General features: G+C 72.2%; 49 protein-coding genes and 1 pseudogene (1 of these 50 running past the window's edge). 26 read left to right on the top strand and 24 right to left on the bottom strand.

Features of this window, described 5'->3' with window-relative positions; translation table 11 throughout:
* Window positions 1-638, bottom strand: the 5' portion of a protein-coding gene (locus ACGFIO_RS21790; RefSeq protein ID WP_392828108.1) for an FAD-dependent oxidoreductase. It extends 259 nt beyond the left edge of the window; 638 of the gene's 897 nt are visible here — the first part of the coding sequence; its start codon is at window positions 636-638; its stop codon lies off the left edge, out of view.
* 77 nt (window positions 639-715) lie between these two features.
* On the opposite strand from ACGFIO_RS21790, the gene ACGFIO_RS21785 reads away from it, so the two are divergent.
* On the top strand, window positions 716-1,006 hold the full coding sequence (locus tag ACGFIO_RS21785; RefSeq protein WP_392828107.1) for a YiaA/YiaB family inner membrane protein: 291 nt from the start codon (window positions 716-718) through the stop codon (window positions 1,004-1,006).
* Here the strand turns inward: ACGFIO_RS21785 and ACGFIO_RS21780 are convergent.
* Entirely contained in the window at window positions 984-1,409 is a 426-nt protein-coding gene (locus ACGFIO_RS21780) for a DUF1810 domain-containing protein (protein WP_392828106.1), read from the bottom strand. The genes ACGFIO_RS21785 and ACGFIO_RS21780 overlap by 23 nt on opposite strands.
* Before the next feature lie 53 nt (window positions 1,410-1,462).
* Window positions 1,463-3,574 (bottom strand): glycogen debranching protein GlgX, encoded by a 2,112-nt coding sequence (gene glgX, locus ACGFIO_RS21775; RefSeq protein ID WP_392828105.1) that lies wholly within the window; start codon window positions 3,572-3,574, stop codon window positions 1,463-1,465.
* Between the two features lie 111 nt (window positions 3,575-3,685).
* Here glgX and ACGFIO_RS21770 point away from each other — a divergent pair, with 111 nt between their 5' ends.
* The 3 genes from ACGFIO_RS21770 to ACGFIO_RS21760 are packed head-to-tail and all read left to right on the top strand — an operon-like array spanning window position 3,686 to window position 5,256.
* Window positions 3,686-4,198: an AAA family ATPase gene (locus tag ACGFIO_RS21770; protein WP_392828104.1), complete on the top strand. Its 513-nt coding sequence runs from the start codon at window positions 3,686-3,688 to the stop codon at window positions 4,196-4,198.
* A 12-nt stretch (window positions 4,199-4,210) separates the two neighbouring features.
* Entirely contained in the window at window positions 4,211-4,849 is a 639-nt protein-coding gene (locus ACGFIO_RS21765; protein ID WP_392828103.1) for a methyltransferase domain-containing protein, read from the top strand.
* A complete protein-coding gene (locus ACGFIO_RS21760) occupies window positions 4,846-5,256 on the top strand; it encodes an NUDIX domain-containing protein (protein WP_392828102.1) in 411 nt (136 codons plus the stop codon). The genes ACGFIO_RS21765 and ACGFIO_RS21760 overlap by 4 nt, the downstream gene beginning before the upstream one ends.
* A gap of 86 nt (window positions 5,257-5,342) precedes the next feature.
* Here the strand turns inward: ACGFIO_RS21760 and ACGFIO_RS21755 are convergent, their stop codons facing one another.
* Window positions 5,343-5,900 carry a TetR/AcrR family transcriptional regulator gene (locus ACGFIO_RS21755; protein WP_392828101.1) on the bottom strand — a complete coding sequence of 186 codons (558 nt, stop codon included), beginning with the start codon at window positions 5,898-5,900 and terminating at the stop codon, window positions 5,343-5,345.
* Window positions 5,901-5,997: 97 nt separating this feature from the next.
* Between ACGFIO_RS21755 and ACGFIO_RS21750 the strand changes: the two genes are divergently transcribed.
* Together ACGFIO_RS21750 and ACGFIO_RS21745 are read left to right on the top strand one after the other, a co-directional pair.
* Window positions 5,998-7,428 (top strand): MFS transporter, encoded by a 1,431-nt coding sequence (locus ACGFIO_RS21750; protein ID WP_392828100.1) that lies wholly within the window; start codon window positions 5,998-6,000, stop codon window positions 7,426-7,428.
* Window positions 7,425-8,615 (top strand): cytochrome P450, encoded by a 1,191-nt coding sequence (locus ACGFIO_RS21745; RefSeq protein WP_392828099.1) that lies wholly within the window; start codon window positions 7,425-7,427, stop codon window positions 8,613-8,615. The genes ACGFIO_RS21750 and ACGFIO_RS21745 overlap by 4 nt, the downstream gene beginning before the upstream one ends.
* An 11-nt stretch (window positions 8,616-8,626) precedes the next feature.
* On the opposite strand, the gene ACGFIO_RS21740 is transcribed toward ACGFIO_RS21745, so the two are convergent.
* Both ACGFIO_RS21740 and ACGFIO_RS21735 read right to left on the bottom strand, forming a co-directional pair.
* A complete protein-coding gene (locus ACGFIO_RS21740; protein ID WP_392828098.1) occupies window positions 8,627-9,931 on the bottom strand; it encodes an LD-carboxypeptidase in 1,305 nt (434 codons plus the stop codon).
* A 113-nt stretch (window positions 9,932-10,044) separates the two neighbouring features.
* Window positions 10,045-11,115, bottom strand: coding sequence for an MFS transporter (locus ACGFIO_RS21735; RefSeq protein WP_392828097.1), 1,071 nt, complete (start codon window positions 11,113-11,115; stop codon window positions 10,045-10,047).
* 120 nt (window positions 11,116-11,235) lie between these two features.
* On the opposite strand from ACGFIO_RS21735, the gene ACGFIO_RS21730 reads away from it, so the two are divergent.
* Entirely contained in the window at window positions 11,236-12,117 is an 882-nt protein-coding gene (locus tag ACGFIO_RS21730; protein WP_392828096.1) for an MEDS domain-containing protein, read from the top strand.
* A gap of 5 nt (window positions 12,118-12,122) precedes the next feature.
* Window positions 12,123-12,575 carry a hypothetical protein gene (locus ACGFIO_RS21725; protein WP_392828095.1) on the top strand — a complete coding sequence of 151 codons (453 nt, stop codon included), beginning with the start codon at window positions 12,123-12,125 and terminating at the stop codon, window positions 12,573-12,575.
* A 4-nt stretch (window positions 12,576-12,579) separates the two neighbouring features.
* On the opposite strand, the gene ACGFIO_RS21720 is transcribed toward ACGFIO_RS21725, so the two are convergent.
* Window positions 12,580-14,376: a SpoIIE family protein phosphatase gene (locus ACGFIO_RS21720; RefSeq protein ID WP_392828094.1), complete on the bottom strand. Its 1,797-nt coding sequence runs from the start codon at window positions 14,374-14,376 to the stop codon at window positions 12,580-12,582.
* Window positions 14,377-14,509: 133 nt separating this feature from the next.
* Window positions 14,510-14,824, bottom strand: a complete 315-nt coding sequence (locus ACGFIO_RS21715; protein ID WP_392828093.1) for a type II toxin-antitoxin system PemK/MazF family toxin — start codon at window positions 14,822-14,824, stop codon at window positions 14,510-14,512.
* Window positions 14,825-15,018: 194 nt separating this feature from the next.
* On the opposite strand from ACGFIO_RS21715, the gene gndA reads away from it, so the two are divergent.
* Window positions 15,019-16,452 carry an NADP-dependent phosphogluconate dehydrogenase gene (gene gndA, locus ACGFIO_RS21710; RefSeq protein ID WP_392828092.1) on the top strand — a complete coding sequence of 478 codons (1,434 nt, stop codon included), beginning with the start codon at window positions 15,019-15,021 and terminating at the stop codon, window positions 16,450-16,452.
* Here gndA and ACGFIO_RS21705 read toward each other — a convergent pair.
* Both ACGFIO_RS21705 and ACGFIO_RS21700 read right to left on the bottom strand, forming a co-directional pair.
* A complete protein-coding gene (locus tag ACGFIO_RS21705; RefSeq protein ID WP_392828091.1) occupies window positions 16,449-18,758 on the bottom strand; it encodes a putative bifunctional diguanylate cyclase/phosphodiesterase in 2,310 nt (769 codons plus the stop codon). The two genes, gndA and ACGFIO_RS21705, sit on opposite strands and share 4 nt — an antisense overlap.
* 276 nt (window positions 18,759-19,034) lie before the next feature.
* Window positions 19,035-19,913 carry a CPBP family intramembrane glutamic endopeptidase gene (locus ACGFIO_RS21700; RefSeq protein ID WP_392828090.1) on the bottom strand — a complete coding sequence of 293 codons (879 nt, stop codon included), beginning with the start codon at window positions 19,911-19,913 and terminating at the stop codon, window positions 19,035-19,037.
* Window positions 19,914-20,065: 152 nt separating this feature from the next.
* Between ACGFIO_RS21700 and ACGFIO_RS21695 the strand changes: the two genes are divergently transcribed.
* Window positions 20,066-20,773: a response regulator gene (locus ACGFIO_RS21695; protein ID WP_392828125.1), complete on the top strand. Its 708-nt coding sequence runs from the start codon at window positions 20,066-20,068 to the stop codon at window positions 20,771-20,773.
* Window positions 20,766-22,973, top strand: coding sequence for a histidine kinase (locus tag ACGFIO_RS21690; protein WP_392828089.1), 2,208 nt, complete (start codon window positions 20,766-20,768; stop codon window positions 22,971-22,973). The genes ACGFIO_RS21695 and ACGFIO_RS21690 overlap by 8 nt, the downstream gene beginning before the upstream one ends.
* Here ACGFIO_RS21690 and pgm read toward each other — a convergent pair.
* Complete coding sequence (gene pgm / locus ACGFIO_RS21685; protein WP_392828088.1) at window positions 22,963-24,606, bottom strand: phosphoglucomutase (alpha-D-glucose-1,6-bisphosphate-dependent); 1,644 nt, start codon at window positions 24,604-24,606, stop codon at window positions 22,963-22,965. The genes ACGFIO_RS21690 and pgm overlap by 11 nt on opposite strands.
* Before the next feature lie 50 nt (window positions 24,607-24,656).
* On the opposite strand from pgm, the gene ACGFIO_RS21680 reads away from it, so the two are divergent.
* Genes ACGFIO_RS21680 through ACGFIO_RS21670 form a run of 3 tightly spaced genes read left to right on the top strand, consistent with a single transcriptional unit; the run spans window position 24,657 to window position 27,554 of the window.
* Window positions 24,657-26,390, top strand: a complete 1,734-nt coding sequence (locus ACGFIO_RS21680) for a copper resistance CopC/CopD family protein (RefSeq protein WP_392828087.1) — start codon at window positions 24,657-24,659, stop codon at window positions 26,388-26,390.
* Window positions 26,391-26,427: 37 nt separating this feature from the next.
* Entirely contained in the window at window positions 26,428-26,787 is a 360-nt protein-coding gene (locus tag ACGFIO_RS21675; protein ID WP_392828086.1) for an STAS domain-containing protein, read from the top strand.
* Window positions 26,781-27,554, top strand: coding sequence for a YaaA family protein (locus ACGFIO_RS21670; protein ID WP_392828085.1), 774 nt, complete (start codon window positions 26,781-26,783; stop codon window positions 27,552-27,554). Before ACGFIO_RS21675 ends, ACGFIO_RS21670 begins: the two co-directional genes overlap by 7 nt.
* 75 nt (window positions 27,555-27,629) lie before the next feature.
* Here the strand turns inward: ACGFIO_RS21670 and ACGFIO_RS21665 are convergent, their stop codons facing one another.
* The gene (locus tag ACGFIO_RS21665) at window positions 27,630-28,244 is read right to left on the bottom strand and encodes an FKBP-type peptidyl-prolyl cis-trans isomerase (protein ID WP_392828084.1); all 615 of its coding nucleotides are present in this window, start codon (window positions 28,242-28,244) and stop codon (window positions 27,630-27,632) included.
* 159 nt (window positions 28,245-28,403) lie between these two features.
* On the opposite strand from ACGFIO_RS21665, the gene ACGFIO_RS21660 reads away from it, so the two are divergent.
* From ACGFIO_RS21660 to ACGFIO_RS21645, 4 genes are all read left to right on the top strand, one after another.
* Window positions 28,404-29,345 (top strand): hypothetical protein, encoded by a 942-nt coding sequence (locus ACGFIO_RS21660; RefSeq protein WP_392828083.1) that lies wholly within the window; start codon window positions 28,404-28,406, stop codon window positions 29,343-29,345.
* Window positions 29,342-32,407, top strand: coding sequence for an MMPL family transporter (locus tag ACGFIO_RS21655; protein WP_392828082.1), 3,066 nt, complete (start codon window positions 29,342-29,344; stop codon window positions 32,405-32,407). Before ACGFIO_RS21660 ends, ACGFIO_RS21655 begins: the two co-directional genes overlap by 4 nt.
* Before the next feature lie 63 nt (window positions 32,408-32,470).
* A complete protein-coding gene (locus ACGFIO_RS21650; RefSeq protein ID WP_392828081.1) occupies window positions 32,471-33,571 on the top strand; it encodes an N-acetylmuramoyl-L-alanine amidase in 1,101 nt (366 codons plus the stop codon).
* Between the two features lie 175 nt (window positions 33,572-33,746).
* Window positions 33,747-34,199: a hemerythrin domain-containing protein gene (locus tag ACGFIO_RS21645; protein ID WP_392828080.1), complete on the top strand. Its 453-nt coding sequence runs from the start codon at window positions 33,747-33,749 to the stop codon at window positions 34,197-34,199.
* A gap of 91 nt (window positions 34,200-34,290) precedes the next feature.
* On the opposite strand, the gene ACGFIO_RS21640 is transcribed toward ACGFIO_RS21645, so the two are convergent.
* From ACGFIO_RS21640 to ACGFIO_RS21615, 6 genes are all read right to left on the bottom strand, one after another.
* Window positions 34,291-35,019, bottom strand: coding sequence for a hypothetical protein (locus ACGFIO_RS21640; RefSeq protein ID WP_392828079.1), 729 nt, complete (start codon window positions 35,017-35,019; stop codon window positions 34,291-34,293).
* Window positions 35,012-38,344 carry a DEAD/DEAH box helicase gene (locus ACGFIO_RS21635; RefSeq protein WP_392828078.1) on the bottom strand — a complete coding sequence of 1,111 codons (3,333 nt, stop codon included), beginning with the start codon at window positions 38,342-38,344 and terminating at the stop codon, window positions 35,012-35,014. Before ACGFIO_RS21635 ends, ACGFIO_RS21640 begins: the two co-directional genes overlap by 8 nt.
* Window positions 38,341-38,787 (bottom strand): DUF5990 family protein, encoded by a 447-nt coding sequence (locus ACGFIO_RS21630; RefSeq protein WP_392828077.1) that lies wholly within the window; start codon window positions 38,785-38,787, stop codon window positions 38,341-38,343. The genes ACGFIO_RS21635 and ACGFIO_RS21630 overlap by 4 nt, the downstream gene beginning before the upstream one ends.
* 327 nt (window positions 38,788-39,114) lie before the next feature.
* A complete protein-coding gene (locus ACGFIO_RS21625; protein ID WP_392828076.1) occupies window positions 39,115-40,350 on the bottom strand; it encodes a RimK family alpha-L-glutamate ligase in 1,236 nt (411 codons plus the stop codon).
* Between the two features lie 21 nt (window positions 40,351-40,371).
* Entirely contained in the window at window positions 40,372-41,415 is a 1,044-nt protein-coding gene (locus tag ACGFIO_RS21620; protein ID WP_392828075.1) for an alpha/beta hydrolase, read from the bottom strand.
* Between the two features lie 50 nt (window positions 41,416-41,465).
* Entirely contained in the window at window positions 41,466-41,816 is a 351-nt protein-coding gene (locus ACGFIO_RS21615) for an STAS domain-containing protein (RefSeq protein WP_392828074.1), read from the bottom strand.
* Between the two features lie 255 nt (window positions 41,817-42,071).
* Here ACGFIO_RS21615 and ACGFIO_RS21610 point away from each other — a divergent pair, with 255 nt between their 5' ends.
* Window positions 42,072-43,538: an amino acid permease gene (locus tag ACGFIO_RS21610; protein WP_392828073.1), complete on the top strand. Its 1,467-nt coding sequence runs from the start codon at window positions 42,072-42,074 to the stop codon at window positions 43,536-43,538.
* Window positions 43,535-44,404, top strand: coding sequence for a universal stress protein (locus ACGFIO_RS21605; RefSeq protein WP_392828072.1), 870 nt, complete (start codon window positions 43,535-43,537; stop codon window positions 44,402-44,404). The genes ACGFIO_RS21610 and ACGFIO_RS21605 overlap by 4 nt, the downstream gene beginning before the upstream one ends.
* Window positions 44,405-44,474: 70 nt before the next feature.
* On the opposite strand, the gene ACGFIO_RS21600 is transcribed toward ACGFIO_RS21605, so the two are convergent.
* From ACGFIO_RS21600 to ACGFIO_RS21590, 3 genes are read right to left on the bottom strand one after another with little or no spacing between them, the layout of a single operon-like run.
* Window positions 44,475-45,191 carry a TetR/AcrR family transcriptional regulator C-terminal domain-containing protein gene (locus ACGFIO_RS21600; protein ID WP_392828071.1) on the bottom strand — a complete coding sequence of 239 codons (717 nt, stop codon included), beginning with the start codon at window positions 45,189-45,191 and terminating at the stop codon, window positions 44,475-44,477.
* 7 nt (window positions 45,192-45,198) lie between these two features.
* On the bottom strand, window positions 45,199-46,659 hold the full coding sequence (locus ACGFIO_RS21595) for an FAD-dependent monooxygenase (protein WP_392828070.1): 1,461 nt from the start codon (window positions 46,657-46,659) through the stop codon (window positions 45,199-45,201).
* Window positions 46,660-46,663: 4 nt separating this feature from the next.
* Window positions 46,664-47,065: a RidA family protein gene (locus ACGFIO_RS21590; RefSeq protein WP_392828069.1), complete on the bottom strand. Its 402-nt coding sequence runs from the start codon at window positions 47,063-47,065 to the stop codon at window positions 46,664-46,666.
* A gap of 86 nt (window positions 47,066-47,151) precedes the next feature.
* Here ACGFIO_RS21590 and ACGFIO_RS21585 point away from each other — a divergent pair, with 86 nt between their 5' ends.
* Both ACGFIO_RS21585 and ACGFIO_RS21580 read left to right on the top strand, forming a co-directional pair.
* The gene (locus tag ACGFIO_RS21585) at window positions 47,152-48,402 is read left to right on the top strand and encodes an erythromycin esterase family protein (protein ID WP_392828068.1); all 1,251 of its coding nucleotides are present in this window, start codon (window positions 47,152-47,154) and stop codon (window positions 48,400-48,402) included.
* A 10-nt stretch (window positions 48,403-48,412) separates the two neighbouring features.
* The gene (locus ACGFIO_RS21580; protein ID WP_392828067.1) at window positions 48,413-48,874 is read left to right on the top strand and encodes a phage tail protein; all 462 of its coding nucleotides are present in this window, start codon (window positions 48,413-48,415) and stop codon (window positions 48,872-48,874) included.
* Here ACGFIO_RS21580 and ACGFIO_RS21575 read toward each other — a convergent pair whose 3' ends face one another.
* The 3 genes from ACGFIO_RS21575 to ACGFIO_RS21565 all read right to left on the bottom strand — a co-directional run bounded on the left by ACGFIO_RS21575 (window position 48,875) and on the right by ACGFIO_RS21565 (window position 51,973).
* Window positions 48,875-49,834: a serine/threonine-protein kinase gene (locus tag ACGFIO_RS21575; protein ID WP_392828066.1), complete on the bottom strand. Its 960-nt coding sequence runs from the start codon at window positions 49,832-49,834 to the stop codon at window positions 48,875-48,877.
* Window positions 49,835-50,053: 219 nt separating this feature from the next.
* The gene (locus ACGFIO_RS21570) at window positions 50,054-50,965 is read right to left on the bottom strand and encodes a hypothetical protein (RefSeq protein WP_392828065.1); all 912 of its coding nucleotides are present in this window, start codon (window positions 50,963-50,965) and stop codon (window positions 50,054-50,056) included.
* A 72-nt stretch (window positions 50,966-51,037) separates the two neighbouring features.
* Window positions 51,038-51,973: a sulfotransferase family protein gene (locus ACGFIO_RS21565; RefSeq protein WP_392828064.1), complete on the bottom strand. Its 936-nt coding sequence runs from the start codon at window positions 51,971-51,973 to the stop codon at window positions 51,038-51,040.
* A gap of 823 nt (window positions 51,974-52,796) precedes the next feature.
* Between ACGFIO_RS21565 and ACGFIO_RS21560 the strand changes: the two genes are divergently transcribed.
* From ACGFIO_RS21560 to ACGFIO_RS21545, 4 genes and pseudogenes are all read left to right on the top strand, one after another.
* Window positions 52,797-53,711, top strand: a complete 915-nt coding sequence (locus ACGFIO_RS21560; RefSeq protein ID WP_392828063.1) for a glycosyltransferase family 2 protein — start codon at window positions 52,797-52,799, stop codon at window positions 53,709-53,711.
* A 52-nt stretch (window positions 53,712-53,763) separates the two neighbouring features.
* Window positions 53,764-54,729, top strand: coding sequence for a glycosyltransferase family 2 protein (locus ACGFIO_RS21555; RefSeq protein ID WP_392828062.1), 966 nt, complete (start codon window positions 53,764-53,766; stop codon window positions 54,727-54,729).
* Entirely contained in the window at window positions 54,726-56,102 is a 1,377-nt protein-coding gene (locus tag ACGFIO_RS21550) for a glycosyltransferase (protein WP_392828061.1), read from the top strand. Before ACGFIO_RS21555 ends, ACGFIO_RS21550 begins: the two co-directional genes overlap by 4 nt.
* Before the next feature lie 216 nt (window positions 56,103-56,318).
* Window positions 56,319-56,805 (top strand): annotated as a pseudogene (locus tag ACGFIO_RS21545) (hypothetical protein); the annotation flags it as partial.

The raw sequence follows: 56,805 nt of genomic DNA, 5'->3' as shown, positions 1-56,805 counted from the left end.
AGATCCCAGCTGCCGGGCTCGAAGGTGCCGCCCAGGACCACGTCCGACGAGCGCGGGTGCACGTAGGCGCCGGGCGTACGCACCGATTCGGTCAGGCCCGGATTGCGTACCAGCACGATCTGACCCCGCGCCGGGAAGACCGCGTCGTCCGGCACGAGGGTGCGGGCGGCCAGGCCGGAGGCGTTCACCACCAGCGGAGCCGCCGCCAGGGCGTCATCCAGCGACGACACCGACCGCCGCACCACCCGCACCTGCTCTTCCAGCCAGGGCAGGTAGACGGCCATCTCGGCCAGCGGCGCGACGAACTCCGCCGACGAGGGCCCGGTGACCGACAGCCCGGGCGGCGCCCACCACAGATCGCCGGTGGGCATCGCCACGTTGCGGGTGGGCCGCAACGCCAGGCCGGGTACGCCCGCGGCCTGCTGGCGGGTGAATTCGTCGTACGCCGTCAGGGCCCACCGCTGGACCGACGGCGAGTAGTCGGTGTACGACGGATACCAGACGGCGGCCGAGACGACCGAGACCGTGCGGGCCGGGCCGCCGGGCGACCACACCTCGACGTCCAGGCCCGCCTCACGCAGCCGCACAGCCGCGGTGAGGCCGATGATGCCGCCGCCGACCACGATCGCGTCTGTCATTCCGTCATCGTGTCGCAACCCGGAGGTGAGTACGCAACCTCAGGTCACCTTCGTCACTCCCGGCCAGACTGACCGGCATGGAGAACAAGCCCGCCCGCCCGACCGCCGCCTTCACCGGCCAGGCCGTCGCGTCCTTCGGCATCGCGCTCACCGCCACCACCGTTGGCATCGTCTACCTGCCGGTCAACGGCTGGATCCGCGGCTTCCTGGCGATCGGCCTGCTCTATGTCGTCACCTCGGCGTTCACGCTGGCCAAGGTGATCCGCGACCAACAGGAGAGCACGTCGGTGGTCAGCCGGGTCGACCAGGCCCGGATCGACAAGCTGCTGACCGACCACGACCCGTTCAAGACGACTGTGCCGCGTTGAGCAACGTGCGGGTGCGCTCGTCGGGTCCGTCGTAGTAGCGGTCCAGCACCTGCTGGAACAACCCGGGTTCGGCGGCCGCCGCGGCGAAGAGGGTCATCGACGAGCGCAGCTTCAGGTCATCGGGATAGCCCATGATGTCGGAAATGTCGCCGGAGACGCTGAGCAGGGCGGAACAACATTCCGCAAGGCGCGGACCCAGCACCGGATGGGCGAGGTACGCGGCCGCTTCGGTGAGCCCCGAGATGGCGTAGGCGCGGGCGGTCGGACTGGAACCGAGCCCGTCCAGCTGCGGAAAGACGTACCACATCCAGTGGCTCCGCTTACGCCCCGCCCGCAACTCGGCCAGCGCCGTCTCGAAGACGCCGCCGGACTGCGCCCGTACAAATCGATCAAGAGATGCCATGTCTCACATTCGCCTCCCGTCCGGCGCCTCGCGTGTGAATTCGAAACACGGCACTAATATCGGCAGCGCAGCACCACCATCGTGTGTCCGCCGACGGGCAACCCGCCCCCGGCCTTGGTGACCCGCCGCCGGTTGGCCAGCATCGGGTCGGCCGTGTTCACCACGACCTCCCACGTCGCGCCGTACGCACGGGGCGGAAGCGTGAACGTCACCTCCTCGCCGAGCGGGTTGAACAGCAGCAGGAACGAGTCGTCGGTGATCGCCTCGCCCAGCGCGTCCGTCTCGGGAATGCCCTTGCCGTTGAGGAAGACCGTCATGGTCATGCCGCCGCGGGTGTTCCAGTCGGCCTCGGTCATCGGCTCGCCGTCGCGCCGCAGCCAGGCGATGTCGGGGACCTTCGTGCCGGGCACCGGCTCGCCCCGGAAGTACCGCCGGCGGCGGAACACCGGATGGTCGGCGCGCAGCTTCATCACGCTGGCCGTGAACCGGGTGAGCACGTCGTGGTGGCGGGCGTCGGCCCAGTCCATCCACGCGATCTCGTTGTCCTGGCAGTAGACGTTGTTGTTGCCGCCCTGCGTACGCCCCAGCTCGTCGCCGTGCGCGACCATCGGCACGCCCTGGCTGAGCAGCAGCGTGGTCAGGAAGTTGCGTTTCTGCCGCTCGCGCAGCTTGAGGATCTCGCCGTCGTCGGTCGGGCCCTCGGTGCCGCAGTTCCAGGACCGGTTGTGGCTCTCGCCGTCACGGTTGCTCTCGCCGTTGGCGTCGTTGCGCTTGTCGTTGTACGAGACCAGGTCGGTCAGCGTGAACCCGTCGTGGGCGGTGACGAAGTTGATCGACGCGATCGGGCGGCGGCCGTCGATCTCGTACAGGTCGGACGAGCCGGCGAACCGGGACGCGAACTCGCCCAGGCTGGACGGCTCGCCGCGCCAGAAGTCGCGGACCGAGTCGCGGTACTTGCCGTTCCACTCGGTCCACAGCGGCGGGAAGCCACCGACCTGGTAGCCGCCGTCGCCGACGTCCCACGGCTCGGCGATCAGCTTGACCTGCGACACCACCGGGTCTTGATTGACCAGGTCGAAGAACGCGGCCAGCCGGTTCACCTCGTGGAACTCGCGGGCCAGCGACGCGGCCAGGTCGAAGCGGAACCCGTCGACGTGCATCTCGGTCACCCAGTAGCGCAGCGAATCCATGATCAGCCGCAGCGACTCGTGGTGCCGCACGTTGAGGCTGTTCCCGGTGCCGGTGGTGTCGTAGTAGTACTCCTTGGCCTCGTCGACCAGCCGGTAGTAGGCCGGGTTGTCGACACCGCGGAAGGACAGCGTCGGGCCCAGGTGGTTGCCCTCGGCGGTGTGGTTGTAGACGACGTCCAGGATCACCTCGATGCCGGCCGCGTGCAGGGCCTTGACCATCGTCTTGAACTCCTGCACCTGCCCGCCGCGGCCGCCGAACGAGGCGTAGCCGTTGTGCGGGGCGAAGAAGCCGATGGTGTTGTAGCCCCAGTAGTTGGACAGGCCTTTCTCGATCAGGCCCGAGTCGTGCACGAACTGGTGCACCGGCATGAGCTCGACCGCGGTCACGCCGAGCTGTTTGAAGTGCTCGATCATCTTCGGGTGGGACAGGCCGGAATAGGTGCCGCGGACGTCCTCGGGGATGTCCGGGTGGTTGATCGTCATGCCCTTGACGTGCGCCTCGTAGATGACCGTCTGGTGCATGGGTATGCGCAGCGGCCGGTCGTTGGCCCAGTCGAAGAACGGGCTGATCACCACCGAACGCATCGCGTACGGTGCCGAGTCGCCCTCGTGGAAGGTTTCCGGTTCGCCGAACTTGTAGCTGAACAGGGCCTGGTTCCACTCGATGTGCCCGTCGATGGCCTTGGCGTACGGGTCGAGGAGCAGCTTGCCCGGGTCGCAGCGCAGGCCGGCGCCCGGGTTGTAGGGGCCGTGCACGCGGTAGCCGTAGCGCTGGCCCGGCTCGATCCGCGGCAGATAGCCGTGCCAGACCAGCGCCTCACGCTCGGGCAGGTCGACGCGGGTCTCTTTGCCGTCGTCGTCGAACAGGCACAGCTCGACCCGCTCGGCGACCTCGCTGAACAGGGCGAAGTTGGTGCCACCGCCGTCGTAGGTGGCCCCCAGCGGGTACGGGTTGCCGGGCCAGATCTTCGTCATCCCCATATTTTTGTCATCCCCGATCGGCCACACCATCGCCGGGCCGGTCGCTATGCGCATTGTCACGAACACGTTTAGAAGTGCTCAAGATCGCCCAGTATCCTCGACCGCATGAGCCCGCCTGCCCTGATCGTGGTGAGCGGGCCGCCCGGCACCGGCAAGACGACACTCGCCCACGAGATCGCGCGCTCGGTCGGCTGCCCGGCGATCTGCCGCGACGAGATCCGCGAGGGCATGACCCATGCGGGTACGCCCGACCGCACGATGCGCCGCACCTACGACGCGTTCTTCGACACCCTCGGCGTCCTGCTGCGGGCGGGCTGCACGGTCGTCGCCGAGGCCGCCTTCCAGGACCGCCTGTGGCGTCCCATCCTGTCCCCGCTGGCCGGCCTGGCCGCGATCCGCATCGTGCGCTGCCACGCCGACCCGGTGGTGGCCCGCGCCCGCGTCGAACAGCGCCTGTCGGTGCCGACCCGGGCCGCCCACGACGACCGTGGTCACCTGTCCCGCCCGCCCGACCCGTCGTGGACCCCGATCAGCCTGGACGCGCCCACCCTGGACGTCGACACCAACGACGGCTACCACCCCGCCTTCGCCGCGATCCTGGCGTTCGCACGTGCGTGACATGGTTGATCCGTGACCACACGATCACGGCCCGTCTTCGCCTTCCTGTACGGCCGAGCCGCCGAGGTGATGGACCGCCACGGCGTCGCACAGCACCGGCGGGCCGCCGTGGCCGGTCTCACCGGACGGGTCATCGAGATCGGCGCCGGCAACGGCCGGATGTTCGCGCACTATCCGCCGACCGTGACCGAGGTGATCGCCGTCGAACCGGAACGCCGCCTCCGCGCCGCCGCGCTGGTCGCCGCGGCCACCGCACCGGTCCCGGTGACCGTCGTCGACGGCCTGGCCGAGTCGCTGCCCGGGCCCGACGGCGCGTTCGACGCCGCCGTGAGCGCGCTGGTGCTGTGCTCGGTGCCGGCCCCGGACGCCGCGCTCGCATCCCTCTTCCGGGTCGTCCGGCCCGGCGGCGAGCTGCGCTTCTTCGAGCACGTGGCGGCGTCCGGGCCGGGCCCGCTGCGGCGGGTGCAGCGGCTGTGCGACAAAACCCTGTGGCCGGCGCTGATGGGCGGCTGCCACACTGGCCGCGACACCGCCGCCGCGATCGCCCGGGCCGGCTTCCGGATCGCGGCGATCGAGCGCTTCATGTTCCCGGCCACCGGTCCGAGCGGACCGGCCGGCCCGCACATCCTCGGGAGGGCCGTCCGCCCATGAAACCCGACGTCTCCTGCGTCTTCGTGTGCCACGACGAGGCCGGCCGCGTCCTGCTCGCCCGCCGCTCGGCCGGTGCCCGCGACGAGCCCGGCGCCTGGGACTGCGGGGCCGGCGCGATCGAGTTCGGCGAGACCTTCGAGCAGGCGGTCGCCCGCGAGGTGACCGAGGAGTACGGCACCGCGCCGCGGTCGATCGAGCTCCGCGGCGTACGCAACATCCTGCGTGCCGCCCCGGCCTCGCACTGGGTCGCGGTGATCTTCGCGGTCGGCGTCGACCGCGACGCCGTCCGGATCGGTGAGCCGCACAAGTTCGACGAGCTCGGCTGGTTCGACCGCGACCACCTCCCCGAACCGCGGCACTCCCAGCTGTCCGACACCCTGGCCGTGGTGTCCTCGCCCCACCGGTGACGCGCTCCTCCGCCGGCGGAGCGGGCGGGCGATCCGGCGCGTCCAGCTGACCCGAGGTCGCAGGTTTCCGGACCACGGCCGCTCGATCAGGTGCCGCGCCGGTCCAGTCCGGCGAGGGCCGCGTCCAGCAGCGGCTGCCGGTACTCCGGGGTGCCGGGGATCTTGGCGATGGCCATCACGAGGTCGAGGATCTGGTCGAGGTCGAGGTCGCCGGCGATCTCGCCGGTCGCCTGGGCGGCGGACAGCAGCGGCTGACCGGCCGCGAGCATCCGGCCCCGGGTCTGGAACACCGGATCGGTCCGGTCGGTGTGCTCGAGCAGCCCCATAACGACCGGCCGCTTGGTCGCGACGTACTGGAAGAACCGGCGCAGCCAGGTCATGAGCCGGTCGCTTGGGCTGTCCCCCTCGACCGTCGCGGCGGCGGCGCAGACCTCGTCGACCTCGTCGACCAGCAGCGCCTCGAGCAGTTCGTGGCGGCTGGCGAAGTTGCGGTACAGGGTGGCCATCCCCACCTTGGCCTGCCGGGCGACCTCGGCCATCGACGTCTCGGGGCCGGTGGCGGCGAACGCGGCGCGGGCGGCGTCGAGGATCCGCTGGCGGTTGCGGACCGCGTCGGCTCTCTTGGCGGGCGCGGAGTCAGTCATACCCTCGTCCTTGCGTAAGTGGATAGGCTATCCATATGATCCGAACACCCTCTCCGGTTCTCTCGGAGACCCTATCGAACCTGTTCGGGGATCCGCCATGAGCACAGCGACACCGGCACCTCCCGTCCACCGCTGGCTGGTGCTGGCGATCTGCTGCCTGAGCGTGGGCGTGACCGGCATCAACCTGACCATCGTCAACGTGGCCCTGCCCTCGATCGGCGCCGACCTGCACGCCTCGGTCACCGCCCTGCAGTGGACCGTCAGCGCGTACTCCCTGGCCATGGCCTGCCTGCTCATGCTGTCCGGCTCGATGGCCGACCGGTACGGGCGCAAGCGCGTCTTCCAGCTCGGACTGTCCGTGTTCGCCCTCGGCTCCGTGCTGTGCGGCCTGGCCCCCGGCACCGGCTGGCTGATCATCTGCTGCGGGCTGATGGGAGTGGGCGGCTCGATGCTCAACCCCGTCGCGATGTCGATCATCGTCGGCGTGTTCACCGACCGCGCCGAACGGGCCCGGGCGATAGGCGTCTGGGGATCGGTCGTCGGCGTCACCATCGCGGCCGGTCCCGTCCTCGGCGGCCTGCTGGTCAGCGGCCTCGACTGGCGCTCGGTGTTCTGGGTCAACGTACCCATCGGCATCACCGCCCTGCTGCTGGCCCGGCGGTTCGTCCCCGAGTCCCGCGCCGCCCGGGCCCGCGCGTTCGACCCACCCGGCCAGGCGCTGATCATCGTCCTGTTCGCCGCCACCGTCACCGCCACCATCGAGGGCCCCCGCCACGGATGGGCCAGCCCGTGGATCATCGGTCTGATCGGCCTCGCCGTCGCCGCCCTCACCGGCATCCTCGTCCTCGAGCCCCGGCGCGTCGAACCCCTGATCGACCTGCGGTTCTTCCGCAGCGCTCCGTTCTCCGGCGCGAACGCCATCTCCGTGCTGATGACCGCGACGCTGGGCGGGTTCCTCTTCCTCAACACCCTCTACCTGCAGGACATCCGCCACCTGAGCCCGCTGCGGGCCGGGCTGACGGTCATCCCGCTGGCCGCCGGGCAGGCCGTCGCCGCCATCCTCTCCAGCCGGTTCGTCGCCGCCGGCCGCGACCGCGTGCCCCTGACCCTGGGCGGCGCGCTCCTCGCGGCCGGCGGCTTCCTGCTCGTACCCCTGAGCGCCGGCACCGCGACCGTGCACCTGCTGGCCGCGTACGCCGTCTTCGGCCTCGGCGCCGGACTGATCAGCCCGCCGGTCAACCACACCGCCGTCTCCGGCCTGCCGCCCGACCAGGTCGGTGTGGCCGGCGCGCTCGCCGCCAGCGCCCGCCAGTTCGGCGCCTCCATCGGCGTCGCCGTCACCGGCTCGATGGTCTCCGGCGCCGGCGACGGCTTCGTCGCCGCCAGCCACACCGCCTGGGCCGTCCTGGGCGGCTGCGGCCTCGCCGCCCTCGTGCTCGGCGTCATCTCCACCAGCACGTGGGCCAAGAACACGGCCGACCGCAACGGCCGGCTCCTCACCACCGCCCCGATGGAGGTCCCTCGATGACCACGCCCGCCCTGCGGACCACCCGCGGCTGCCCGTACGCGCCCCCGGAGCAGCACACCCGCATCCGCGACACCGGCACCGGCATCGCCCGGATCACGCTGGCCAGCGGCCAGGTCGCCTGGGCCCTGAGCCGGCACGAGCACGTCCGGGCCATGCTGACCGACCCACGGTTCAGTTCCGACCGCCGGAACCCGGGCTACCCCCGCTTCACGCCCCAGCGGGCCAGCACCGAACTCCTGCGCAAATCGATCATCCGGATGGACCCGCCCGAGCACGGGCCGGCCCGCAAGGCCGTGGTCGGCGAGTTCACCGTCCGGCGCATGGCCGCCCTGCGCCCGCGGATCCAGCGCATCGTCGACGAGCGGATTGACGCGATGCTGGCCGGACCACGGCCGGCCGACCTGGTGCGGGAGCTCGCCCTGCCGGTGCCGTCCCTGGTCATCTGCGAGCAGCTCGGCGTGCCGTACCGCGACCACGACTTCTTCCAGACCCGCAGCGCGGCCCTGCTGAGCCGCGCCCTCACCCCCGAGGACCGTCGGCGGGAACTCACCCAGCTGCGCGACTACCTCACCGACCTGGTCGCCGCGAAGGCCGCCGAACCGGCCGACGACCTGCTGAGCCGCCGGCTCGCCCAGGGTCACGACCCGCAGGACGTGGTGGCGCTGGCCTTCCTGCTGCTGGTCGCCGGGCACGAGACCACCGCCAACATGATCTCGCTGGGCGTGGTGACGCTGCTGGAGCGCCCGGCCGCGCTGGCGGCGCTGCGCGCGGACCCGGCGCGTACGCTGCCGGCGATCGAGGAACTGCTGCGGGTCTACACCATCGCCGAGTTCGCCAACGCCCGCGTCGCCGTCGAGGACGTGACGATCGGCGGCGTGACCATCCGGGCCGGCGACCCCGTCGTGGCGCTGAGCAACGCGGCCAACCACGATCCCGCGGCCTTCGACCAGCCCGACGAGATCAGGCTCGACCGGGGTGCCCGCAACCATGTCGCCTTCGGCTTCGGCATCCACCAGTGCCTCGGGCAGAACCTGGCCCGCATGGAGTTGCGGATCGTCTTCGACACGCTCATTCGCCGGATACCGTCCCTGCGGCTGGTCACGCCGGCCGACGAGCTGCCGTACAAGGACGACGCCCTCATCTACGGCATCCACGAGGTGCCCGTGACCTGGGACGAGCCCGCCTGAACCGGGCTCGTTCAGGTGAGGCCGGCGGTCAGGGTCCGGCGGCCGGCGTCGAGGACGGCCACCGCACCGACCGAGTCGCGCTGCGTGAGGGGCACCCCGGACAGCACCGGGACGGACAGCCGGCTCAGCTGATCGCGGAGCACGTCGGTCAGCGTCCACCCGCGGTCGGCGAAGCCGTCGAAGCCGGTGAACGGGCCGACCGCCACACCGGCCACCCGGGTCAGGACGCCGGCCCGGTGCAGGTGGGTGAGCTGCCGGTCGACCTGGCCGAGCCCGAGGGTGCGGGCCCCGGTCAGCAGCAGGATCGCGCCGGTCAGGTCGGGCAGCCCGGCCCCGACCCGGGTACGCAGGTCGGCCAGGTCGGCGGCGAACAGCCGGCCGATCGCCCGCCCCGGCACCCACGCAACCTCCCCCGAGGTCACGCTGGGCACGGCAGTCGGCGCGCCACCGTCGTGCACCACCGGCTCGGCGGTGAGGGTGCCGGCCGCGGTGTCGATGATGCCGGGTACGCCGAGCGGCAGGCACATCTGATCGTCGGTGTGCCCGAACGGCAGCCCGCCCAGGATCGGCACCCCGAGGTCGCCCAGCCGGTCCCGCACGATCGCCTCGGCCTCGCCCGCCGGCCGGCCCGCCTCGGCACCGGACAGGTCACCGACGGCGAAGCCCCGGATCCCCCGCAACAGGTCACTGCGCCGCAACGTGGACAGGAACCGGTCGAAGTGGACGCCCTGCGCGCCCTCCAGGCAGAGGATCGCGCCGTCCAAGGTGGGCAGACCCGCGCCCACGAAATTGCCGACCGCCCCGGCCAGCCCGCCGACCAGCACACCCTCGGCCCGCCCGGCGACGATCGACCGCCCCGGCAGGGTGATCGGCCCGGTCTCGAAGAGCAGCTGCCGGGCGGTGGCGTCGACCCGGCCGCCCGGGCCGACGCAGCCGTGCACGGTGGCCAGGCCGGTGCGGGCCCAGAGGGCGACGTGCAGGTTGACGATGTCGCTGAAGCCGACCAGCGGCTTGGGGTCGGCGCGGACGGCGGTGAAGTCGATCCCGTCGACGATCCGGTACGCGCCCGCGCCGCCGGTGATCGCGACGACCGCCCGGACGCCCGGGTCGCGGAACGCGTCGTTGAGGTCGGCCAGCCGGTCCTCGTCCCGCCCGGCCATGTACCCGAACCGATCGCGCGCGTGCGTACCCACCTCAGGCCGCAGGCCCCAGCCCTCGACCACCTCCGCGACGCGCCCCACCCACTCGTCCTCGGCAAAGCTCGCGGGCGCCACCAGCCGCACCCGATCTCCCGCCCGCAGCCGCATCCCCCGCATCGCCCGACCCTACCGATGCCCGCCCGGTCAACGCGGCGCCGGTGAGCACGCCACCACCGTTGCCGCCCGGTCAACGCGGTACCGGTGAGCACGCCACCACCGATCCCGCCCGGTCAACGCGGCGACTGAGCGCCCGTCGCGGCGGTCACGGCCGTGGCCAGCAGCGGGATGCCGACGAGGGCGAAGAGCACAGGGATGCCGGCGTACGCGGCGCCGAGGCCGAAGAACGTGTAGAGCCCGACCGCCAGCACCTCGGCGGCGAAGCCGCTGACCGACAGGACCGTGGCCCGGACAGCGGTGGGGGTCAGGTCCTGCAGACGGGCCTCGGAACGGACCATCGCGAACTGCAGCAGGCCGAACGCCGCGCCGATGGGCAGCATCCCGGCCGGGTGGCGGCTGAGACCGCCGGCCGCCAGCAGCACCGACGCCACGGCCAGGACCGCGCCCAGCCCGCGCGGGCCCAGCGCCGGCCAGCGGCCCGCGAGCGAACTGCCCAGGGCCATGAACAGGGCCGGCACGGCGAAATAGAGGCCGGCGTACGCGACCGGAACGCCGGTGGCCCGGGTGACCAGCGGGATGTACTCGTCGAGGGCGGTAAAGCCGGGCACCAGCGCCGCCACCACCAGCGCCCAGCGGACCGCCTTGCCCCGGGCGTGCCGCAACCCGGCCCGCAGCGTGGCGACATAGCTCCCCGGCTGCGGGGCGTCGCCGCGCGAATCGGTGAAGCCCAGCGCGATCAACCCGGCGGCGAGGGCGACCAGGGTGCTCAGGACGCCGACGAGGAGGTAGCCGCCGAGCAGGAACACCGGCGTCGCCAGCAGGGTGGCGGCCAGCATGGACAGGATCGCGACGGTGCCGCCCCGGCCGGCCACCCGGGGGTACTCGGCCGGGTCCGCCAGGGAGTCGTACAGGATGGCCTCGAGGGTCCCCGAGCCCAGCGCCCCGCCCAGGCCCCACAGCACGAAACCCAGGGCGAAGCCGGGGTACGCGGGCCACAGCGTCCAGCACAGATAGCCCAGGCCGGTGCACAGGGCGCCGAGCGCGTACAGCCGGCGGCGCGACCAGGTGTCGGCCCACGCGCCGGACGGGATCTCGGCGACGAACGACACCACCGACCAGATCACGAACAGCGACGAGATCTCGGCCGTGGAGAGGCCGGCGTCCGCGAACAACAGCGCGTACACCGGGTAGAAGACGATGCCGTCCTCGCACGCGCGGACGGCGTAGAAACGTCAATGTCGAGTCATGGAACGACGATCGCGCCCGCCCGGCGTACCCGTCAAACGGTTTTCCACGGACGGGTGGTGACGGTGCCGATCACGGCCGCCGCCGCCGTAGGCTGCCTCATGCCCGACGTCGCTCTGGTGGACCGGATGCGGCCCGGCGACCATGTCTGCTGGACGTTCGCCGACGACCGCGAGCGGCGCCGGGTGACCGGCGACTGGGTGCGGGCCGGGCTGCGCGACCACCACCTGGTCGTCTACCGCACCGCCGCCCCGGACGCGCTGGCCGAGCTGGCCGACGCCCGCGTCGACACATGCGCGGCGATCGACTCGGGCCGGCTACGGGTGCGCCCGACCGGAACGGGCGTGTTCGACGCCGACGCCGCCGACCGCACCTTCCAGGCCGACGTCCGAGAAGCACTGAGCGACGGGTACGCGGGCCTGCGCGCCGTCTCCGACCTGGGGTGGGCCGCCCGCCGCGGGCCCGGCGCGGAGCAGCTGGCCCGCCACGAACGGCAGCTCAACCGGCACATCGCCGCCGGCTACGCGATGGCGTTGTGCCTCTACGACCGCCGCCTGTTCGCCGAACCGCGGATGAGCGAGCTGACCCGCGCCCACCCCGCCTCGGTCACCGAACGCACCTCGCACCCGGTGTCGCCGCTGCTGCGGATGCTCCGCCACGCCGAAGGTCTGCGCCTGTCGGGCGAGGCCGACCTGTCCAACCGGGACGCGTTCGCCACCGTCCTCGGCCACGTCCTCGAGGACAGCACCGCCCCTCGGGTGGTGCTGGACCTGACCGACCTGCGGTTCGCCGACGCGACCAGCTGCCGCCTCGTGGTCACCGTGGCCCGCGAGTCCGGCGGCCGGGTCCGCACGGTCGGCGCCCGCCCGTCGCTGCGCCGGCTGCTCGCCCTGCAGGGCGCCGAACGGGTCCCCGGCCTGCTCCCAACAGTGGCACCCTGAGCGGCATGACCAGGACCTCGATCTTCGAGTACGCGGGCGGGGCGCCCGCCTTCCGCGCCCTCGCCGCGGACTTCCACCGGCGCTGCGTCACCGACCCCGAGCTGGAACACCCGTTCTCCGGCGACCTCGACCCGGACCACGTCGAGCACCTGGCCGAGTACTGGGGTGAGGTGCTGGGCGGCCCGCCGGCCTACTCGACGCGGCGGATCGGCCACTCCGGCATGCTCGACATCCACGCCCGCAACGGCATGCGGCCGTCGCTGATCGCCGCGTTCGTACGCTGCTTCGACGAGGCCGTCGCGGCGCGGCTGCCGGCCGACCCGGCCCTGCGCGCGACCCTGCACGACTACATGCTCTGGGCGACGGCCGAGGTGCTGCGCTACGACCCGAAGGACTCGGTGGTGCCGCCCGGCCTGCCGACGCCGCACTGGGACTGGTCCGGCCCGGTCACCGCCTGAGCCCTCACCGCAGAAAATGGCGCAGGTCGCGGGTCTCGCCGGTGACCAGGCGGACGGCCAGGATGCACGTGTCGTCGTCGGGGTTGGCCTGGCGCAGGCGTTCGACCACCTGCTCCAGGGGGCGCTGCGGCGCGGCCGAGACCGCGTCGTCGATCGCCGTCATCACCGCGCGCAGGCCGTCGTCGGGGCCGCGGCGCCGGTGTTCGACCAGCCCGTCGGTGTAGAGCAGCAGCACGTCGCCGATGGCCAGGTCCAGGGTCGCGGTGGCGTAGGCCGCGTCCTCGACCACGCCGAGCATGCAGCCGGACGGGCGGGACAGCGACAACGTCCGGCCGCCCTTGCACAGCAACGGTGGCGGATGACCGGCCTGGGCCCAGGTCAGCCGCCGCGCCCTCGGGTCGAACCGGGCCACCACCGCGGTCGCGGCCAGCTCGGGGCGCTCGCGTTCCAGCTCACAGGTCAGCCTGTTCAGGTGGCCGAGCAGCGTCGCCGGGTCCGTGGTGACCACCGACAGGGCCCGCAGCGCGTGCCGGAGCTGGGCCATCGTGGTCGCGGCGTGGGTGCCGTGCCCGGCCACGTCACCGACGGCCAGCAGCACCGAGCCGTCCCGGGCCTCGGCCGCGTGGTACCAGTCCCCGCCGACCAGGCTCTCCTGACCGGCCGGCAGGTAGCGCAGCGCCACCTTCAGACCGGGCAGCTCGAGCGGACCGTCCGGGATCGGCAGGATGATCTGCTGCAGGGTGGCGGCCAGAGCGTGCTCGGCGGCCAGGTCCCGGCGCTGGACGGCGAGCTGCCGTTCCACCTCGGCCAGGCGTTGCGCGCTGGTCTCCCGCTCGGTGATGTCCTGCACGATGCCGAAGACCCGCAGCGGGCGCCCGGTCGCGTCGCGAGCGGCGTCGGCCACCGTACGCAGATGCTTGATCCGCCCGTTGACGCGTACCCGCAGGGTCAGATCGACCTGCTCCGAGCGGGCGAACGCCTCCTCGGCCGCCCGCCGCAGCGGCGCGTCCTCGGCCAACGTCATCGCGTCCAGCTCGGCCTCGCTCAGCGGGCCCAGCGCCGGGTCCCGCTCGTAGATCCGGTACAGCTGGTCGGACCACCGCACCGTGCCGCTGATCAGGTCGGCCTCGCCCCAGCCGAGGTTGCCGAGCCGCTCGGTGCTGGCCACCCGGTCGGCCTGCCCGGCGTCGGCGTGCCGGAACCAGGTCAGCAGCAGCCCGCCGCCGACCCGGTGCGCGCGCACCGAGAAGATCGAGTCGTAGGACGGGAACGGCGGCACGTCGGCCGGCTCGCCGGTGGACAGCACCCGGGCGTAGACCTTCCAGCGGTCGCTGGCGATGGTCTTCGGGAACCAGCCGGACATCGAGGTGCCGATCAGCTCCCGGCCGCGCCGCCCGTCGGGGGTCACCGCCTCCGGGGTGACCGCGGCGAAGACCAGGTCGAGCAGCCGGCCGTCGCCGTCGAGCACCGGGGTGAACAGCGCCGACGCGCCGGGCAGGGCGTCCAGCACCCGCTGCACGGCGGTCGGCCACGGGTCGCGGCGGGGCAGGCCGGGCGGCGCCGGGAAGGACACCACCGAGGACCGCGGCGCGACCCCGGTGTCCGGGATGTCGAGCAGGCTGATCACCCCGGCGGCCACCTCGGTCAGGCTCCGTTCCTGCTCCTGAGCCATCCGGAGCAGGTGCCGGCGGGCGTCGGTGAGCCGGCAGCGGATCCGCCCGGCGAGCAGGCCGACCGCCTGGTCGACCGTGGCGTCGTGCCGTTGCTCCCACACCGTCTCGGCCAATGCCGCGCCTCCCACGTACCGCCTCCCCTTGTCGCGTGTCGCGGTTCCACGAATACGCGGTAAAGGCGGCGAGCGTCATCCCCCGAACACCCGGGAGGCGGGCTGACCAGCGGTGACGCGGGGTCAAGGTCACCCGTTAGGGGCCGGCTCAGATCTCGAAGAGGTCGCGGACGGCGTCGTTGAGCCGGACCATGCTGGAGCCGGTGACCATGCCGAGCAGCTCGGCGCCGATCGCGGCCGGCAGCCGGCGCATCCGGTTGACCACCACGACGCCGGTGATCGGGTCCTGTTCGGTGAGCGCCACGGCGAACGGCGGCAGCTCGGTCGCGCCGCGCTGCCGCACGATGGGCGCGCAGAAGGGCGCCGCGTTCTTGCGGTCGTTGTACGCGTCACCGGACAGAACGAGCACCCGGTACCGCAGATCCGTCCGGCTGCCTATCGTCCAGATTTCGCCACGTTTCATCGCAGCTGTGTCCCCTCGGCCGGCCCCCTGGTGGTCGCGGCCACGACCCACCGACCCCCCGCCGACGCCATGCGTGGCAGCGTACCGCCGGGCCGATCTTCCCCCGCGACCGGCCGCACTGATCCGACCCAATCGAACTTCGCCGGTCGCGAACGCGTAACAATGACCGGGACAGCCGAGGGAAGGAACGTGCAATGACGGAAAAGGCGCAGATCGGGGTCACCGGCCTGGCCGTGATGGGCCGCAACCTGGCCCGGAACTTCGCCCGCCACGGCCACACGGTCGCGGTGCACAACCGGAGCTACGGCAGGACCAAGGAGCTTGTCGAGCAGTACGGCGACGAGGGTACGTTCCTGCCCGCCGAGACGGCCGAGGAGTTCGTGGCCAGCCTGGAACGGCCGCGACGCGTGGTGATCATGGTGAAGGCGGGCGCACCCACCGACGCCGTGATCGACGAGTTCGCCCCGCTGCTCGAGCAGGGCGACATGCTCATCGACGCCGGCAACGCCCACTACCTGGACACCCGCCGGCGCGAGGCCGCCCTGCGGGAGAAGGGCCTGCACTTCGTCGGGGCCGGCGTCTCCGGCGGCGAGGAGGGCGCCCTGCACGGCCCGAGCATCATGCCCGGCGGCCCGGCCGAGTCCTACGAATCGCTCGGCCCGCTGCTGGAGGACATCGCGGCCAAGGTCGACGGGGAGCCGTGCTGCGTGCACGTCGGCCCGGACGGCGCCGGCCACTTCGTCAAGATGGTGCACAACGGCATCGAGTACGCCGACATGCAGCTCATCGCCGAGGCGTACGACCTGCTCCGGCAGGTCGGCGGCCACTCGCCGGCCGAGATCGCCGAGATCTTCAAAGGCTGGAACGAGGGCCGCCTGGGCTCGTACCTGATCGAGATCACCGCCGAGGTGCTCAAGCAGAACGACCCGGCCACCGGGCAGGCGTTCGTCGACATCGTGCTCGACCAGGCCGAACAGAAGGGCACCGGCCGCTGGACCGTGCAGTCGGCGCTCGACCTGGGCGTGCCGATCAGCGGCATCGCCGAGTCGGTGTTCGCCCGCGCGCTGTCCGGCGGGGCGTCCGTGCGCGAGGCCGCGGCCGGCCTGCCCGGACCGTCGGCCACGGCCGGTGCCGGCGGCGCCGACCTGCGGGCCGACATCGAGCAGGCGCTGTTCGCGTCCAAGATCGTCGCGTACGCGCAGGGCTTCCAGCAGATCCAGGCGGCCAGCAAGGAGTACGACTGGCAGATCGACCCGGGCGCGATGGCCAAGATCTGGCGGGCCGGCTGCATCATCCGGGCCAAGTTCCTCGACTACATCAAGCAGGCCTACGACAAGAACCCGTCACTGCCGACGCTGCTGGTCGACGACTACTTCCTGGACGCCGTCAGCGGCGCGCAGGACGCCTGGCGGCGGGTCGTGGCGCTGGCCGCCCAGCAGGGCATCCCGGCTCCCGGCTTCGCGTCGTCGCTGGCGTACTACGACGGCCTGCGGGCCAAGCGCCTGCCCGCCGCGCTGATCCAGGGCCAGCGCGACTTCTTCGGCGCGCACACCTACCGCCGCACCGACAAGGAAGGCTCGTTCCACGTCCTCTGGGCCACCGACGACCGTAACGAGGTCGACGCCTAGTTCAACACCGGGGCGGTCGCGACCATGAGCGCGGCCGCCTCGGCCGGCGGCAACGGCCGCGCGAGATGGAAACCCTGGCCCAGCCGGTAACCCATCTCGCGCAGCCGGGCCGCCTGCGCCTCCGTCTCGATACCCTCGGCCACCGCCGACAGCTGCAGATACTCGGCCAGCTGGGCCACCGCCGCGGCCACCGCGAGCCGCCCCCGGTCCGACCCCTCGCTGATCCCGTCGACGAACGACTTGTCCAGCTTGAGCACGTCGACCGGGAACGCCCGCAGCAGGCTCAGCGACGACTGACCCGTACCGAAATCATCCAGCGCCAGGCGTACGCCCATCGCGTGCAACGCCTCCAGCGACTCCCGCACCCGCCGCCCGTCCAGCACCGACGACTCGGTCACCTCCAGCACCAGGTTCCCCGGCTGCAACCCGAAGTCCCGCAACGCCGCCGCCACCTCACCGACGAACCCGGCGTCGCGCAGCTGCCGGGCGGCCACGTTCACGTTGATCGACCGGATCGCCGCCGGGCCCAGCTCCGAGTGCCACCGGGCCAGCTGGGCACACGCCTCCCGCAGCACGAACCGGCCCAGCGCGATGATCAGCCCGGAGCGCTCGGCCACCGGGATGAAATCGATCGGCGGCACGAAGCCGCGCTCCGGGTGCCGCCACCGGACCAGCGCCTCGGCCCCCGACATCCGGCCGGTGACCAGGTCGAACACCGGCTGATAGAGCAGGAACAACTCGTGCCGGATGATCGCGTTGTGCAGCTCGCTGCCCAGGCGGGCGTGGTTGACCACGTCGGCCCGCATCCGCGGCTCGAACCGGGCCCACTCGGCCTTGCCGGCGTCCTTGGCCGCGTACATCGCGATGTCGGCGTTGCGCAGCACCTCGTCGGCGCTGTCGCCGGCCCCGGCCAGCGCCACCCCGATGCTGGCCTGGGCCAGCAGCTGATGCTCGCCGACCGCGAACGGAGCCGACAACAGGTCCAGGATCCGGGCCGCGGCCTGCTCGGCGTACTCGGCGTCGTCGGCGCTGAGCAGCACCGCGAACTCGTCCCCGCCGAGCCGGGCGGGCAGGTCGGTCTCGGCCCGGCTCCCGTGCCGCAGCCGCTGCGCCACCTCGTAGAGCAGCTGGTCACCGAGCGCGTGCCCCATCGTGTCGTTGACCATCTTGAAGTCGTCCACGTCGATCAACAGGACCGCGGCGGGCAGGTGCGCGTCCAGCCGCTCGGCCAGCACCGTGCCGAACCGGGCCCGGTTGGCCAGGCCGGTCAGCGGGTCGTGCAAGGCCAGATGCTCCAGCTCGGCCTGCTGGCGGCGGATGCCCCGCAGCGCCCGGCGGTGCTCGTACACCCCGGTCAGCTGACGCAGCACCACGAAGCAGGCGATCAGCACCGCCCCGATGACCACCAGCCGCTGCGGCCAGGTCATCTCCCGCGCCGACAGCACCACCAGCAGCCCCGCGGTGCTGGCCACGGCCAGGAACGGCATCAGGTTGAACATGCTGCGGCGGGACGTCTCGGCCACCGGGACCGGCGCCGGCGCCGGGGCGGGCCGGTCCAGCACCCAGATCTGCCGGTACGCCGCGACGCAGATCGCCGTGGCCACCACGGGCAGGGCCAGCACCGCCAGCACGTTCCGCGCGTACTCGTCCCCCATGATCTCGAAGACCGCGGTCACCACACCGAACAACGGGGCGATCGTCAGGAACCGCAGCGCTCCCGCGTCGACCGGCCCGGCCGGCGCGGCGGCGGCCCGCCCGATCACCACCAGCGCGATCAGCCCGCCCACCCCGACCAGCGACATCCCGATCCGGGTGGCCGGCGCCACACCGGCCGCGGTGTACTCACCCACCACGGCGAAGAACACCAGCCCACCGGCGACGGCCACGGTGAGCCCGTCCAGCACCATCCGGATCAGGGTCAACATCGACCGGTCGCCCAACGGCAGGTGCAGGAAGCCCAGCATCGACATGACCACCGCGAGGACGAGCCCGGCGAACAGGTACGGCGCCAGCACCATTTTGTGGTAGCCGTACGCGACCACGACCAGCATCGACGACAGGAACAGGCAGAACGACGCGTGACCGTGACGCTTCCAGAAGCCGCGGACGGCCCGGCTCACGATGATCTGCGAGCTGATCCGGCCGCACAGGTAGGCGGCGGCCAGGCAGGCGAACATGCCGGGCAGCAGCCCGCTCGGCGCGAGCTCGCCACCGTTGGCCACCAGCCAGACGGCCGACGTGGTGGTGCTCGCCACGGCCGCTGCGAGCGGAACGAGGCCGCTGCGGCGGCCCGGAGGACGGCTCATCTCGGGGTTGGGCTCCTGTCACTGGGCGTCCTCCCCTTCGGCACCGAACCTCGCGATCTGAGCTTTTCGCCCCTTACCCCGCCGCCACGCCCGGCTCCGGGACGCCTCTGCCCGATTCCGCCGCCGCCGGTTCCGGGACGCCACCGCGCGCCTGCGCCACCACCGGCTCTGGGGCCACTGCCCGCCTGCGCCGACGGGTGGTCGCCGGGCTGACCAACGGCACCACCTACCACCGGCTCTGCCCGCTTCCGCCGTCGCCGGGCGCGGCCGAGTTCGCTATGCGGGCGCCGCGACCGGCTCGACTGGACCCGCGGGGGTGACCCGGCGGGCCAGCCGGGTGATCACCGCCGCGTAGATCACCAGGACCGGGACGTCGATCGCGACCATCGGCCACGGCAGGTCGGCCGCCGTCTCGTCGATGCGCAGCTGCCCCAGCAGCGCCATCTGCACCGCGGCGGCCAGGTTGTTGAGGACGTGCAGAGCGATACCGGCCTCGAGCCCGCCGGTCCGCACGGTCAGCCAGCCGGCCACCGCGCCGAAGGCCACCAGGTCGGCGAAGCCCCACGGGGTCCCCCAGCCGTGCATGGCCGCGAACATCACCGCCTGGAGCAGGATCGGCACCCAGGGCATGGGCCACATCGCCTGGACCGTCCTAGGATGTTCGTCTCGGAGCACGGCCGGATGCAGGCTGGCGAAGGCCTGCAGCAGATAGCCGCGGAACGCGTACTCCTCGGCCGCGGCCTGCAACGGCACCAGCAGAAGCAGCGCCGCCAGCGTGCGCACCACGGCACCGGCGCCGACCAGGTGTCCACCGGCCGGATCGACCCAGAGGCCGGCCACGAGCAGCACCGCGGCGACCGGAGCGGCCACAGTCGCGCACCGGGCCAGCCACCCCCACCGCAGCCGCCCGGCCACCGAGCTCAGCGTCCCCAGCCCGCGCCGCTGCAGCACCCGGACGGTCAGCCAGGTGGCCGGCAGCAGGGCCGCGACCGCCGCGAAGTCGAGCGCCAGCAGCAGACGCGGGTCGGTCAGTCCGGCCGCGTCGCCCACGCCGTAGATCACGGCCGACCCGATCAGCCAGCCCACGCCCACGGTCAGGATCCCGATCAGATGCTGCCAGGCCGGACGCCCGGCGGCCAGGAGGTGGTAACTCATGGCGCTGATTCTCTCGGCGGCGGCACCCGGCGCGGATCCGCCCCGGGACGGACCTCTCCCCTGTCCTCGGATATAGACGTGGTCGGTATCGTCCCGGGCAGGCCCGGTCGTCGATCAGTGAGTGTGGGGGTGACGTCATCGCCGTCCGCGTGATGGTCGTCGACGACCAGGCGATGGTCCGGGCGGGCATCGCCGCGATCGTCGACGCCGAACCCGACCTGACCGTGGTGGCCGAGGCCGGCGACGGGGAGTCGGCGCTGACCCGGGCCGCGGCCACCCGGCCCGACGTGGTGCTGATGGACATCCGGATGCCGGGCATGGACGGGCTGACCGCCACCGCCCACCTGACCGCGGCCGGCGACCCGCCCCGGGTGCTGGTGCTGACCACGTTCCTCGAGGACGCCTACGTCTACCAGGCACTGCGGGCCGGGGCGTCGGGATTTCTGCTCAAGGACGCCCTGCCGGCCGACCTGCTCTCCGCGGTCCGGGTCATCGCGGCCGGCGAGGCGATGCTGAGCCCGGCCGTCACCCGCCGGCTCATCGACCGGTTCGCGCCCGGCGAGCCCCCGCTGAGCGGCCGGGACGCGGCCGGCGAGCCGCCGGCCGGCCGGTTCGGGCCCGTGGGGCCGGCCCGGGCGCCCGACGCCGGCCGGCTCGACGCGCTCACCCCGCGCGAACGGGACGTACTGCTCCACGTGGCCGGCGGGCTCTCCAACGCCGAGATCGCGGCCCGGCTCAACATCTCCCTGGGCACGGTCAAGCTGCACGTCACAGCGCTGCTGGGCAAGCTCGGGGTGCGTGACCGGGTGCAGGCCACGATCGTCGCGTACGACCTCGGCCTGGTGGTCCCGCATGGGTAGGACCAGCCGGCACTGGGTCTGGCTGCTGCCCGCCCTGCTAGCCGCCGGGCAGCTGCTCGACTGGCCGATCCGCCCGCTGCTGACCGGGTCGCGACCGGCCGCCGCGGCCATCGCCGCCGTCCTGGCGATCACCGCCGCGGCCGCCGTGGCTCTGCTCTGGCGGCGCAGCAACCCGGTCGCGGCGACCGTCGTGGCCAGCGCCGCCCTCAGCGCCGGGGCGTGGGGGCTGCCGGCCGACGCGCTGACCGTGATCGCGCTGGCCGACGCGATAGCCCTGTTCTCGGTCGCCGCCCGACGCCCGCCGCGCGTCGCCCTGCCGGTCACCGGCGGCCTGATGGTGGCCCAGACACTGGTCGTGACCTTCGACAACCGGCACGACCTGCCGACCGGCGTGGAGATCGCGCTGACCGTCACCGTCTACCTGATCGTGCTGGCCGCGGGCCGGCGGCACGCCCGGTGGCGGGCCGAGCGGGCGGCCGCGGCCGAGCGGTTCATGCGGGCCGAGGAACGCCGGGCCCGCGCCACCGAGATCGAGCGGCAGCGGCTGACCCAGGAGCTGCACGACATCACCGCACACCACTTGACCTCGATCGTGGTCGGCGCGACGGCGGCCGAGCGGATGGCCGGGGAACGCGCCGAGCTGGTCGCACAGACCCTCGACCACGCCGCGCGGACCGGCCGGGCCACGGTGGAGGCGCTGCGCCGGCTGGTCGCGATCATGCAGACGCCCCCGCCGCCGTCGTTGCCCGTGCTGGTCGCCTCCTTCCAGGACGCGGGCCAGCCGGTCACGCTGACCGCACCGGACGTCGCGCTGCCCGAGGCGGTCCCGGCGATCGCGCGCGAGGCACTGACCAACACCCTGCGGTACGCGCCGGGCGCGCCCACCCGGGTCGTGGTGGCCCGGACGCCGACCGGCCTCGAGCTGACGGTCGAGAACGACGCCCCGGCCGGCAAGCCCCGCGAGCTGAGCATCGGCAGCGGCAACGGGATCCCGGGGATGCGCGAGCGGGCCCGGGCGACCGGCGGCGACCTGACCGCCGGGCCCCGGCCCGGCGGCGGCTGGCAGGTCCGGGCCACACTGGACGCCCCGCTCGAGCCGGTCGCGGCGGCGCGGCCGGCCCGGCCCTGGTCGGCCCACGTGATCGACGCCGTGCTGATCGGGCTGGCGCTGGTGCCGCCGGTGTGGGCGCTGTGGACGTACGTCACCGGCTCCAACCCCGCGGTGCCGGGCGGGCCGGCGCTGATGGCCGCGATCGTCGCGATCCACGCCCTGCCGCTGGCGCTGCGCCGGACCCGTCCGTGGCCGGTGCTGGCCGCGGTGGCGGTCACCGGCATGCTGTGGGCGGCGGCGATCGGCACCGACCTGCTGCCCGCCGCGTCCGGCTACATCCCGGTCACCGCGATCGGCGCCGACCTGCTGGCGGTGCACGCGGTCGGCCGGTACGGCCACCGGGCCCGGCTGGACTGGCTGGCCGTCCCGGCCGGCGTGCTGCCGGCCGGGCTGTCGTTCGGGCTCGCCTTCGCCGCGACGCCGGCGGACGGGCCCGACCGGCCGCCGTGGATCGCCCTGCTGCTGATCTTCACCCTGATGTTCGCGCTGATCATGGCCGTGCCGCTGGGCCTGGGCTGGCTGGCCGGCTGGTTCGTACGCCGCCGCCGGGCCCAGGTCACCACCAACGAGGAGGAGTGGATCGCCTGGTCGGCGCACCACGCGTCGATGGCGGCCACGGCCGAGCGGGCCCGGATCGCCGACGGGCTCAGCGAGGCGGTGCTCCGGCACACCGAGCGGATGATCGAGGCGGCCGAACGCGGCGCCCTCGGCGAGGTGATGACCGAGGCCCGGGCCGCCCTCGCGGCGATGCGCGGCCTGCTGCGCGACCTGCGGCGGGTCGAGCGGCAGGAGTCGCCGGCGGCCCGGCCGACGCTGGCCGAGCTGGCCGGGAAGTGGCGCTCGCACGGCCGGACGGTCACGCTGCGGGTGACCGGCGACGACGCCGAACGCGGCTACCGGCTGGTCGAGCTGCTGCTCGCGGCCGACACCGGCCCGGCCGAGGTGGAGATCGACGCGACCGGTGAGCCGCTGCGGATCACCATCCGGCCCGCCCCGGACGATCCCGACGGCGAGATCGCCGCCGGGTTGCGCGCCCGGGACGGCCGGGTCGAGGCGAGCTCCGGCGCGTGGACCGTGCTCAGCCCTTGAGGGCGGCCGAGACCACCGCCCGCGCTTCCTCCTGGATGGTGGCCAGGTGGTCGGGGCCCCTGAACGACTCGGCATAGATCTTGTAGACGTCCTCGGTGCCGGACGGCCGGGCGGCGAACCAGCCCGACTCGGTGACCACCTTCAGACCGCCGATCGACGCGCCGTTGCCCGGAGCGGTGGTCAGCACCTGCGTGATCGGCTCGCCGTCGAGCTCCTTGGCGGTCACCTGTTCCGGGGAGAGCTTGGCCAGGATCGCCTTCTCGTCCGGGGTGGCGGGCGCGTCGATCCGGGCGTACGCGGGATCGCCGAACTTGCCGGCCAGGTCGCGGTAGTGCTCGCTGGGGGTGCGACCGGTGCCGGCCAGGATCTCGGAGGCCAGCAGGTCGAGCAGGATGCCGTCCTTGTCGGTGCTCCAGACGCTGCCGTCGCGGCGCAGGAACGACCCGCCCGCGCTCTCCTCGCCGCCGAAGCCGACCGTGCCGTCCAGCAGTCCCGGCACGAACCATTTGAAGCCGACCGGCACCTCGTCCAGCCGGCGGCCCAGGTCGGCCGCGACCCGGTCGATCATCGACGAGGAGACCAGCGTCTTGCCGATGGCCGCGCCCGCCGGCCAGCCCGTCCGCACCCGGAACAGGTAGGAGATGGCCACCGACAGGTAGTGGTTGGGGTTCATCAGGCCGGCGTCCGGGGTGACGATGCCGTGCCGGTCGGCGTCGGCGTCGTTGCCGGTGGCGATCTGGAACCGGTCCTTCTGCGCGACCAGCGACGCCATCGCGTTCGGCGACGAGCAGTCCATCCGGATCTTGCCGTCCCAGTCCAGGGTCATGAAGCCGAAGGTGGGGTCGACGTTCGGGTTGACCACGGTCAGGTCGAGGCCGTAACGCTCGCCGATCGCACCCCAGTACTCCACGCTCGCCCCGCCCAGCGGGTCGGCGCCGATACGCACCCCGGCCGCCCGGATCGCCTCCAGGTCGATCACCGAGCCCAGGTCGTTGACGTATTCACCGCGGAAGTCGTAGCCGGTGACCAGGTCGGACCGGCGGGCCCGGGCGGCCGGCAGCCGGCTCACCCCGGACAGCCGGCCGGCGATCAGCTCGTTGGCCCGGTCCTGGATCCACCTGGTGGCGTCCGTGTCGGCCGGTCCGCCGTTGGGCGGGTTGTACTTGAAACCACCGTCGGCGGGCGGGTTGTGCGACGGCGTCACCACCACACCGTCGGCCAGTCCGGACGTGCGGCCGCGGTTGTAGGCGAGGATCGCGTGCGACACGGCCGGGGTCGGCGTCCAGCTGTCCCGGCTGTCGATCCGCACCGCGACGTCGTTGGCGGCGACCACCTCGAGCGCCGTGATCATCGCTGGCTCGCTCAGCGCGTGCGTGTCCCGCCCGAGGTAGAGCGGGCCGTTGGTGCCCTGCTCGCGGCGGTACTCGACGATGGCCTGGCTGGTCGCCGCGATGTGGTCGGAGTTGAACGCGGTGTTGAGGCTCGACCCGCGATGGCCCGAGGTGCCGAAGGCCACCCGCTGACCGGCGATGGAGGGGTCGGGGTGCTCGGTGTAATACGCGGACACCACCCGCGGGACGTCGATCAGGTCGGCGGGCTGAGCGGGCTGGCCGGCTCGGGGATGGGCGGGCATGCGGGGCCTCCTGGGGCGCGTGGACCTGAGCGGATCGTATCGTCGCTGACTTGAACCTTTTCCCCACGCCGTCCGAACTACTCCGTGTGACAGCGACCCGCATGCTCGGCGGGGCGGTGCGAGTGCTGCTGCTCGTCCTCGGCCTTCTGCTGCTCCCGGCCGCCCCGGCCAGCGCGCACTCCAGCCTGGTCTCCTCCACGCCGGAGGGCGGCGCCGTGCTGCGCACCCAGCCGTCGGAGATCGTGCTGACCTTCAACGAGCCGATCACCGCCCTTCCGTCGCGCACCCAGGTGCTGGCGCCGGACGGCAAACGGATCAGCGAGTCGGTCACCGCCGACGACAAGACCCTGCGGATCACCCTGCGCAAGGCCGACCGGCCGCTCGGCACCTACCTGGTCAGCTACCGGATCATCTCGGGTGACAGCCACCCGGTCGGCAACGCGCTGATCTTCTCGGTCGGCGCGCCGTCGGCCCGGCCCGCCGAGTCCGACCCGGGCCAGGTCGACGGTTCGGTCACGGCCGCGGTTCCCACGTTCAAGTTCCTCGGGTACGCCGGGCTGACGCTGGCCATCGGCCCGGCCCTGTTCCTCGCGCTGCTGTGGCCGCGCCGGCAGTCGCGTACCGGCGCGGTCCGCCTGGTCCATGCCGGCCTCGGCCTGACCGCGGTGTCGACGCTGGGCTCACTCTGGGCCCAGGCGCCGTACGCCAGCGGCGCACCCCTCTGGAACGTGTCGTTCACCGAACTCGGCCAGGTGCTCTCCGGTGGTTTCGGTCTCGTCATGCTGGCCCGGCTGGCCCTGGTCGCGCTGGCCGCCGGGCTGATCGGCCCGGTCCTGCGTGGCGCCGCGACCTGGTGGCGGGGCGGCGCCGTCGTCGTGGTCGCGCTGCTCGGCCTGACCACCTGGCCACTGACTGGGCACGCCGTGGTGGCGCCGCTGGCCGGGGCGATCGTCGCGGCCGACGTGGTGCACCTCGGTTCGATGGCGGTCTGGCTCGGCGGCCTGGTCACGCTGGCCGTGTTCCTGCTGCGGCGCCGGCATCAGCGGGTGCTCGGCGTCATCCTGCCGGCCTGGTCGCGGTGGGCCACCCTGGCCGTGGTGTGGCTGGCCGGCGCCGGGCTGGTGCAGGCGGTGGTCCAGGTGGGATCGGTCCCGGCGCTGTGGCAGACCGGGTACGGGCGGCTGATCATCGCCAAGGCCGCCATCCTGGCCGGGGTGCTGGCCGTGGCCGCGTACGCCCGCGCTCTGGTCCGCACGGCGCGGGTTCCCGCGGCCGGTCCGGCCCGGCTGATCCGTACCGTGGGCATCGAGCTGACCGCGACCACCGCGATCCTGGCCCTGAGTGCCGTGCTGGTCGGCACCACCCCCGGCTCCGCGCGCGACACCGAGCCCAAGGAGCCGGTCGGCGACGGCGTCTCGCAGACCCTCACCTCGAATCTCTACACGCTGCAGTTCAACATCTACCCGGTCGAGATCGGCGAGTGGAACACCGTGCACGGGTCCACCTACACACCCGAGGGCAAGCCGATCCAGGCCGCCGAGTGGACCGTCACCACCCGTTACACCGGCGCCACGGTCGAGGCGGTCAAACAGCCGATGCTGCCGCTGCCGGGCCGCAACGACGCCCTCGGCTCGCTCACGTTTCCGCTGGCCGGCACCTACGAGCTGACGTTCACCATCCGCACCACGGAGATCGATCAGGCCACCGTCCGCACGACCGTGAACGTTCCGGCCATCCGGAAGCGGCCGGGAGGTGAGATTCGTCCCTCGACGGGGAATGACTGAGGGTCACTTCATTCATTCACCCGACTCGGGGGGCGCCGTGCACGTGTCGGTTGTCGGCAATCCGGACGACTCGGTCGTCGTCTCCGTCCGCGGTCACCTCGACCTGGACAGCGCCCCGGTTCTGGCCACCACGCTCGACCAGGTGCTGGACCGGTCCCATCCACGGGTGGTGGTCGACCTGTCCGGTGTCGAGTTCTGCGACTCGATCGGGCTCAGCGCGTTCGTGGTCGGGCAGCGGCGGGCCGAGGGCTCCGGCGGCTGGCTGCGGCTCGCCTCCCCCGGCGGCTGGATGACACGGCTGCTGGACACGGTCGGGCTCACCGAACGGCTCGGTGTCTACGCCAGCGTGGCCGACGCGCTGGCCGGACGCGGGCCGACTAACCTTTCGGCGTGCTGATCCTGCTGCCGCCCTCCGAGGGGAAGTCCGCGCCGGCCACCGGCGCACCGGCCGATCTCGACGCGCTGTGGCGGCCCGAGCTGGCCCGGCACCGCCGCCGCGTGCTGACCAAGCTGGTCGCCATGTGCGGGCGCGGCAGCACCCGCGGCGTGAACGCCTCGCTGGCCACGCTGGGGCTGACCGCCGGCCAGCACCCCGAGGTCACCCGGAACGCCGGCCTGCTCACCGCGCCCGCCGCGCCCGCCTCCGAGGTCTACAGCGGCGTGCTCTACGAGGCGCTGGGGTTCGCCGACCTTCCGCCCGCCGCCCAGGAGTGGGTCGCCGGGCGGGCCGTGGTCTTCTCGGGGTTGTGGGGCGCGGTCCGGCTGTCCGACCGGATCCCGGCCTACCGCTGCTCGGCCGGCGTCACGTTGCCGGGCCTCGGCGGCCTCACGCCGTACTGGAAGAAGGCTCTGACCCCGGCCCTGAACCGGACCGAAGGGCCGATCCTGGATCTGCGCTCGGGTGCCTACGCCGCGATGTGGACGCCGTCCGCGCCGGCCGTCGCCGTCCGCGTGCTGCACGAGCGCGTGGCCGACGGCGTCGCGAAACGGTCGGTGGTCAGCCACTTCAACAAGGCGACCAAAGGCCGGCTGGTGCGCTCCCTGGCCCTCGTCTCGGCCGAACCGCGCACCGTCGACGAGCTGGTCGAGGCCCTACGCGACCTGAAGCACACCGTCGAGGAGCGCTCCCCCGGCCAGCTCGACCTGATCGTCAAAGACCTCTAGCAAGAAGCCCTCCAGTCGTGGCCCCGCGCGGCAACTCGTACCGAGACGCCGCGCGGGGCTACCACTGTCGGCCGGTCAGGCGGCCTGGAGGATGTCGATCACGAAGCGGAGCGCACCGGCCGGCCGGCCGCCGCCCGGGTTGTCGCCGTAGGCCAGGTCGGACGGGATGTCCAGCTGGATCCGGCTGCCCACCGGCACGCCGACCAGGCCCTGGTCCCAGCCCGGGATCAGCTGGCCGACACCGACCTGGAACGTCGCCGGCTGCCCCGACTGGAACGAGGACTCGAACACCTTGCCGTCGCCGTAGGTCGCGCCGACGTAGTTGACAGTGAGCTGCTGACCGGCCTTGACCCGCGGACCGCGGCCCGGCACGAGCGGGTTCACCACCAGCTTCGTCAGCTTGCCCTTACCCGCCGTGATCTTCGGCTCGGACTGCAGGCGCGGGTCGGCCGGCGGCGCCGACGGGGCGGCCTGCTCCGACGGCTGCTCGGCCGGCGCCTGATCGGCCGGCGTCGGCTGGGCCGGCTCGGAGGCGGCCCCAGCCGGCGCCGCGGCCGGCGTCTCGGCCTTGTCGTCGCTGTTCTGCACAACGAAGAACACCACGACGAGCAGGACCACCACGGCGACTCCGGCGAGCGCCCCCGCGATGGCCCGGCCCCGCCCGGCCGTGGTCTGAACTGGATTACTCATGGGAGAAACACGCGCTCCTTGTCCGGATCAATCGGCGGAAACTCCGCACACGCTACTCGGCCGCCCGTCGTTGATCTCCGACGAACCACCGATGGGTATCCTCGGCCATCAGGCCGATAACCTTCCCACGGGTGGATCGGCATCCATCCGGGTGAGATCGTGGACTCCCCGCACCACAGTGACCAGGAGGATCGGTTGCCGGACGACCACAGCGCCCCGCGCCGGCCCCGCCCCTCGGCCGCGATGCCGGCCGAACTCCTGCGCGACAGCCGTCGCCGCCCCCTGGCCGAGTACCTCATGCCCGCCGCGATCATCGTGGCCGGCATCCTGCTCGTCGTCGCCGTCGGCTTCGTCATCAACAGCGCCCTCAGCGGCAAGGAGCCGACCGCGCTCCCGGCCCCGCCGCCACCCGCCCTGGGCGACATCCCGCCCGCGTCCGACCAGGCGGTCATCCCGCTGCCCAGCGACCCGGCAACGCCGAGCAAGAGCGCGACGACAACGCCTCCACCGGCCCGGCCGAGCACGACCCCGCCGGCCCGCAAGACCCGGCCGCCGCTCGACGTGGCCATCGCCCGCGGCGCTATCCCCGGCCGGGTCGACCTCTCCGGCGAAGGCGGCCGCGACTGGGTGCACTGGGGCCAGCAGGGCAAGTTCTCGCTGGAACGGGCCAAGGACGGCGACTTCCAGATCCTCGAGGGCGCCCCGACCGCGCCCCGGTTCCAGCAGGGCCGAGGCAAGACGCTGTACAGCTGGCGGGACGGCTCGCCCGAGGCGACCAACGGCGGCACCCCGGTCGGCATCAACACCTGCGACAAGGGCAACGGGTTCACGCTGTCCGTCCCCGCGGCCAAGGACGACCGCACGCTGCGGCTCTACGTCGGCGTGCAGAAGGCGCAAGGCCGGCTCGAGGCGAAGCTGTCGGCCGGCGGCGGCACCGAGGTGGGCACGCTGGAGGAGCGCGGTGACGGCTTCGGCACCGCGGTCTTCACCATCACCTACCGGTCGGCCCAGGGCGGCAAGCTCAACCTGAGCTGGAACACCGCGCAGACCTTCGGCGACGGCTGCGGCGGCGTGGCGTTACAGGCCGCGACCCTCCGATGAGCTTCACCGGCTGGGGTTCCGGCATCGCCCGGTTCCGGGTTCCCGTGCTGGTCGGGACCCTGCTCGTGGTGATCGCGGCCGGGGTGTGGGGCTTCGGGGTGTTCGGGAAGCTGGTCGAGGGCGGGTACGCCGACCCCGGCAGCGAGTCGGCCCGCGCGGCCGAGGTGGCCCAGCAGGCGCTCGGCGCCCAGGGCGGCGACGTCCTGGTCGTCTACACGCCGGTCAAGGGCTCGATCGACGACCCGGCCCTGGCCCAGCGGGTGCGGGCCCGCCTCGACCGGCTGCCCGCGTCGGCGGTCACCAAGAGCGTCAGCTACTGGCAGCAGAAGGCGCCACAGCTGCTGTCGGCCGACCGGAAGAGCGGGCTGGCGATGCTCACGCTGGCCGGCGCCGACGACGCGGCCAAGATGGACGCGTACCGCGAGATCGAGGACGACCTGACCGTCGAGGGCGCCCGCACGCAGGTCGCCGGCGGTGTGGTGCTGGGCGACGCGACGTCCGAGATCACCACCCGCGACCTGGCCACGGCCGAGGCCATCTCGCTGCCGATCGTGCTGGTGCTGCTGCTGTTCCTGTTCGGGTCGCTGGTCGCCGCCTCGCTGCCGGTGCTGGTCGGCGGGTGCGCGGTGCTCGGCGCGCTGGGCATCCTGCACGCGGTCACGCTCACCCACGACGTCAACTCGTTCGCCGTCAACGTGGCCAGCCTGCTCGGGCTGGGCATGGCCATCGACTACGGCCTGTTCATGGTCGGCCGGTTCCGGGAGGAGCAGTCGCACGGGCGCTCTCCCGCCGAGGCGGTGGCCCGGACGATCGCCACGGCCGGGCGTACCGTGCTGTTCTCGGCGACCCTGCTGATGATCGCGCTCGGTGGGTTGTTGCTCTTCCCGCAGGGCTTTCTGCAATCTTTGGCGTACGGCGGGCTGGCCGCCGTCGGCCTGGCCGCGCTGCTCTCGCTGACCCTGCTGCCCGCGCTGCTCGCCCTGCTCGGCCCGCGCGTCGACAAGCTGCCGGTGCGGTTGCCGCGCCGCTCGGCCGGACCGGCCGGCGCCGGGTGGGCGCGGCTGGCCGCCCTGGTCCTCAAACGGCCGGTGCTGTTCGCTTTGCCGATCCTGGCCGGGCTGCTGATCCTGGCCAGTCCCGTGCGCGGCGTGCACTTCGGCGAGGCGGACGAGCGGGTGTTGCCGTCGTCGTCGCCGGCGCGGCAGGCCCTGGAAACGCTGCGGGACGACTTCCCGGCGATGAGCTCGGCCGGCATTCAGGTGGTCGTACGCGGAAACGCCGGGTCCTTCGCCCAGAGCGTCGCCAAGCTGCCCGGTGTCGCGGCGGTCACGCCGACCGGAGCGGCCAACGGCGTGACCGTGCTGACGGCGACGCCGAAGAACACCGACCCGTTCAGCGACGACGCCCGGGACGCCGTCCGCGGCATTCGCGAGCTGGCCACCCCCGCCGGTGCGACGGTTCTGGTCGGCGGCACCACCGCCCGCAACGTCGACAGCCTGGACGCCACCGTCGACCGCCTCCCGCTGATGATCGGGCTGCTCGCCGGGGCCACGCTGGTGCTGATGTTCCTGGCCTTCGGCTCGATCCTGCTGCCGATCAAGGCGGTCGTGATGAGCGCGCTCAGCCTGGCCGCCACCTTCGGCGTGCTGGTCTGGACGTTCCAGGACGGTCACCTGGCCGGCCTCCTGCACGTGACACCGGCACCACCCGAGGTCGGCATCGTCGTGCTGATGGCCGCGGTGGTGTTCGGCCTGTCCACCGACTACGAGGTGTTCCTGCTGTCCCGGATGGTCGAGGCCCGCACCCGCGGCGCCGGCACCGCCGAGGCGGTCACCACCGGCCTGGCCCGCACCGGCCGCGTGATCAGCGCGGCCGCGATCCTGCTGATCGTGGTGACCGGCGCCTTCGCCCTGTCCTCGGTGACCACGATGCGCTTCGTCGGCGTGGGCATGATCCTGGCCCTGATCCTCGACGCCACGGTCGTCCGGATGCTTCTCGTTCCCGCCGTCCTCGGCCTGCTCGGCAACGCCGCGTGGTGGGCGCCGGGCCCGCTGCGGCGCCTGCAGGAGAAGGCCGGCCTGGCCGAGTATTCCGGCGACGAACTCTTCCCGACCGAGTCGGTCGGTAGGCACGCCGCGCCCGGCTCGGCCGGCCCGCGCCCCGCCGCGTCGGCGCCGCGCCATTCCTGGGACGAGGCCGACGGCCCCCGCCCAGCCTGGACCGCCGAGCGCGTCCGCCCCTTCCCGTCCGCGATCGCCCCCGCCTCGGCCTCGGCCTCCGACGACGGCCCCTCGGCTGACTCAGGGCCCGGGCCTGGGCCTGGGTCCGCCGACGCCGCCGGTCAGGCGTCGGCCACCGAGTCCACCGCGACGTCCACCGCACGCCGCGGCCCAGCGGCGTCCGAGGACGACGTCGCCGAAGTCGGACCGCTGATCCCGGTGGCCATCCCGGGCGCGCCACCGCTGTTCCCCACGCCCGACCACCGCGACCCCGGCACCGACCCGGCCGCGCGGCCCGTCTCCGACGATCCGAGCCTCGCGGAGACGGTCCGCATCGACACCGGCGAGCGGCCGGTGGTCAGGCCGGACGCCGCCACGCTCGACCCCGACGAGGTGGAGACGGTCGACATCGCCTCCATCCGGGCCGAAGAGCCGCACCAGGGACCCGAGTGGCTGGCCAACGGCCCGCACCCCGGCGACGACAGCAACGACCAGCCGCGCACCGGCAACGGTTTCGGCGCACGCGGCCCCGCCCCGGCGACCAGCGCTTCCGCGCACCCGACCAAGACCGGTCCCGTGGGCCCCGGCCGCCCTACCGGCCCCGGTCGCGCACCCGGCTCCACAGGCCCCGGTCCTACCGCGCACCCCGACCCCGCAGGCCCAGGCCCCACCGCGCACACGGGCCACGCGGGCCCCGAGGCCACCGGGTCGACCGCGCGCGCCAGCTCCGATGGCGAAATGTCCGAAGCGGACGGTGCCGCGGAGACCGAGGTGCTCGACCTCGATCCCGAGTCGGTCGCCCGCGTCTCGGCTGAGCAGGACCGATCCGGCGGCGTCCGGTAGCCACCGGGTCAACTGTCACGTATGTGTCAACGCATGCCGTCGACCCTTGCTAGGTTCGGCCGCATGGTTTCTCGCCGATCCCTGCTCCGCGGGGCCACCGGCCTCGCCGCCGCGGCGCCGCTGACCCTGGCCGGCGGCCAGGCGTTCGCCGCCGACGGTGACACCGTTCCCGAGATCGTGGCCGCCCCGAGGGGACCGCTCGGCCCCGGCCGGACGGTCACGCCCGAGGTCGAGCTGACCCACCTCAGCGTCCCGGCCGGCACCGGCCTGCGGGTGCGGACTTCGGCCGGATGGCGTGACCTGGCCGCCACCGGCTGCCCCGCCGGCTCCGACGCGACCACGGCGCCCGGCAACGTGCTGGTGCCGGCCGCCGGCGTCACCGCGTACCAGCTCACCGGCGTACCCACCGCCGTGACCGAGCTGAACACCGTCAACGGCCGCAAGCAGGCCCTACGAGCGCGACCCCGCACTCTCACCCTGCCCCGGGCCGACCGGGCGCCGTGGCGGCCCAGCTACCTGAGCCGGGCCGCCTGGGGCGCGGACGAGTCCTACCGCTACAACCCCGACGGCACCCTGGAGACACCGCCCGCGTTCTTCGGCGTGCAGACGCTGACCGTCCACCACAGCGGCGAGCCCGCGCCGATCGACGACCCCATCCAGCACGTACGCGGCATCTATTACACCCACGCGGTCACCAACGACTGGGGCGACATCGGTTACCAGCTGCTGATCGACAAGTACGGCCGGGTCTTCGAGGGCGTGTACTCCGACCCCGATCCGATCCCGGTCTTCGGCCCCGAGCTCGGCCCCGACGGCCGCCCGCAGATGGTCAACGGCGCCCACGTCGGCGGCTTCAACGCCGGCAACGTCGGCGTCTGCGTGCTCGGCAACACCAACCTGGTGCCGCCGACCGCCGCCGCGTTGCGTTCCCTGACGATCGTGCTCGCCCTGCTGGCCAAGGTCACCAACCTCGACCCGGAGGGTACGACCGCCTACGTCAACCCGATCTCCGGCGCGCGGGCCACATTGCGCACGATCAGTGCCCACCGCGACTGGCACGACGCCAACCCCGCGGCCGGCGCCACCGAGTGCTGCGGCACCTCGCTCTATGCCCAGCTTCCGGCCATCCGCACCCGCGTCGCCCGCCTGGTCGACCTGCTGTAGAACGGGGCAGCGCGGTCGTCGCCGGTCCTGATAGCCTTCGCGGGCGCCCCCGGATGGGGCCTAGCGCATGGAGGTAACGGCTTCCCAAGCCTGTGACAGGACCGGCAGATCCGGGCCTTCCTCCATGACGTCCACCGGGGTGGTCTCTGTCTTCTTGTCGCCCTCCATCTATCCGATGGAAGAGGTTTCGTTGACCGACGAACGCGTCAAAGGGATGGGCGACTGGCTCATCGAGGTACACGACTGGTTCCGCACCGAGCTGGCGACCCTGCGCCGTCAGGCCGTCGCCGGCGAGCAGCTCACCCCGTCGACCGACCTGCGCGCCAATTGCCTGGCCTTCTGTGGCTACCTGACCCGCCACCACACCGGCGAGGACGGCGGTGTCTTCCCGATGCTGGCCCGGATCCACCCGGAACTGTCCGAGGTGGTCGCCCGGCTCGAGAAGGAGCACGAGGTGGTGGCCGAGATCCTGCGTGAGCTGCAGGATTTGGCCCGCGACGAGGGCGACCGCGACCGTCTGGTGCGGGGGCTGGACCGTCTGACCGCCGAGCTCACCGGCCACCTGCGCTACGAGGAGGAGACCCTGTTCGACGTGCTCAACGAGACTCCGGCGCCACCGATGGGCTGATCCAACCCGTCGATTGCGACAGATCCTGAAGGGGCGTCGCCAACCCGGCAGCCGATGTCGGCCGGGGCGGCGGGGCGGAACGTCCAGGACATCAGTCCTCCACGGGCAGGGCCAGGTAGGCGGGACGGAGCCGCTCGACCAGGTCGTCGCCGAGCGGGGGCGGGTCGAGCTGGTCGAGGAGAGTGTCGGGGCGGGTACGGGCCGGCGGCGGCGCGGCGGCCGGCGTACCCGTACCCCAGAATTCCTCGAAGTCACCCAGGTCGCCGGACGGCTGAGGCGGGGGCGGCGGCTCGGCCCGGGCGGTCACGGCCACGGCTCCGCGCAGGCGGCGGAGGCGGTCGAGCAGCTCCTCGCGGGTGCGGCCACGCCAGGTGAAGACGCCGAACGGGTCGGTCTCGAACGAGCGGGCCAGCTCGTACAGGGTGGCGGCGAGGTGGATGCACGGCATCGGCCAGCGTTCGCAGGTGCAGTCCATCGCCACGTCGTCCAGGGACAACGGCAGCAGGGTGAGGCCCGCGCGGGCGAAGATCCGGTCGATGCCGGCCGGCATGCGGCCGTCGAGCAGGTCGGCCACGAAGCGGGCCTCGGCGGCCAGCGCGTCCTCGACCCGGGCCCACTCGGCCGCGCCGAACGCCCGGACCGCGATGCGGGCCCGGAACGCCGCCCGGTCCTCCGGCCCGCGCACCTGGGCGACGACGAGGCTGCTGGACACGGTGATGCCGCGGACGTGCCCGTTGCGGGCGTCCCGCCGGCCCCGCGAGAAGGTCGAGGTCATCCGCAGGGACTCGAACGTGCTGAGGAACGGCTGCAGGTCACTCACCGACGGCCTCCGGCGACAGGGCGAGCAGGTCGCGCAGCTCACCGGTGGACAGGGTGGTCAGCCAGCTCTCGCCGTTGCCGACCACCCGCTCGGCCAGCGTGCCCTTCTCGGCGATCAGGCCGTCGATGCGTTCCTCCAGCGTGCCCAGGCAGGTCAGGGTGTGTACCCGCACGTCGCGGTCCTGCCCGATCCGGAACGCCCGGTCGGTGGCCTGCGCCTCGGTCGCCGGGTTCCACCACCGGTCCACGTGCACGACGTGGTTGGCCGCGGTCAGGTTGAGCCCGGTGCCACCGGCCTTGAGCGACAGCACGAACACGCCGGGCCGGTCGTCGGCCTGGAACTCACGCACGAGGCGGTCGCGTTCGGCGCGCGAGGTGCCGCCATGGAGATACCGCACGGGTATGCCGAACCGCGCGGCCAGATGCGGCACCAGCATCGCCCCGAACCGGGTGAACTGGGTGAAGCACAGCGCCCGCTCCCCCTGGGCCAGCACCGCGTCGAGGATCTCCTCCAGGCGCTCCAGCTTGCCCGATCGCCCGGGCAGCGGCGAGCCGTCGCCGAGCAGCTGGGCCGGATGGTTGCAGACCTGCTTGAGCTTGGTCATCGTGGCCAGCACGTAGCCCTTGCGCCGGTCCGAGGCCTCGCCGATCCGCTCCAGCATGTCGTCGAGCACGGCCTGGTAGAGCGTGGCCTGCTCGGCGGTCAGCCCGCACAGGTGCCGCACGTGCCGCTTGTCCGGCAGGTCGTCGATGACCGTCGCGTCGGACTTCTCCCGCCGGAGCAGGAACGGCCGGGTGGCCAGCCGCAGCCGGTGGGCGGCGTCCTCGTCCTCGTACCGCTCGATCGGCACCGCGAACCGCGCCCGGAACGTCGGCGCGCCGGCCAGCACCCCCGGGTTGAGGAAGTCCAGAATGGACCACAGTTCGGCCAGCCGGTTCTCCACGGGCGTACCGGTCAGCGCGATCCGCGACCGCGCCGGTATCCGCCGGACGGCCTTGGCCACCGCGCTCGCGCTGTTCTTGATGTGCTGCGCCTCGTCCAGCACGATCCGGTCCCAGCCCTGTTCGGCGAGAGCCCGGTGGTCCCTCATCGCAGTCTGGTACGTGGTCAGCAGCACATCGCAGTCTTCGCTTTCCGGCCGCTCCCCGCCGTGCCACACGCTCACCCGCAGCGACGGCGCGAACCGGGCCGCCTCCCGCTGCCAGTTGCCCAGCACCGAGAGCGGGCAGATCAGCAGCGTCGGCCCCCGACGCGCGTGCAGGAGCAGGGTCAACAGCTGTACGGTCTTGCCCAGCCCCATGTCGTCGGCCAGGCAGGCGCCCAGCCCCAGGCCGTCCATGAAGGCCAGCCAGGAAAAACCCCGTCGCTGGTACGCCCGGAGCACGCCGTTGAGGTCCGGTGGCTGGTCGAGCAGTTCCAGCCGCTCGTCCAGGTCCCCCGACAGCAGCCCCGCGGCCCACCCTGCGCCGGACACCGCGGTCACCGGCAGCGGCAGCTCCTCCGGCGGCAGGATCCGGATCATGCGCAGCGCGTCGCCGGCGGTCATCGAGCCGCCGCCGCGCTGGAGGAAGGCCAGGCCGGCGGTGAGCCGCTCCGGGTCGAGGTGCACCCAGCGTCCCCGCAGCCGGACCAGCGGAACCTTGACTCTGGCCAGGTCGGACAGCTCGTCCTCGGTCAGCACCCGCCCGCCCAGGGCCAGCCCCCAGTTGTAGTTCACCAGCGACGCCAGGTTCGTGGTCCGGTCGCGCAGCACCGGGGCGATCGGTTCCGGCGTACGCACCTCGAGCGCCAGCCCCAGACTGGGCCGGTCCCGCCACCAGGCCGGCACCATCACCCCGTAGCCGGCCTGCTCGAGCACCGGCGCGTTGCTCAGGAACCGGTGTGCCCCCTCGGTGTCCAGCACCAGGTCGACCGGCCGGGCCACCCGCAGCGCGTCCCCCAGCTCGGGCACCAGCCGCGCGGCCCGCCCGAGCCCGGCCAGCAGCCGCTCCTGCGGATGATGCGTCCACCGCCGCAGCGGCGCGATCTCGTCACGCCACACGTCCGCGGCGGTGACCAGCACGCTGGGTTCGTCGAGCGGCTGCACCAGAAACTCAACCAGCCACGCGTCATCTTCCTGGGCGACGCTGGTTGGCTCTCCGGTGGCATCGGGCCGATCCGGCTCCATCTCGTGCAGGTGGCTCAGCCGGAACACGACCCGGACAGCCGCCCCGCTGACCGCATCGGCGTGCCAGGCGTCAAGCATCTCGGTCAGCGCGTGCACCACTTCCGGCGCCGCCTCGAATTCCCCGGCCTCCCGCTCCCCGCCGCCCGCCTCGTCGTCCTGCCCACCCCTGGTGTACGAAACTGTTTCGTTTCGCTCCAGGGCGCCGCCTTGGTTTCGCTCCAGGGCGCCGCCTTGGTTTCGCTCCAGGGCGCCGCCTTGGTTTCGCTCCAGGGCGCCGCCTTGGTTTCGCTCCAGGGCGCCACCCTGGCTTCCCGACAGCCCGCCGCCCTGGTCTCCCGACAGCCCGCCGCCCTGGTCTCCCGCCAGCGCATCGCCCGCACCGTTCTCCGGAACGCCACCAGCGACGAGCTCGACCCGCCGGGTGGGCCGGGGCAGGGTGTCGTCGGTGAGGGCGACCAGCCACGGGTCACCGGTGAGGACTACGCCGACTTCGGCCAGGCGGGTGCGGACCAGCCCGTCGACCAGGCGGTTGAGCGCGGCGTGCAGCAGCTCGGCCGCCGGGTGAGCGTCGGTGCCGCCCGGCCGCAGACGCTCCGCACGGCAGGCGGCGGGCATGCGCCGAAGCAGTTCCGCGTGCCGGGTGGCGTCGGGCCCGGTCAGCACCGGCCGCCAATGAGCTCGTGGCCGTACCCCATCGGGCCAGACGCCCGGCAGCACCCGCCCCCGCCCCACCAGATCGGCGGCAAACGCACACACCTCGACCAGATAGTCGAGCGAGGGCGCCGCCCGATCATCGTCCCGCGCGACATCGCCGGTCACGAACGGCACCGTCACCGCCGCCACCCGCCACGCCTGCCAGCGCGGCTTCCCGCGCCGAGCCGCCAGCCCAAGCTGCGGCGACGCCAGCGGCCCGCTCGAGGTAGACGGCAACAGCAACGTCATCGGCCCCCGCGCATCCCCTTCCGGGAGCCCGTCACTCCCCGCCGCGAAGGGATGCCAAGCCGCCTCCCCACGCCGCCGCGCCCGAGACACGACCACCTCTCCGTGCGCGACCTCGTCGCCGGAAGGGCCGTGGGCGGTGGTCGCGTCGATCTCGGCCCAGAGCGCGAAGGCGCCGTCCCCGGCGATGACGCCGTGCAGGACCCGGGTGACCGTCACTCGGCGGTCCAGGTGATCACCGGCGGCCGGACCCGGGCACAGATCGGCCCGCCGTCCTGGTCGGTCAGGCCGAGCCGCCCCACCAGCGTGGCCGTCCCCGCGTGCCCCGCCAGCAGCGCGTCGCCCGGGATGTCACCGAAGAGCAGCTTGGCCCGCCGGAACATGTCGAACCGGTCGCCTGTCAGCGCGCCCCAGGTCAGATACAGGAACCGGGCCCCCGGCCGCCCGTGCACCCAGGGCCCGCCGACATCCACGAGGCCCTCGCCGACGGTCCGGCTGTCGACCTCCAGCTCCCACGTCGCCGACTCCGCCGACGCGGGCACCAGCGACTCCGGGCGGTCTTTGCGCTGCACCCCGACATGCACGTTGGCCAGCCGCAACTCATCGGCCGTGGCCCCGCTGCGCCGCCCCGGCAGATCACTGCCCTCGATCCTGATCCGCACCGCCCAACCCTAAGCCGCCCGTACGACAACCCAGTCGTAGCCCAGGGCGCCAGCCACGCCCCAACCACCGCCCAGCCCTACCACCAAACCCGCCACCCAGTGGTAGCCAAGAGCGCCAACCCCGCCCGGGACCACCAACCAGTGGTAGCCCAGCACGCCCGAAACACCGCCCGGGGCCACCACCAAGATCACCAGCCTGTGGTGGGCCCGAGCGCCGAGCACGTCCGAAACACCGCCGGGGCTACCACCGAGACGCCGAGCGGTGGGCCCGAGCGGTATGCGGGGCCGAGGCACCGCCGGGGGCTACCACTGAAGGTTGGGGGTTGGTCAGGCGTTGTCGCGGAGCCAGGCGTCCATCAGGCCACCGAAATGAGCCAGGAACCGTTGCTGCTCGTGCTCGGGGTAGGTGCTGCGGACGGTCTGGTCGAGGAGGGTGCGGAACTCGGGCGAGCTGACCCAGTCGTGGACCATCTCGTCGACGTGCGACAGGTGGCGGGCGCAGAAGTCCTGGTACTTCTCGATCTCGAAGTACTCGTCGGCGAGGCGGCGGTAACCGGCCAGCTTCTCGGCGTACGACAGGTCGTCGCGGTCGCCGATGGCGAAGTAGTCGGCGGTGTTCATGTCCAGCCGCGGCTTGCGTCCCGTGACGACGCAGAACACCGTCCAGCGCAGCAGCGCCGCCATCGCCCACGGGAAGTAGTAGTGCAGTGAGGTGACCGCGACGTCGGGGCAGGCGTTGGCGTAGTCGATCGGGTACACCTCGGTGCCCTTGATCAGCGACTCGCAGCTGTTGAACTCCCACCGGAAGAACGCGTTGATCAGCCGCGAGATGGTGATGACCTCGTCGCCGGTCTCGGGCGTCAGGAAGTCGTGCGAAACCGCGTACCGGTCGTACATGGGCAGTTCGGGCCGGAACTTCATGACCATGGTCTCGGGTCCGATGGTCAGCGACCGGGCGAACACGTCGTAGCCCTCGACCGACGCCTGCAGGTGCATGAGGCGCTCGCCCGAGGCGTCGTAGGCGGTGTGCAGCTCGTCGGCATTGCGGATCTTGGAGACGCCGACCCAGGCGCCGCCGTCGTACGGCTTCATGAACATCGGGTAGCCGACCTGGGCCGCGGTCTCGTCCAGGTCGAACGGCTCGTTGTAGCGGGCCGACGTGTACGCGTACCGCGAGTTGTCCAGCGGGTTCTTGTACGGCACCAGCACGGTCTCGGGCACCTTGAGCCCGAGCCGGATCATCGCGCAGTACGCCGTGTGCTTCTCCATCGACTGGAACGTGAACGGGCTGTTCAGCAGGTACACGTCGTTCATCATGGAAATCTTCTTGAGCCACTCGCGGGGGTGGTAGTACCAGTAGGCGAGCCGATCGATGACCAGGCTGTGCTTGGGCTGGTCGCGCAGGTTGAAGGGTTCGATGGTGACACGTTCGCTGCGTACGTCGTGGGTGCGCCCGTTGTCGTCCTTGATCGCACCGACCCGGCGTAGCAGGGCCTCGTAGGCCCGCGGCCAGTCGTCCTCGGTCCCCAGCAACAGTCCGATGGTGTGTTCGACGTCGGCCACGGGTCGCCTCCAAGCGAGGATCTAGAACACTTTCCGCAACAGCGCGGTGAGGTGCGGGTCGAAGGCGTCACGCCAGCCGACCCAGGTGTGCGCGTCCGGCACCTCCGCGAACGCGACGTCGTAGCCGTGGCCGTCGAGCACGGCGGCCATGTCCTTGTTGTTGGCCAGGTTCTCCTCGACTGCACCACAGGTGAGCGTGATCGGCACGGCGGGGCCGTCGGAGCGGCGGCGGACCCGGCCGGTGAACCGGACGATCCGCAGGTAGCGGCCGAAGTCGCGTTCCTGCCGGTCGAAGCGGGGCTGGAACAGGCTGGCGGACTGCAGGAACAGCGCGGCGAAGGCGGCCGGGTGGCGGCGCTGGGCGTGCAGCATGGCCAGGCCGCCGAGGCTGGCGCCGACGCCGACGACGGGCCGGTCGGCGCCGAGTTCGGCGGCGAGCTTGGGCAGGGCGTCACGGGCCAGGGCGCGGGCGTACGCGGGACTGGCCGAATACCATTCGAAGCGCTCGCCCGGCGGCAGCAGCGCCAGGTGGAACGGCGGCACCCGGCCGGCTCCGATCATCCCGGCGGCGTAACGGCCGAGTTCGGCGTAGCGGTGGTAGTCGGGCCCGTCGTGGGCGACGACGACCCGGCCGGTGGGCTCGTCCGGCGACCAGACCCGGGCCACCATCTCGCCGTGCACGGCCGGCAGCGGCAGGTAGACGTCGCGCCAGCCGCCGTGTGCCTGCGGCAGGTGCAGCCAGCCGGGTTCGCGATAGTCGTCGCACCGCAGTTCGGACGAGTCACCGAAGCCACCGCCGGCCCGCTGTGGGTTTTCCGGGTCCAGGACCCATTCGGTACGCCCGTCCGGGTGGCTCAGTTCCAGCTTGTACTCGATGCGCCAGACGCCGGGCCGGGGCAGCCGCAGCTCCCAGCGATGGTCGTCGGGCCGGTAGGTGAAGGACAGGTCGCTGCCGCGCGGGAAAACGCCGCTTCCCAGCCGTACCCCCGACAGCCGTTGATCTTGATCGTGCAGCTGGAAGCAGAGCTCGTCACCGCGGCAGAACGCCCCCACCGCCGTCTCCATGAACGAACCTTAACGGTCGGTTCATGGAAGGGCACAAGATCTGAGGGCGGTCAGGGCGTGTAGTGCTGGGGCGAATCGTGCGACGCGGGGAGCCCGAACATCTCGGCCAAGCCGGTGACCCGGAGCTGGCGGTGCACGAACTCGCTCGGGTTGCGCAGCACGAACCGGGTGCCGGTCTCGCGGGCCACGTTGTAACCGGTGACGAGCGCGCCCACGCCCATCGAGTCCATGAACGTCACGAACGTCAGGTCGACGATCATGGTCACCGGACGTTGCGCGTGCAGGGTGGAGAGCAGTGCCTCGCGCAGGGCGTCGACCGTGGCCGCGTCCAGCGTGCCGCGCACGTCGACCACGATGGCGCCATCGGCCTGGCGCCGGGTCGTCATGACGGCCTCGCCCATGCTGCGCCCTCTCCCTTGTCGCGTGCTCTCCGACCAACCGTACAACGCCCTGCTCACACCTCGCAGGTTGGCGCACCTTTCCGTGATCCCAGCGCACAAAGCGTGCGCTGTTCGTCACCCACTGTCGGCCGGATTGCACAAGTCAAATCACCAAGATTGCCGGACTCTGCTGATCCACTTGCCGTCCAACTTGCGGCCGACCACCGGTGACGGAACTGTGAACATCGGTATTCATCCAGGGCGGAGGTGTGCCGTATGGCCACAACATCAGGGCATAAACCGGGGATCTTCGCGATCCGCGACGTACGTTCGCTGATCACCGAGACGACCCAGGAAGGGAGCGGCCTGAAGAAGGCGGTGGGCGCGACCCAGCTCACCGCGATGGGGGTCGGCGCCATCATCGGCACCGGCATCTTCGTGGTCATCGGCGAGGGCGCCAACGTGGCCGGCCCGGCCGTCATCCTCTCGTTCGTGCTGGCCGCCGTGGCCTGCGCGTTCTCCGCGTTGTCGTACGCCGAACTGGCCTCGTCCATCCCGGTCGCCGGCAGCGCCTACACCTACACCTACGCCACCCTGGGCGAGATCGTCGCCTGGATCATCGGGTGGGACCTGATCCTGGAGTACGGCGTCTCGGTCGCCGCGATCGCCGTCGGCTGGGGCGGCAACCTGAACGCGTTCCTCGACTCCGCCTTCGGCGTGGCGCTGCCGGACGCGATAGCCAAATCGCCCGAGGACGGCGGCATCTTCAACCTGCCGGCCGTCTTCATCGTCCTGGCCATCACGTTCCTGCTGGTCCGCGGGGTCACCGAGAGCGCCCGGGTCAACCTGATCATGGTCGTGGTCAAGCTGACCGTGCTGCTGTTCTTCATCGTGGTGGCGTTCGTCAACTTCGGCACCGGCAACTTCCAGCCGTTCACCCCGACCGGCGTCGACGGGGTGACATCGGCGGCGGCGATCATCTTCTTCGCGTACATCGGCTTCGACGCGGTCTCCACCGGCTCCGAAGAGGCTCGCAATCCGTCCCGGGACCTGCCCCTGGCCATCATCGGCTCGCTGGTCATCTGCACGATCTTCTACGTGCTGACCGCGGTCGGTGCGCTGGGCATCGCCAGCCCCGCGCAGATGTCGTCGAGCGACGCGCCGCTGGCCGCCGCGCTCGACAAGGGCGCGGGCATCAGCTGGGCGGCGGGCATTCTGGCCCTCGGCGCGGTCGTGGCGATCACCAGCGTGGTGCTGGTCATCATGTACGGCCAGACCCGCATCTTCTTCGCCATGTGCCGCGACGGCCTGCTCCCCCAGCGCCTCGCGAAGGTCAACCAGCGGTACGGCACCCCGGCCCGGCTGACCATCGGTCTCGGCGTGCTGATCGCGATCCTGGCCGCCCTGGTGCCGTTGAGCGAGATCGTCAAACTGGTCAACATCGGCACGCTGTTCGCGTTCGTGCTGGTCAACATCGGTGTGATCATCCTGCGGCGGACCCGGCCGGACATGCCGCGCCCGTACCGGGTGCCGTGGTCGCCCGTCCTGCCGATCATCGGTGTGCTGTTCGCCATCTACCTGATGACCGACCTGCCGGTCGACACCTGGATCCGGTTCGTGGTCTGGCTGGTCATCGGCATCGTCATCTACTTCGCGTACGGCTACCGCAACTCCAAGGTCCGCAAGCAGGCCATGGCCGGCGACGCCGCCGCGCCGCCGCCGGACGGGGGTGAGCCCCGATGACCGGACCGGTCGTCACCGGTGTCGACGGCCAGGCGTGCGGCACCGACGCCCTGCGCCTGGGCCGCTGGCTCGCCGACAGCCTGGGCGGGCCGCTGATCGTGGCGGTGGTGCACGCGGCTCCCGCGGCGCTCGGCTCGGGCCGGGTCGACGCCGAGTGGGTCGCCGACCGGCACCGGGCCGCCGAGGCTGTGCTCAACGGCGCCCGGGAATCCCTCAAGGACGCGCCCGGCGAGGCTGAGTATCGGGCGGTGGCGTCGACGTCGGCCGCGCACGGGTTGCACGACCTGGCCGAGGAGGTGGACGCGTCGATCATCGTGGTCGGCTCGAAGCTCAGCGGCGCGAAGAACCGGCTGTTCGCCGGGTCGACGGCGGAACGCCTGCTGGCCGGCAGCCAGTGGCCGATCGCGGTGGCGCCGCAGGAGATGACCGCCTCGCCCGGGGACCACGGGCGGGTCGGCGTGGCGTACGTGGACACGCCGGACGGGCGCGCCGCGCTCGAGGAGGGCGCCGAGATCGCCCGCCGGATCGGCGCCTCGCTGCGGTTGTACACGGTGGTCGCCGACCAGGACTCCACGCTGCCCTTCCTGGTCGGGGCGGATGCGGAGCACGCGTTCCTGGAGACTGCCCGGGAGACGTACGAGGAGTCGTTGCGTCGGGCGGCGGCGACGGTGTCCGGGGTCGAGGTCGACTGGCGGCTGCTGACCGGGAATGTGGTCGACGCGCTCACCGAACTGGACGAGGTGGACGTGCTCTGCTGCGGTTCCCGCGGCTACGGGCCGGCCCGCCGGGTGCTGCTCGGCGGCGTCTCGACCAGGTTGCTCCGGGGCGCCCGCAGCCCGATCATCGTGGTCCCGCGTAGCGGCTGATCCGGGGGCCGGTCTCAGGGGGCCGGTCTCAGGGGGCCGGTCTCAGGGGGCCGGTCTCAGGGGGCCGGTCTCAGGGGGCCGGTCTCAGGCCGCGGACGAAAACCGCCAGTCCGTAGTCGAAGTGGGAACCGTAGTCGGCGGTGGTCAACGCGGACGCGGCGGCGGCCAGGTGCGGGTACCTCTGTGGTTCCAGCGCCTGCCGCAGCCGCTCGACCCCCGCCGGCGCCGCGGCTACATCATCGACGGCGTCCTCATCGATGACGTCATACGCCGCGGCGTCGAGAATCGCTTGCTCCTCCAGCGTGTGCCCAACCGTGAAGTGGATCAGCGCGTACGCCGCCCGGGCCGCGTCGTCCGGGCCGTGCCCGAAGTCGCCCAGCGCCCCGACCATGGCGTCGGCGAAGCCCAGAGTGTGCGGACCGATGGAGTGGGTCCCGGCGTAGACCCGGGCGCCGTCGCGGTGGGCGAGCAACGCCGCCCGCAGTCGGCGAGCCAGCGCGGCCGGGCGATCGGCCGGACCGACGTCGGCCGGGAGGTCACCGCACCCCGCCAGCATCAGTTCCGCCATCGCCGTCAGCAGTTCCTCCTTCGTCGCGAAGTAGCGGTACAACGCACCGGCCTGCACGTCGAGGGCGTCGGCGAGCCTGCGCATGGTCAGCGCCTCCAACCCGACGTTGTCCAGCAGCTCGAGCGCCACCTCGACCGACCGGCCGCGCTCCAGCCGGGGTTGCCGACCGCGCGGCCGCCCGCCGACGGGAACCGGCCGCGACGTTGTCGAGGGCACCATGCCGTCACTATAGAGACGGTGGCCCGGCCCACCTCCGTAGCGCCGCTTCCCGATCCGCGTCCGACGGCACTTCGCTCTGCCGGCGCACCCAGGCGATGTGCCCGTCCGGCCGGACCAGCACCTCGGCCAGGTCGTCGAGGCCGGGATGGGGTGCGGCGGTGGCGGCCTCGACCCGGTGCCCCCAGCCCGCCGACACAGCCTTGGCCGCCCCGCCGCCGACCAGCTCGAGGAAGCCGAACCGTCCCCCGTGGAGCAGCGCGAAATCGGCCGGTGGCCCGGCCAGGCGCGCGCCGACGAACGGATCCTCGCCCGGCGTCGCGTAGGACGTGTCGAGTGCCGACACGAGACCGGCCAGCCGCGCGTTCGCCGCGGGGATCGCCAGCAGGTCGTCCAGCAGCTCGCGCAGCGCGGCGACCGGCTGCTGATATTCCTCGACCAGGGTCAGCTGCAACAACAGGGTCTGAGCCTGGGTGTTGCCGGTGACCGCACGCCCGGCCGCGTGCCGTTCGGTGTGGTAGCTGTCGAGCAGGCCCGGTGCCGCCCACCCGTTGATCTCAGCGGCCAGTTTCCAGCCCAGGTTCATGGCGTCCTGCAGGCCGGTGTTCAGTCCCTGCCCGGCCGCCGGGAAATGGATGTGCGCCGCGTCCCCGGCCACGAAGACCCGACCGGCCCGATACCGGTCGGCCAGCCGCGTCGCGTTCCCGAAGCGGGACAGCCACCGCGGCTCGTCGACACCGAACGAGGAGCCGGTCATCCGGGTCAGCGACTCCCGGAACTCGTCCACGGTGACCGGCTCGGACCTCGGGACACGCATGCGGTCCGGGTCGGTCACGACGAACCGGGTCAGGCCACCCTCGAGCGGGACGACCAGCACTCGCGTCCCGGCCGCGGCGGCCAGGGCATCCTGGTCGACGACCGCGAAGTCGCCCAGCATCGCGGTCATCGTGGCCTCCGAGCCGGGGAACCCGATCCCCGCGCTCGACCGGACCCGGCTGTCGCCGCCGTCGCAGCCGACCACGAACGCCGCCCGCACCGTCGACTCGCCATCGGGCGTCCGGACGCGGACGTCGACCCCGGCGTCGTCCTGCGTCAGCCCGGTGACCTCGTGCTGGTACGCGACCTCGACCCCCAGCTCGCGCGCCCGCTCCTCCAGGATCCGCTCGGTGTGCACCTGCTCGAGGAACAGCGTGTAGCCGTGACGCGTGTCCAGCCGGGAGAAGTCGAGCGGCCGGTCGAGGCCCGCGAAATGCCAGCCGGGAACGGTACGACCGCGGGACAGGAAGCGGTCGGCGAGGCCGCGCAGGTCCATGATCTCGATGCTGCGCGGGTGCAGGGTCAAGGCCCGCGACTGCTCGTGCCGGCGGCCGCGGCGTTCCAGCACTCGCACCGCCGTCCCGGCCAGGGCCAGCTCGCAGGCCAGGAACAGCCCGGTCGGCCCGGCGCCGCTGATCACTACATCGGTGTCCACCGGATCACACCTCCTCGACGGCCGCGACCACGCGCACCTCGATCAGGAAGCCCGGCGCGAACAGCGCCGACACGGCGACCAGGGTGCTGGCGGGCGCCGCCGTCATGCCGGCGCGCAGCGGGTCGAAGACGGCATGCAGCAGCTCCGGTGTGTAGCCGACGACGAACACGGTCTCGTCGACGATGTCGTCGCGGGTGGCTCCGGCGGCGGCCAGCACCGCCTCGATGTTGCGGGCGACCTGCGCCGACTGCGCGGCGTAGTCGTCGCCGCCGACCAGGTTTCCCTGCGCGTCCCAGGCGACCTGCCCGGCCAGGTGGATCAGCCGCCGACCGGCGACGGACACCGACTGGCTGATCTGGTCGGTCGGGTTGAAGACGCTGGAGGGACTGCTGCGCGTCACGGTCATGACGAACTCCCGATTTAGTGAACGGCGTTCAATGAACAGCGTTCACTATAGGGCGCGTGGGTGCGGTCCGCCAGTATGCTCACGCGGTGGACTTCGCCGAATTCCTTACTACGCATACGTTTCCGCTGGCCACGGTCGATCCCGGGGCACCGCTGGACGACCTCGAGCCGCTGGCCGAGAGGCTCGCGGCCGCGCGGGTGATCGCCATCGGGGAGAACGCCCACCTGGTGCGCGAGTTCTACCTGCTACGCCACCGGCTGCACCGGTTACTGACCGAACGGCTCGGGTTCACGGTGTACGCGATGGAGAGCGGCTTCAGCGAAGGCCTCGCCGTCGACGCGTGGGTGCGCGGGGACCGGCCGGCCGAGGAACTGCGGGCGGTCGCCGACCACGGCATCACGTACACCATGGGCCGGTGCCAGGAGATGCGCGACCACCTGTCCTGGATGCGGACGGCCGAGCCGCCGGTACGGTTCTCCGGACTGGACGTCCCGGGGTCGACCGCGTCGGCGTTGCCCGCGATCGAGGGGGTACGCCGCTATCTGCGCGACGTCGACCCGGACGCCGAACCGGCCCTGGACCGGCTGGCCACGCTGATCGGGAAGTACGCGGGCGAGCACTCGATGCCGGCCTACGCGGCGTACGCCGGTCTCGACCCGGCCGAACGGGACCTGATCACGGTGACCTTCGCCGAGCTGGCGGCCCGGTTCGACGCCCTGGAACCGGAGTACCGGGCCGCCGCGGGCACCGGGGCGTACGCCGTCGCCCGGCATGAGTTGCGCCTTGCCCTGCTGCTCGACCAGGCCATGCGCAGTTACGCGACACCGGCCGGGGTGGCCACCCACCCGAAGGTCGCCGCCCGCGACCGGGGCATGGCCGAGACGGTGTTCTGGCTGCTCGAACGCTTCGGCCCCGACACGAAGATCATCGTGGCCGCCCACAACAACCACATCCAGCGCACCCCGGTGACCACCCCCGCGTTCCCGCTCTCCGCGGCCGGCCACCACCTGGCCACCCGGCTGGGCCCGGAGTACCTGGCCATTGGCGTGACCTGCACCGCCGGGCGGACGGTGACCCACCGCGCGGACCCGGCCGCACCGGGTGGCGTGGCCATCGTGGGCGCCGGCCTGACGACCCCCGAGGAGGGCAGCGTCGAAGCAGCTCTGCCCGCCGGGCTGTGCGCCGTGGATCTGCGGACGGCGCGAGACGGTGGGGTCACCGGCGCCCCGGACAAGATCCGGATCATCGACCGCTACCAACCCGTGCCGGTGGTCGACGCCTACGACCTGATCGTCAACGTGCCCGAGGTCCGCCCGACCGCCCAGGTGTCCGAGTAGCGTCCTGACCATGCCTTACGCAGTGGACTTCGACACCGTGTCGACCGCCGGCCTGGAGTCGTCGCCGGTCGCTCCCGCGCTCGCCGGCCTCCGGGCGAACGAGGCTCGTTACTTCCGGAACAAGTACGCTCACGTCTTCGCCGTCGAGCCGGCCGGCGACGCCCCGGAGGCCGTCGACTGGGTGCACCACATCCTCGATGCGGAGCGGGGCATCGTCATCTCGTCGCCCGCCCTGGAGGCGACCACCTTCCAGGTCGAGAACATCCGGATGGCGTACGTCTTCTACCGGAGCGGCCTGTCCATCAACGTGATGTACACGGTCGACGACGGCGGCAAACGGGCGGTCGGCTTCAAGCTCTCCGACGGCATGGACGTTCCCGACGAGCTGGCGTCGTTCAAGTTCGCCCGGCAGAGGTCGAAGCTGGCCGGCACCATCCGCGGTTCCTACTTCGTGATCAAGAACGAGTACTGATCAGCTGTCGGCGCGGTGGCGGCCGAAGCGGGGCTCGGTCGGCATCGCCGCGGCCGTAGGGGCCTCGGCCGCGCGCTGGTCGAAGGTCGGCGTCGGGCGGGACATGGCCGAGTCGATGTCCATGATCGGCACGTAGACGCGGGCGTCCACCGCCTCGGCCAGCAGCAGGGCCGCCACCAGGGCGGTCGGGCGTTCGCGGGGGTCCTTGTCGAGGCAGCGGGAGACGAGGTCGAGCACCTCGGCCGGCAGGTCCTCGATGGCGGGAAGCTGGTCGGGGTGGTTGAAGCGCTGGGCGTGCACCAGCTCGGTGTTGGTGCCCGCGGTCCACGGCAGGCGGCCGGACAGGCAGTGGTAGAGCAGCGTACCCAAGGAGAACATGTCGGTCGCGGGGGTCGCGGGCAGGCCGTCGAAGCGTTCGGGGGCGACGTAGGCGGGCGTACCCATCACCGGGCCGTCGGGGTCCGGGTCGGGTGAGCCCACCGCGGCGGCGATGCCGAAGTCGAGGACCTTGGCCCCAGCCGGAGTCAGCATGATGTTGGCCGGCTTGATGTCGCGGTGCACCACGTGTTCGGCGTGGGCGGCGGCCAGGGCGGCCGCGACCTCGGCGCCGACGCGGACCGCGATGCGCCAGTCGAGCGGGCCCCGGGCGAGATGGTCGCTGAGCGTCTGGCCCTCGACCAGTTCCATGACGATGTACGGGACGTCCTCGTCACCGGCGCGCGAGGTGCCGAAGTCGTGCACCCCGGCGACGTTGGGATGGGCCAGCCGGGCCGCCGAGCGGGCCTCGGTGCGGACCAGGTCGACGCCGGAGACGTCACCGAGCGTGCCGGCCGCCTGCGCGGACATGATCTTCACCGCGACGGGACGGTCGAGGACCTGGTCGTGACCGTGCCACACCTCGGACATCCCGCCGATGCCGATGCGCCGTACGAGCTCGTACCGCTCGCCCACCACGCGCATCCACCACTCCCGTCCCCTGTTGACGAAGATCTGCGTACCCGAGGGGCCGGTGCGACAAACGGCGCGATCACTCGAAAGGGAAACGGCGGAGCGGTCCTTGTGGGACGCGCTCCGCCGTCGACGGTGCCGAGTAGTACGCCGGCACCGGGCGTTCGTGATCGAAGCTAGGCGAACTCCGCAGCCGGTGGACAGCCGCCCCCGGGCAGCGTGACGCCGCTCTCAGGCCTGCTCGCTGCGCAGATCGTGGGCACCGTCGGCCCGGGTGGCCTCGTAGTAGAGGCGGGTGCCGCCGTCCGGCATGGTGACCAGGCTCAGGTAACGGAGACCGTTGGGCGCGTGCGGGCTGCCCAGCGGCGGGCCGTCGGCGGCGGTGAGCGGGCCGAAGCTGCCGTCGGCGAGGCGGGTGCCGCCGGCCGTGCCCGTGCGCTCCTCCCAGTTCTCCCCAGCGGTGGCCCGGCCGTCGTACGCGGCCTGGAGCTGGTCGCCGTCGACGACCACGGACGAGACGCGTACGCCGCGCGCGTCCCACTCGCCGGCCCGGCCGGTCAGCGCGGTCCGCCGCCACGTCCAGAGCAGGCCGTCGGGGCTGGTGAAGTATTCGGTGGTCATCCGGTCGGCGTCGTCCCAGGACTCGAGCGGGTGCACCGAGGCCCACAGGTGCCAGCCGTGCTCGTCGTGGTGCAGTACCGGGTCCTTGACGCCGCGCGCCTCGTCGCCGGCCAGCACTGTCCGCGGGGTGGCCGTGGCCAGGCCCTCCGGGGTGCCGGCCTCGATCAGGTCGACCTTCCAGTGTTTGGTGCCGGGGGTGGCCGCACTGACGTAGAGGCGCCAGCGGCCCTCGGGCGTACGCACGATGGCCGGTCGTTCCAGCGACTCGGCGCCGAAGGTGTCCTTGCTGATCTCGGCCAGCACGGTGAATTTCACCCCGTCGGCCGACCGGGCGACCACGTTGGCGATGCCTCGCCCGGCGCCGATCGGCAGCCGGAGCCGGTAGGCCAGATAGACGTGCCCGTCGGCGACGATCGAGCTGGGCGCCCCGGACCAGGCTCCGGGCTCGCTGCCGGGCGGTTCGACCACCACGACGGATTCGTCCCAGCGGGGCAGGGGCAGCGTGGATATCCCGGTGGTCACGGCGGTCTCCCTTGAACTCGCGACGATGATCGCTGCGAAGGGTACCCGCATTCTCTACATGACTGGTGGGGATTAAGCCTTGGTGGCGTGTCGCTCCACCTCGAGCCAGTCGTCGTAGCTCTCGCCGGTGATCTTCTCCAGCAGGGCGATGTCGGCTTTGAAGTATGGCAGCAGCGCCTCGCGGATCGCCGGGGTGGTGCCGGGCCGGGTGCCGTTCTTGCGGTGCAGCAGGGTGAGCAGCGGACCGCGGGCGGCCAGCCGCAGCGGCACCGGGAAGTGGTGGCCGTAGGTGCCGCCGGCCCGCAGCAACGCCCGCAGCACCCGGTTGACCGCGTTGTCCTCGACCACGTGCCGGTTGACGTTCTCCCTGGGGATGACCGGCAGCCGCCCGGTCGCCACTCCCAGGAACGCGCACACCCGGTCGAGTGTCTCGACCGGCCGGTCCTTCAGGTCGCGGTAGCGCAGCAGCAGCACCCGCTCGCGGTCGACCCGCTCGAACAGGTGCTGGACCTGCTCGCCGTACAGGCCGAGACGCTTGTAGTGCCAGAAGTCGGCCCAGCCGGCGGCGATCCGGTCGGCCTCGGCGTCACAGGCGGCGAGGAAGTCGGCCTCGGACTCCAGACCCGCGATCCAGAGGTGGGTCCAGTTCGAGTGGGCGCGGTCGACCGGGTCGCGGAGCAGCAGGATGACGCGTACGTCGGGGAGCAACCCGGCGATCCGATCGTGCGAGGCCAGGTCCCCGAGGTAGAAGGGCGTCGCCTCACCCTTCTTGACCCCCGGCGGCGCCGCGGCGAACAGGGCCTCGTAGTCGGCCCGCCGCCACACGTGTTCCTGGTAGGTCTGCACGTCGCCGGGCCCGCCGGTGGCCGGTGGGCGCCCGTTGCTGAGGAAGAACTTCGGCTCCTTGACCCGCGACAGCAGCAGCTCCGGGTGCGGGGCGAGCGCGGCGTGCAGGGCCGTGGTCCCGGCCTTGGGCACACCGGCGATCAGGAAGTCCGGGAGCGCCATAGGGTCCTCCTCACAGGCGGCCCGGCGGCCGCGAACTGAGAGTTAGCCTACCGGCTTTATAGGGTTTGGCGAATACGGCGGGGCGGTTTCACCCCGGTCGGCGAGCTCAGACGGAGCGGCGCCACCAGCGCTTGAGCCGGAATCGTCCGCACTTCTCGGCGCCACAGAAGGTGCAGTCGGTGCCCTTCCGGAGATGTTCATGAGCGTCGCGCGGGTGGCCACAAACACACACAGCACTGTTGGCCGTCATCGCCTCACCCACGGTAGTGCCTGACTCACTCAACGAGTCTAAGCCGTCCAGAAATCGTGAGTGATATTCAACCATCGATGCCTGGCCGGCCGCGTCCCCCGTCCGATATAACCGGGCTGCACCCTGACCTCACGTTTTGTAACCGCACTGTCGAGTGGGATGGCTCACAGCTGGTATTCCGACATACCAACAATGCCCCATTCCGATGCTTGATCGGCGGTACTGCGATCATCCGGTACCGGCTGGCCGGTTACGCGGACCTTGATCACCAATGCCCGTTACCAAGTGTAACGGGCGGGACTTCAAGTCAATCTTGGTGTCCGAGTGAATTACCGCAGCTCATACGGTTGGCGGCAGTTCAACGCACGGACATCGCCACCCTGTCCCTTTGGTCAGTTGACGCTACGTAGCGTGTTGCTAGGGTCGTCAGCAGAAGCGAGCGACTCGGGTTCGGGGCTCCGAACCCACCGGAATGGGTCGCCTTGCCGCCCCCTGAAAGGGACCGACATGCAGCTCTCCACGCCATCCGGCAACACGCCGGGTAACGGAAAGGCGTTACCGACCGTAAGCGTCGTGATCCCGACTCTCAACGAGGAACGGAATCTCCCGCACGTGTTCGCCGACCTGCCGGACGGGATCGACGAGGTCGTCCTGGTCGACGGCGGATCGGTCGACCGGACCGTCGAGGTGGCCCGCGAGCTGCGCCCCGACGTGGTTGTCGTCCAGCAGACCCGCACCGGCAAGGGCAACGCTCTGGCCTGCGGATTCGCCGCCTGCACGAGCGACATCATCGTGATGATCGACGCCGACGGGTCGACCGACCCGAAGGAGATCCCGCTGTTCGTCGAGAAGCTGGTGAACGGCGACGACTTCGTCAAGGGCTCACGGTTCAGCCACGGCGGGCACAGCCACGACATCACCAAGCTGCGCAAGCTCGGCAACGACGGGCTGAACGTAGTGGTCAACGTACTGTTCGGTACGAAGTTCACCGACCTCTGCTACGGCTACAACGCGTTCTGGCGCCGCGTGGTCCCGTCGCTCGACCTGCCCGACACGCGTCTCCCCCGCAACGCCGACGGCAGCAAGCACTGGGGCGACGGCTTCGAGATCGAGACGATGATCAACATCCGAGCCGCGGTCGACAAGCTCAAGGTCGGCGAGGTCGGCAGCGTCGAGCACGCCCGCATCCACGGCGTGACCAACCTCAACACCTTCCGTGACGGCGCCCGCGTGCTCCGCACGATCTTCAGCGAATACGGGCGCATGCGGCGCAACCGCCGCGCCGGCGTCGCCGTGACCGCCCAGGTGCCCGCCCAGCCCACCGGCAACCGGCTCGAACGGGTCAACCGGAACACCCCCGCCGCCACCGCGCACGCCGCCGATCCCCGCTCGGCCGGCGCGCACGTCAACCGCGGCCCGTTCCGCGAGGTCGGCGCCGGGCGTACCGACGACATCAAGAAGCGTCTCGAAGCCCGCGCCGGCGACTGAAGCCCCACCACCCGCTCCCCAGTTCCACCGCCTCGCAAGGAGTCCCCCCGACGTGGAGAACTTCCGTCCCGCGATCAGCATCGTGATCCCCACGCACACCGAACAGCGCTGGGCATCGCTGGTCCGTACCGTCGCCTGCGCCCGCTCGCAGATCTACACCCCGGCCGAGATCGTGGTCGTGGTCGACCACAACCCGGCCCTGTACCGCCGCGCCCGCCGTGACCTGCCAGGCGTGACAGTGCTCGAGAACCTGTACGCCCAGGGCGTGTCGGGCAACCGCAACACCGGCGCCTTCCACACCCACACCGCGCTGATCGCGTTCATGGACGACGACATCACCGCCGAGCCGGACTGGCTGGGCAGCCTCGTCGCTCCGTTCGCCGACCCGAAGGTGATCGGGACCGGCGGCGGGATCAGCCCGGCGTGGGAGGGACCGGAGCCGCGCTGGATGCCCGAGGAGTTCCTCTGGGCCGTCGGTGGCTCGTACGCCGGCATGCCCTCCGAGGTGTCACCCATCCGCAACGTGTGGTCGGCCGGTATGGTCGTCCGGCGCGAGGCGTTCACGCAGGTCGGCGGCTTCCGGACCGGCTTCGGCAAGCTCGGTGGGCAGAACCGCCCCGAGGACACCGAGCTCTGCATCCGGATGAGTCAGGCCACCGGCGGCCACTGGATGTACGTACCCGACGCGATCATCCGCCACGAGGTGCCCGCGATCCGGTCCACGTTCTCGTTCTTCGTCAAGCGCTGCTACGCCGAGGGCCGCGGCAAGGTCCAGATGGCCGGGCTCAACACCAAGGGCGACAGCCTCGGGGCGGAGCGCGACTACCTGCGCTCACTTCCCCGAGCGGTGGTACGCAACATCGCCGCCGCCTCCCGCGGCCGTGGCGTCGACCACGCCCTCAAGGCCGGCAGCGTGCTCGCCGGCGTCGCCGCGGCCGGCTTCGGCGGTGCCGTGGAGACCCTCTCGACCAAGCGCACCCGCACCGCCCGCCGCCCGGAGCTGGAGGCCAGCCGATGACCACCGACATCAACGGCGCCGCGTGGGCGCCGGCCGACCGTACCCACGACATGCTCCTCGGCCCGGACGTCGAGCCGGCCGGCGGCACCCGTCCCGCCGCCGTCCACGACATCGACCTGTCCGACCCGCTGCCCACCATCGCCGGCATCGCCGCCGACGGCCGCCGCGTCCTCAAGGCCTGGATGCTGGTCCGGCTCTTCTCCGAGCCGATCGGCACCGTCCTGGTCGACGTGCCGCTCAAGGGCCTGCGCCCGGCCGACGTCGGCCGGCTCATCGACCATGAGCTCGGCGTCACCGTGCAGCCCAAGCTGGCCGCGCTCGGCCTGGACACGCTGCCGATCGACGGGATCACCACCGACACCGAGCCGGCCTTCCTGGCCCGCCGCCGCGAAGTGCTGGCCACCGCGCCGCACATCACCGTCGTGGTCTGCACCCGCGAGCACCCGGCCGAGCTCGAGAACTGCCTCGACAGCCTGCTCGCGATGAACTATCCCGCCTTCCGGGTGCTGGTCGTCGACAACGCCCCGACCAGCGACGCCACCAAGAACGTCGTCTCGTCGGCCGCCGCGAAGGGCCACGTCGACTACCTCTGCGAGCCGACGCCCGGCCTGTCCTTCGCCCGGAACACGGCCGTCAAGGCGGCGCCGGGCGAGATCCTGGCCTGGATCGACGACGACGAGCGGGCCGACGTCAACTGGCTGGCCGAGGTGGCCCGGGCGCTGGCCGACCACCCCGACGCCGACGTCGTCTCCGGCGTCATCGTCCCGGCCGAGCTGGAGACCCAGGCCCAGCTGTGGTTCGAGCAGTTCGGTGGGCACAGCAAGGGCCGCGGCTTCCGGCCCGACGTGTTCAGCCCGGCGACCGCGCACAAGCAGAGCCCGCTCTACCCGCTGCCACCGTTCGGCACCGGCGCCAACATGACCTTCCGGCCCGGCGTGATCGAGCGGATCGGCGGCTTCGACGTGGCGCTCGGTGCGGGCACCCCGGCCATGGGCTCCGAGGACACCCTGGCCTTCACCCAGGTACTGGTCGGCGGAGGCACGATCGTCTACCAGCCGTCGGCCGTCACCCACCACTACCACCGGCGCGACCTGGCCGGTCTGGAGAAGCAGATGGTGGGGTACGGGGCGGGGCTGACCGCCGCGTACACCAGCCTGATCCTGAGCCGGCCGGGACTGCTGTGGCCGCTGATCAAGCTGGCGCCGACCGCCCTGCGCGACCTGACCGGCTCGGACAGCCTGCGGGTGTCGACGCTGCGCGAGGACTTCCCGCGCGAACTGCTCAAGGCCAACCGCCGCGGGATGCTGGCCGGCCCGCGCGCGTACCTGAAGGGACGTCGCGCCGCGCGAGCCCGCGCCCGGAGCGCCAGCTGATCGTGCCGATCACCCGAACACCGGAAAAGTGGACCTTGTCCGGGGCATTCTCGGCTCAGGGACCACAGATGTCGCGAGACCAGATGCCCGCCGGGGACCTAGATGCCGAAGGACGAGACGCCCGAGTCGCCGCGCGTGCCACCACCAGGGTGGCCGCCGGCGCCGGCGACGTCGATCCATGGCCTGGAGTCCCCCGACGCCGCGGAGGCCCCCGAGATGTCTGACCAGCGATCCGGCGACCGGACCGCGACCGAGGACGCACCGGAACGCCCGCACGACCGCGCTCGTGGCACCGCCCAGGTGCCGGGTGGGCGGCCGCCGGCCCGGCCGGACTCGGCCCGCGGCAGTGCCCGGGTGCGACCGGAGCCGACCCGCACAACCGAGCCGCCCCGTACACCCGAGCCGACGCGCGCAACCGAGCCGACGCGCACGGTCGACGCGAGCCGGGCCCAGATCGCCGACACCCAGACGACCGAAGGCGTGCCGGCCAAGCCGATAGCGCCGGCCCAGGCGGCCGCGGCCCTCGGTGCGACGGCCGACACCGACACCGACACCGCCGAGCCCGACACCGCTATCGAATCCGAGGCGGAAGCCGAGACCGAAGCCGCGGTCGAGACCGAGACCGAGCCGGAGACCGAGGCCGGAGCTGAGACGGAGCCAGAAGCCGAAACCGAGGCCAACGCCGCGGTCGAGACCGAGGCGG

The organism is Actinoplanes sp. NPDC049265, assembly GCF_043197135.1.
In the GTDB taxonomy this organism is placed as follows: Bacteria; Actinomycetota; Actinomycetes; order Mycobacteriales; family Micromonosporaceae; genus Actinoplanes.
The sequence above is the reverse complement of the archived record's forward strand: the minus strand, read 5'-3'. Positions and strand labels throughout refer to the sequence as shown.

Excerpts from the sequence above, each read along its gene's own strand:
- ACGFIO_RS21665 (WP_392828084.1), bottom strand. The coding sequence starts at position 28,244 with ATGAGTAATCCAGTTCAGACCACGGCCGGGCGGGGCCGGGCCATCGCG.
- ACGFIO_RS21760 (WP_392828102.1), top strand. The coding sequence starts at position 4,846 with ATGAAACCCGACGTCTCCTGCGTCTTCGTGTGCCACGACGAGGCCGGC.
- ACGFIO_RS21750 (WP_392828100.1), top strand. The coding sequence starts at position 5,998 with ATGAGCACAGCGACACCGGCACCTCCCGTCCACCGCTGGCTGGTGCTG.
- ACGFIO_RS21785 (WP_392828107.1), top strand. The coding sequence starts at position 716 with ATGGAGAACAAGCCCGCCCGCCCGACCGCCGCCTTCACCGGCCAGGCC.
- ACGFIO_RS21590 (WP_392828069.1), bottom strand. The coding sequence starts at position 47,065 with ATGACCGTGACGCGCAGCAGTCCCTCCAGCGTCTTCAACCCGACCGAC.
- ACGFIO_RS21700 (WP_392828090.1), bottom strand. The coding sequence starts at position 19,913 with ATGAGTTACCACCTCCTGGCCGCCGGGCGTCCGGCCTGGCAGCATCTG.
- ACGFIO_RS21745 (WP_392828099.1), top strand. The coding sequence starts at position 7,425 with ATGACCACGCCCGCCCTGCGGACCACCCGCGGCTGCCCGTACGCGCCC.
- ACGFIO_RS21655 (WP_392828082.1), top strand. The coding sequence starts at position 29,342 with ATGAGCTTCACCGGCTGGGGTTCCGGCATCGCCCGGTTCCGGGTTCCC.
- ACGFIO_RS21600 (WP_392828071.1), bottom strand. The coding sequence starts at position 45,191 with ATGGTGCCCTCGACAACGTCGCGGCCGGTTCCCGTCGGCGGGCGGCCG.
- ACGFIO_RS21605 (WP_392828072.1), top strand. The coding sequence starts at position 43,535 with ATGACCGGACCGGTCGTCACCGGTGTCGACGGCCAGGCGTGCGGCACC.
- ACGFIO_RS21620 (WP_392828075.1), bottom strand. The coding sequence starts at position 41,415 with ATGGAGACGGCGGTGGGGGCGTTCTGCCGCGGTGACGAGCTCTGCTTC.
- ACGFIO_RS21690 (WP_392828089.1), top strand. The coding sequence starts at position 20,766 with ATGGGTAGGACCAGCCGGCACTGGGTCTGGCTGCTGCCCGCCCTGCTA.
- ACGFIO_RS21770 (WP_392828104.1), top strand. The coding sequence starts at position 3,686 with ATGAGCCCGCCTGCCCTGATCGTGGTGAGCGGGCCGCCCGGCACCGGC.
- pgm (WP_392828088.1), bottom strand. The coding sequence starts at position 24,606 with ATGCCCGCCCATCCCCGAGCCGGCCAGCCCGCTCAGCCCGCCGACCTG.
- ACGFIO_RS21705 (WP_392828091.1), bottom strand. The coding sequence starts at position 18,758 with ATGAGCCGTCCTCCGGGCCGCCGCAGCGGCCTCGTTCCGCTCGCAGCG.
- ACGFIO_RS21575 (WP_392828066.1), bottom strand. The coding sequence starts at position 49,834 with ATGCGCGTGGTGGGCGAGCGGTACGAGCTCGTACGGCGCATCGGCATC.
- ACGFIO_RS21615 (WP_392828074.1), bottom strand. The coding sequence starts at position 41,816 with ATGGGCGAGGCCGTCATGACGACCCGGCGCCAGGCCGATGGCGCCATC.
- ACGFIO_RS21650 (WP_392828081.1), top strand. The coding sequence starts at position 32,471 with ATGGTTTCTCGCCGATCCCTGCTCCGCGGGGCCACCGGCCTCGCCGCC.
- ACGFIO_RS21565 (WP_392828064.1), bottom strand. The coding sequence starts at position 51,973 with ATGGCGCTCCCGGACTTCCTGATCGCCGGTGTGCCCAAGGCCGGGACC.
- ACGFIO_RS21725 (WP_392828095.1), top strand. The coding sequence starts at position 12,123 with ATGACCAGGACCTCGATCTTCGAGTACGCGGGCGGGGCGCCCGCCTTC.
- ACGFIO_RS21695 (WP_392828125.1), top strand. The coding sequence starts at position 20,066 with ATGGTCGTCGACGACCAGGCGATGGTCCGGGCGGGCATCGCCGCGATC.
- ACGFIO_RS21610 (WP_392828073.1), top strand. The coding sequence starts at position 42,072 with ATGGCCACAACATCAGGGCATAAACCGGGGATCTTCGCGATCCGCGAC.
- ACGFIO_RS21740 (WP_392828098.1), bottom strand. The coding sequence starts at position 9,931 with ATGCGGGGGATGCGGCTGCGGGCGGGAGATCGGGTGCGGCTGGTGGCG.
- ACGFIO_RS21550 (WP_392828061.1), top strand. The coding sequence starts at position 54,726 with ATGACCACCGACATCAACGGCGCCGCGTGGGCGCCGGCCGACCGTACC.
- ACGFIO_RS21715 (WP_392828093.1), bottom strand. The coding sequence starts at position 14,824 with ATGAAACGTGGCGAAATCTGGACGATAGGCAGCCGGACGGATCTGCGG.
- glgX (WP_392828105.1), bottom strand. The coding sequence starts at position 3,574 with ATGACGAAGATCTGGCCCGGCAACCCGTACCCGCTGGGGGCCACCTAC.
- ACGFIO_RS21755 (WP_392828101.1), bottom strand. The coding sequence starts at position 5,900 with ATGACTGACTCCGCGCCCGCCAAGAGAGCCGACGCGGTCCGCAACCGC.
- ACGFIO_RS21645 (WP_392828080.1), top strand. The coding sequence starts at position 33,747 with ATGGAAGAGGTTTCGTTGACCGACGAACGCGTCAAAGGGATGGGCGAC.
- gndA (WP_392828092.1), top strand. The coding sequence starts at position 15,019 with ATGACGGAAAAGGCGCAGATCGGGGTCACCGGCCTGGCCGTGATGGGC.
- ACGFIO_RS21580 (WP_392828067.1), top strand. The coding sequence starts at position 48,413 with ATGCCTTACGCAGTGGACTTCGACACCGTGTCGACCGCCGGCCTGGAG.
- ACGFIO_RS21780 (WP_392828106.1), bottom strand. The coding sequence starts at position 1,409 with ATGGCATCTCTTGATCGATTTGTACGGGCGCAGTCCGGCGGCGTCTTC.